The sequence below is a fragment of the Nocardia sp. NPDC005745 genome (assembly GCF_040630775.1).
Classification (GTDB): Bacteria; Actinomycetota; Actinomycetes; order Mycobacteriales; family Mycobacteriaceae; genus Nocardia.
Genome location: NZ_JBEXYF010000005.1, coordinates 228,649 through 271,291, shown reverse-complemented (window position 1 = coordinate 271,291; position 42,643 = coordinate 228,649). Strand labels below are relative to the sequence as shown.

The window sequence follows — 42,643 nt, the reverse complement described above, 5'->3', positions numbered from 1 at the left end:
ACATCCTCGCCCCCCTCTACATCCGGATTCTCTTCGGCATGGGAGGGCTCACCCCCGACTACCTCGACCAACTGGTCGACCGGATCCTCGCCACCGCGGACCGCACCGGCTAACGGAGCGGCAGCGGGCGTCGTTCAGCGGGACGATGCGGCGGTCGGTCTGCTCACGGACCGGGGCGATCCCGGGTAGGCGCGAAATGTGCGAGTTCCGTCGCGACGCAGGCGCGCCACGGACCACACTGTGGCGCAGAGCAGCAGGCCGTTGCGCAGTGTCAGAACAATGACTCCCGGCCAGCTTCCGGTAGCCACCCGGTCGTAGACGAACGGGAATTCCACCTGGCTCAGCAGCGCCGTCGCCAGCACCAGCATCACCACGGGCCGCTGCGTGGTGCGCGAGTCGAGCGCGCAGACCGCGGCCACCGCCACCGCCCACACCAGGTACTGCGGGCTGAGTACGCGGCTGGTCACCAAGGCGAGCAATACCGCGGCCAAGGCGAGATCCGCTGCCGGGGGCCGCATACGCCACCAGGTGAACAGCAATATCGCACCGCCGACGACAGCGGCGGCCACGCACGCCCGGGCCGCGGCGGACACCGCGGGCCCGGCCAACTCGTCGGCCCCGTAACGATGCACGATGGTCCATCCGCCGTTCACCAGACGCGCGATCAACAGCGGTGTGGCAGCGGCGGATTCGATCTGCAGCCCGCGCTTGGACTGGAATTCCAGAAACGACCACGCGCCGGGGCCCAGCGCCGTCAATCCGACGCTCGCCGTCAGACCGGCACCGGCCGCCACCGCACTCATCCGCCATAGCGTTCGCCTGCGCAACCCCAGCAGGACCACCACCGGCCACACTTTCAGCAAGACGCCCGCGGCAGCGGCCGCGCCGGCCAACGCCGGTCGGCGCGTCGACCACAGCAGTGCCGCGGCCGCCGTCGCGGCCACGATCAAATCGAATCGGCCGTAACAGACCCGGCCCAGCAAAGCCACCCCGACCGTCCATACCCACGGCCCTGTCTGCGCGACTGCCCGCCCGTCCGCACGAGCGGCCCGGATCAGCAAACTCAGTACACTCGCATCCGCCGCGGCGACCAGCGCGAAGAACAACCAGTTGTAGGCGAATCCGCCGCCGAGCAGCCAAGGCACCGCCAGCAATACCCCCGCTCCGGGCGGATACTGCCACCGCTCGTCGTCCAGCGGGAAAACATTCCGACCGACGATGATTTCGGCCCATTCCCGGTACAGCGTCAAGTCCGCGGCCGAGGCATCCCAAACGCTGTGCGGCAACACCGTCACCCCGGTGAACACAACCATCAGTAGCCGAGTAACCACCCACACCAACCACAACGTCGATACCGACGACAGCCCACGCACAACGCCGCAGCCTAACCATCGCCACACCTGTCCCCCACAAGACGCAGGCCACGACGCACACGCACAGACGCACCGGCACAACGGATTCCGGCCATGCGGTCAGCGGTCGACATGGTGTGTCAGGGGGCGATCGGGTGGAACGGGCGGGTTTCGTCATGACCGAGGCGCACGACGCCGGCCGACGATTCCCGAACCTCGTTCCACTCCCCCGGCAGGTCGCGCAGCGGCTCGGAAACGACGAATCGCGCCTCCTCACCGAGCAGGCGGAGAGCTTTCACCTCCGGATGCAGCGCACGTACTTTCGCGACATCGGTGGAGTAGAACAGCGACCGTGATCGCCGTTCCGTGGAATACCGGAAGAACCACATGGATGCGCCGTCGGTGGTCGCGACGGTCATCTGCACCGGGGCCTCGACCTTGTACGCACGGCCGACGTCCTCGACGAAGCCGACCGCGCGGGCGACCGCGCCGAACGGGTCGTCGACGAGTCCGAAGCTCAGCGCCAGGAAGAAGAGCACTTCCGAATCCGTGGAACCCTCGATGTCGGCGAACAACGCCGGCTCCACCGCCGTCATCAGATCGCGCTTGAACTCCCGGAATCCGCGCAGCGATCCGTTGTGCATCCACAACCACTGCCCGTGCCGGAACGGGTGGCAGTTGGTGCGCTGCACCTCGGTCCCGGTCGAGGCGCGCACGTGCGCGAAGAACAGCGACGTGCGCACCTGAGCCGCGATCTCCCGCAGGTTGCGGTCGTTCCACGCCGGTTCGATGTTCTTGAACATCGCCGGACGCGGACCTTCGCCGTACCAGCCGATCCCGAATCCGTCACCGTTTGTGGTCGTCGCACCGAGCCGGGAGTGCAAGCTCTGATCGATCAACGAATGCACCGGCCGGAACAAGAGTTCCTCGGCCAGGATCGGCTCACCGGAATAAGCCATCCACCTGCACATACATCGATTGAAGCAAAGCAGGCGACGTTCGGCCACCAGCATCGGACCCAGCCCGCTGGTCACCGTCTCGGATCATGACCGCACGCTCAGCCCACGGGGGCGCCGAACCACTTCGGCAGCTGGCCGAGCAGCTCCTGCTGATCTTCACCGACCCAGGCCACATGACCGTCCGGACGCAACAGCACCGCAGGCACCTCCAGTTCCTCGCTGACGTCGACGACGTGGTCGACGCGATCCGCCCAGCCCGTCACCGACAGCTGGCCGGTCTGGTCGAGCAGCAGCCCGCGGCCGCCGTGCATCCGCTCGTAGAGGCGCCCCCGCTTCAACCCCACGTCCCGCATCCGCCTGCCGAGCAAGTCGTGCCCCTCGCCGAGGTCGTAGCGGACTCCGACCGCGGTGATCATCTCGGTGACGTACCGGTTCACCTCCTCGAAGTCCATCAGCTTCGAGAACAGCTCCCGCAGCGCGGTCGCACCCGGATCGTCCCCCATCAGGGTGATCTGCGCGCGGGTGTTCTCCAGCACGCGCGCTCCCACCGGGTGCCGTTCGGTGTGGTAGCTGTCCAGCAGCCCCTCCGGCGCCCAGCCGTCGACCTCGGCGGCCAGTTTCCAGCCGAGGTTGAACGCGTCCTGGATCCCGAGGTTGAGCCCCTGCCCACCGGTCGGCGGGTGGATGTGCGCCGCATCGCCGGCCAGCAGCACCCGGCCGACCCGGTAGCGCTCGGCCTGCCGAGTGGCATCGCCGAACCGGGACAGCCAACGCGGCGCCCGCGCGCCGAAGTCGGTGCCCGCGAAGGTGCGCAGTTGCTGTTTGAACTCCTCGAACGTCGGTGCGGCCGCACGATCCTCGGCCACCCCTGCGGCGGGCACGACGATGCGGTACACGCCCTCCTCGTGCTCGACGGCGGCGGCCCCGAACCGCTTCTGGGTCTGGTGGACCTCCGCGACGATCGCGGCCACCGTCGCCGGGTCCTCGGTCAACTCCATCACGCCCAGCAGCGTCTCCACCTTGGTCGGCTCGCCGGGGAAACCCACGCCCAACTGTTTGCGCACGATGCTGCGAGCGCCGTCGCATCCGACGAGGTAGCGCGCACGCAAGTGTGTCCCGTCCGCCAGTTCTACGGTCACCCCGCCTTCGTCCTGGGTCAGCCCGACCAGTTCGCAGCCGCGGCGGATCTCGGCGCCGAGTTCGAGAGCACGCTCGTTCAGCAGCCGTTCGGTGACCGTCTGCGGATTGGCGAGACCGTAGGGGTGCGCCGTGTCCATCCGGTCCGGCCACGGCTTGACGATGCCGCCGAAGAGACCGCCGACCTGGAACTTCTTACTGACCGCGAGGAACCTGTCCAGCAGGCCGCGCTGGTCCATCATCTCGACGCTGCGCGCGTGCAGCCCCTGCCCCCGCGACCGCTCGGTGAGCTCCGCCTCCTTCTCCAGCACCAGCGTGTGCACGCCGTGCAGCCGTAACTCGCAGGCCAGCATCAATCCGGTCGGTCCGCCGCCGGTGACGATCACATCGATCACGCAAACTCCATCCCTGTATCCCGCGAAACCCAATCGGAGCCGAAGCGCACATACCCCCGCGAATCCGCGATTTCCGCAGGTTATGGCTTCGGCTGGAGATTGTGCAGCACGACCGGGGTCTTGCCGCAAGGCCCCGGGTGCGATATATGTTGAAAGTGGCAAGGAGTGCATGACTCCTTGCTTTCTTTTTTCACGCTGGATACGCGCGCGTTTCGGTGGCCTTCACCGCGGCCCACAGCCGCTGCCCCGGATGCAGCCGCAACTCGGCGACGGTGGCCGGTGTGATGTCGGCGAGTACGGGCGGGGTGCCGTCGAGACGGATCCGTGTGATGTGAGCGTGTTGCTCGATACCGGTGATGGTGACCGGCCAGCAGTTGCGCGGGCTGCCCACGGGTTGTTGCGGATGCAGGCCGACGGCGTTGGGGCCGAAAGCCACATGGACCCGCCCCTGCGCGGGGTCGGCGATGGTGATGCTGCCGCCCCCGTCCAGGTCGACGAGCGTGCCACGCGCGGTGCCGCGGTAGAGGTTCAGACCCATCAGCGTGGCCACGTAATCCGAGCGGGGCCGCGCCGCCACTTGCGCGGGCGGTCCTTGCTGGACGATCGCGCCGTCCTCGACGATGACCAGCCGGTCGGCCAGAACCATCGCATCGAGCGGGTCATGGGTGACCAGCACGGTGTGGCCGGGGTAGTCGCGCAGATGGTGCGCGAGGTCGGAGCGCACGTGCAGCTTGGTGCCGGCGTCCAGCGCGGCGAGTGGCTCGTCGAGCAGCAAGAGCCGCGGTTCGGTGACCAGCGCGCGGGCCAATGCGACCCGTTGCGCCTGCCCACCCGACAGCGCTCGCGGTTTGCGCTCCGCGAAATCCGCCAGTCCCACCCGATCGAGCCATCCGGTGGCCTGCGCGCGGGCGGCTGCGCGCCGATACCCCCTGGCGCGCAGCCCGAAGGCGACATTCTCCAGTGCCGACAGATGCCCGAACAGCAGGTAGTCCTGGAACACGACGCCCACCCGCCTGCGTTCGGCGGGCACGAAAACCGACGGTGGCGCGTCCCAGGTGGTTCCGTCCACCCGGATGTGCCCGCCGGTCAACGCGATCAGTCCCGCCATAGCGCGCAGGGCCGTGGTCTTGCCCGCTCCGTTCGGTCCCAGCAGGGCCACCACCTCCCCCGGTTCGGCGACCAAAGGCAGCTCCAGCGCGAAACGTCCTCGGTCGATCCGCAGGTCGGCCTCCAAGCTCATACCGCTCCCCTGATCCACCGTTCGCGCAACGCGACCAGCACGGCGACCGAGACGGCCAGCAACACCAGGCTGAGCACGATCGCGGCGTCCGGATCGCTCTCCAGCGCGAGATAGACCGCCAGCGGCATGGTGGTGGTGCGGCCCGGGAAGTTGCCCGCGAACGTGATGGTGGCGCCGAACTCACCGAGCGCACGCGCCCAGCACAGCACCGAACCGGCGATGACGCCGGGCAGCACCGACGGCAACGTGACCCGGCGGAAGGCGTACCAGCGGGTGGCGCCGAGCGTGGCGGCCGCCTCCTCGAAGCGCGGATCAGCTGCCCGCAGGGCTCCTTCGACGGAGATCACCAGAAAGGGCATGGCCACGAACGCTTCGGCCACGACCACCCCGGCGGTGGTGAACGGCAGCGAGACATCGAACCATTCGTAGAGGTACCGTCCGATCAGCCCGCGCCGCCCCAGCACCAGCAGCAGCGCGACACCGCCGACCACCGGCGGCAACACCAGCGGCACGGTGACCAAGGCGCGGATCAGTCCGCGCCCCGGCAGTTCGGCGCGCGCGAGTACCCAGGCCAGCGGAATGCCCAGAACCAAGCAGATCGCCGTGGCCGCGGTCGCGCACACCAGCGAAAGCCGCAGCGCCCGGCCGACTTCGGCACTGAGCAGCCGATCCGGCATGGTAGACCACGGCGCTCGCGCCAGCAGCCCGATCAGTGGCACGACCAGGAACGCCAGCCCGCAGACGGCGGGCAGCATCAGCGCGACCGGTCGCCGCCCGAGCACCGCCCGCCGCCGCGAGGGCGCGATCACGGGGTGTCGAACCCTGCCGCGGCGAAGACCGGCTCGGCCTTCTCCGAGGTCACGAACTCGACGAACGCCGCGGCGGCCGCCGCGTTCGGCGCGTGCGCCAGCGGCGCGATCGGGTAGTCGTTGATCGCCTCGGCCGATTCCGGGAAGTCGATGCCCTCGACCTTGCCTCCCGCCGCTTCGACGTCGGTGCGATAGACCAGCGCGGCATCGACCTCACCGAGGGTGACCTTGGTCAAGACGGCCTTCACGTCCTGCTCGCGGGTATCCGGCCGCGGTGTGATGCCCGCGGTCCGGAACACCGTCTCGGCCGCCGCACCGCAGGGCACCTGCTGCGCGCACAAGGCCACCTTCGGCTCGGTCCTGCCGAAATCGGCCAGCCCGGTGATGTGCCCGGGATTGCCTTTCGGCACCGCGATCTCGAGCCGGTTGCGCACGAAGGTGACCGGCGTGGCGGTGACCGAACCCTTGTCGCGAACCTGCTGCATGTTCTTCGGCGCGGCGGAGGCGAACACGTCGGCCGGTGCGCCTTGGTTGATCTGTTCGGCCAGTGCGGAACTCGCGCCGAAGCTGAAAACCACCTCGACACCCGGGTGCGCGGCCTCGAACTGTTTGCCGAGCTCGCCGAACGTCTCGGTCAGCGAAGCGGCGGCGAACACGGTCACCGTGCCCGACACATGCTGGGCGTCGGCGTGCCCGCTCGTGTCGCCGGAACCACAGCCCGCCGCGGTCACGACAGCCGACATGGTCGCGGCCGCGACACCCCATTTGCGAATCGTTCTCATCCTCGTCAACTTTCCGGTATCTCCACGACGACGTGCGTGGATTTCACCGACGCGACAGCGACGCTGCCGACTTCCAGACCGAGCTCGTCGACCGATTCCCGGCTCAGCAGCGACACCAGCCGGAACGGTCCGGCCTGCATCTCCACCTGCGCCATCACAGTGTCCTTGACCACCCGGGTCACGATTCCGCGCATCCGGTTGCGGGCCGAGGCCGCGACCGTCGCACCGGGTGCGGGCGCATCGGCATTGGCCCGCAGGAACTGGGCGAGCTCGCGGCCGCTGATCCCCATGCGGCCGCTGTCGAGCTGAATCGCGGTCAGACGGCCCTGATCGATCCACCGACGCACCGTGTCGTCGCTGACCCCCAGCAACGCGGCCACTTCACTGATCCGTAGATTCGACACGAAGTACAGCATATTGCCGCATCCACGGTATCGATCACCGAGGGGAACCGCGATATCGGCACGAACGATAGTGCTGTCACCGCCGAGAATCGAGCACGGGCGTGAGACCACCCGGTCCACCGCACCGGTTCGTCGGCTATACCGTCGTGGTACGCCGCCGCTCGCGTAGTCGTGGCGCACGGCCGACGAGAAGGACCTCCAGCGACATGTCGACATCGAAGAAGGCGATTCCGCAGACCCGCACCCGGGAACTCGCGGCCGCCTGTCGTGCCGACATTCCGGCGCTGACCGACCGGCTGATCTCGGAGATCTTCACCGACAACCCCGAGTGGACCGACTATTCGACGGTTGCCCGCGCCGACCTGGTCGACGGCTGCCGCCGCTATGTGACCCGCATCCTCGACCTGCTGGGCGCTCCGGCCACCGCGTTCGACGACGAAGTCGCCGCGTCCATCGGCCGCCGCCGCGCCGAACAGGGTGTGCCGCTGGAAGCCATGCTGCGCACCTTCCGCCTCGGCGGCCGGATCGTGTGGGAGGTCTTGCTCGACAAGGCCGACGAACTCGCTCCCGGCGAGATCCGTGCGGCGGGCACCAGGTTGTGGGCCGTGATCGACGCACTGTCCTCGTCCCTGGTCACCTCCTACCGGAATACCGAACTCGAGCAGCTGCGCAGCGACGAACGCCGCAGGCACGCCCTGATCGAGGACCTGCTCGCGGGCCGAGCCCACGACACCACCTTCGCCGCGCGCGCCGCGCGCGAGTTGAACCTTCCGGCCGGTAGCGCCTTTCTCGTCGTAGTCGCCTGCGGTGAAGGCGAGGCGGTGCGCACCGGTACCGAGGCCGCGTTGGCCGCGGTCGGCATCCGTTCGGTGTGGCACGATCGCGTCGACTCGACGGTCGGGCTGATAGCGGTCGAGCGCCACGACGTCGCCTCGGTCCTGCGCCGGATCGAACCGCATATCCGCGGACGAGCGGGCGCCTCACCAGCGGTCGGCGGGCTGGCGCAGGTCGGCACCGCACACGGCTGGGCACTGCTGACCCTGCAGACCTTGCCCCGGGACGCGACCGGCCTCGTGCCGCTGCATGAGCGCTTCCAGCACGCCCTTCTCGTACGCTCGGCCGACCTGACCGACATGCTGGTCACGCACACTCTCGGTCCGGTTCTGGCTCTGCCCGCGGCCGAACGCGCGACCTTGCTCGACACCCTGGCGGCCTGGTTGACGCACGACTGCTCAGCGGCCCACGCCGCGACACGACTGCACTGCCACCGCAACACTGTCATCAATCGGCTGCACCGCATCTCGACCTTGCTCGGGCGCCCGCTCGAAGGTCGGCGCGACTATGTGGAACTGTCACTGGCACTGGCCGCACTCGACCTCGCCCGAGCGTCGGACGGAGCCTGATCCCGTCGTCCGATTGGGCGCAGCGCCCAATCATGCCGCTGCACTACTGGGCTTCGTGGCAATTGTCTGTGCACTCCGCTACCGCAACACTCGATAGCGATGATCCGCCCCACAACCGAGGGTGGATCGAATCATCGAGGACGAGGAGCACCACGAGTGCCGGATTTCGATCTCCTGGTGGTCGGCGGCGGCCCCGGCGGATATGTCGCCGCCATCCGCGCGGCCCAACGCGGCCTGCGGGTCGGCTTGGTCGAGAAGGAGCGCCCGGGCGGGGTGTGCCTGAACTGGGGCTGCATTCCGACCAAAGCGATGCTGCGATCCGCTGAAATCTTCCAAACCCTGAGCACCGCAGCGGATTTCGGCATCTACGCCGACAACGTGCGCTACGACTTCGCCGCGGTGCGCCACCGCAAAGACGGCATCGTCAAGCAACTCACCGACGGCGTGGCGGGCCTGCTCGCCGCCAACGATGTCACGGTGATCGAGGGCCACGCCCGCTTCACCGGACCGACCGGTGTCGAGGTATTCGAGGCAGCCCAGTCGCCGGTCTTCCCCGGCGGCCCCCGCTACGCCGCCGCGCCGACGGCCACCGCCCTTCGTGCGATCAGCGCGGCCGACGTGATCATCGCGACCGGATCGGTGCCCGCGCGACTGGCGATCCCCGGTGCGGACCTGCCGGGCGTCATCACCTCCGACGGCGCGTTCGGGCTGACCGACGTGCCCGAACGCCTCGTCGTCATCGGCGGCAGCGCGGTCGGCGCGGAATGGGCCAGCCTGTTCGCGAGCTTCGGCACTCAGGTGACCATCGTCGAAATGCAGGACACCCTCGTGCCGCTGGAGGACGCCGACCTCGGCGCCGCCCTGGGACGGTCGTTCACCAAGCGCGGCATCACGGTGCTCACCGGCTCCACGGTCGAATCCATCACGCGGACCGACGCGCTGCGGGTGAGCGTGACCGGCGAGCACGCGCGCGAACTCGACGCGGACGTGGTGCTGGTCGGCGTCGGACGCCGTCCCAACACCGCCGATCTCGGCCTGGACGTCGCGGGAATCGCCACCGACGCTCGCGGTTTCATTCCGGTCGACGAGCAGCTGCGCACCGGCGTCGAGCACGTCTACGCCATCGGAGACGTCACCGGACGCGCCCTGCTCGCGCACGTCGCCTCGCATCAGGGCCTCACCGCCGCGGACGTGATCGCCGGTCACCCGGCGCACATCGACTACACCGCGATCCCGGCCGCCACCTTCACCCACCCGGAGATCGCGAGCGTCGGGCTCACCGAGGCGAAGGCTCGCGCCGCCGGGCACGAGGTCGTCACCGCGCGCTTTCCCTTCGCGGCGCTGGGCCGGGCCCAGACCTTCGGCGAGACCGAGGGATTCGTCAAAATCGTGGCCGGGCAGCGACATCGAGAAGTGCTCGGCGTGCACATCATCGGCCCGTCGGCCAGCGACCTGATCACCGAGGGGGCGCTGGCCATCTCCCTGGAGGCGACCCTCGACGAACTCGCCGGCACCATCCACGCCCACCCCACTCTCGGCGAGATCGGCATGGAGGCGGCCATGGCCGGCCTCGGACTGCCCGTGCACATCGCGCCCAGGAAGCGTTGAGGAGCCCTGCCGTGACCACCAGCACCACCCCCCGCAAACCGAGTCGCAAGACGACTCGGTCCGCGACGCGTCCGTCCGCGTCGATCGCCGAGGATCGCGGCATCGACGATGCCTCCACGCAAACCCGCGCCACCGCCCCGGTCGACGCGCGCATCACCGCGGAGGATCCCGACACGCTGCGCGGACTGTATCGCGACATGCTGTTCGTGCGCCGGTTCGAGGAGCGCACCGCGCAGAGCTACCAGCAGGCCCAGATCGGCGGCTACTGCCACCTCAACCTGGGCGAAGAGGCCACCGTGGTCGGGCTCGGCGCGGCCATGCGCCCGACCGACTACCTGTTCACCAACTATCGCGAGCACGGCTACGCGCTGGCCAAAGGCATCGAGCCCGGCCGGGTCATGGCCGAGCTCTACGGCCGCTCCACCGGCACCTCCAAGGGCTGGGGCGGTTCCATGCACATGTACGACACCGCGACCCGCCTGCTCGGCGGTTACGCCATCGTGGGCGGCCAGGTGCCGTTGGCCGTCGGCGCGGCGCTGGCCATCGACTATCGCGGCGAAGACGACGTGGTGGTGTGCCAGATGGGCGAGGGCACCACCAATATCGGCGCGTTCCACGAGTCGTTGAACATCGCGGCGCTGTGGAATCTGCCGGTGGTGTTCCTGGTGATCAACAATCAGACCGGGATGGGCACCACGGTCGAACGCTCCTCCGCCGAACCGGATCTGTGGAAGCGCGCGGCCGCCTACCGCATGCGCGGAGAGCGCGTGGACGGCACCGATGTGCTGGCCGTGCGTGAAATGGCCGGTGAGCTGATCGAAACCGCACGGCGCGAGCGCAAACCCGCGCTGCTGGAGGCGGTCAGCTACCGCCTCAAGGGCCATTCGGTGGTCGACCCGGCGAAATACCGCACCGAGGAGGCCGTGTCGATCGCCCGGAGCAACGACCCCGTCGTCCGGTGGCGCGACGCGCTGCTCGCCGCCGGTGTATTGAACGATGGGTCCGTGGCCGCGCTGGAAGCCGAGGTGAGCGCCGAGGTCGCCGCGGCGGTCGAATTCGCCGCGAGCAGTCCGCATCCGCAGCCGTCGAGCCTGTTCGACTACAACTACGCGACGCCTGTGGCGGGCGACTCGCGCCGCCTGCCCGCCGATCCGCTCTTCACCAGTTAAGGACATCACCGTGGCTGTCATGACCTATCGCGAGGCGCTGCGCGAAACCCTCCGCGAGGAGATGCGGCGCGACGACGATGTCTTCCTCATCGGGGAGGAGATCGGCATCTTCGAGGGCTCCTACAAGATCACCGCGGGTTTGCTGGCCGAATTCGGCGAGAAACGGGTGCGCGACACCCCCATCGCCGAAGAGGGTTTCGTCGGCGCCGCCATCGGCGCCGCCATGCTGGGCCTGCGCCCGGTGGTGGAGATCATGACGATCAACTTCTCGCTGCTGGCGCTCGATCAGATAGTCAACCACGCCGCCAAGATCTACGGCATGTTCGGAGGACAGACCAGCGTGCCCATGGTCATCCGCACCCCGGGCGGCGGCGGACAGCAGCTGGGCGCGACACATTCGCAGAACATCGAGCTGTACTACGCCTTCGTACCGGGCCTGAAGGTGGTCGCGCCCAGCACTCCGGCCGATGCGCGAGCGCTGCTCAAAGCCGCCATCCAAGACGACGATCCGGTGCTGTTCCTGGAGAACTTGTCGCTCTACAACACCAAAGGCGAAGTGCCGGAGAACCTTCCGGCCGCCCGGATCGGAAAGGCCGCTGTCACGAGGACCGGCTCCGATATCACGCTGATCGGCTACTCCCGCATGGCCACGGTCTGCACCGAGGTCGCCGAGCGACTCGCCGCCGACGGCTTCAGCGCCGAGGTCGTCGACCTGCGCAGCCTTCGTCCGCTCGACCGCGACACCCTCGTCGAGTCCGTTCGCAAGACCGGTTGCGCCGTGATCGGCGAGGACGACTGGCTCACCTACGGAATCGGCGCCGAGGTCGCCGCCTCCATCTCCGACGGCGCCTTCGACTATCTGGACGCTCCGGTTCGCCGGGTGGCCATGGCCGAGGTGCCGCTGCCCTACGCCAAGCCGCTCGAACGGCTCGCCCTGCCGTCGGCCGATTCGCTGTACACCGCCGCGGTGGAAACCCTCGCGGCAGTCGGCAAACGACGCTGAGACCCGAGGACGCATCCCATGCCCGAAATCACCATGCCCCGCCTCTCCGACACCATGGAGGAAGGCGTCATCGTCTCCTGGCTCAAACAGGTGGGCGATCCGGTCGAACGAGGTGAAATCCTCGCCGAGATCGAAACCGACAAAGCCCTCATGGAACTCGAGGCCTACGACAACGGCGTGCTCGAGCAGATCCTCGCCGCCGAGGGCGCGCGAGTGCCGATCGGGACCCCGATCGGTCTCATCGGCGACGGCAGTGCCACAGCCGCGCCCGGCGTGAGCGGCAACGCGCCGACCCCGGCCGCCGCGCCCGTCGAGCAAGCGCCCGCACCGCGTCCCGGCAACGGCCCCGAGCCGGGCAGCCGCGCGGATGCGGCCGCCACTGACGGCGCGCACGCAACGCCGGAACGCAAGAAGACCTCGCCGCTGGCACGCAAGATCGCCGCCGAACTCGGTGTCGACATCTCCACCGTGGCGGGCACCGGACCGGGCGGACGCGTGGTCCGGCAGGATGTCGAATCCGCCCATCGCGCAGCCGAACTCGACTCGCCGACCGAAGTCGTCCCCGCTGCCTCGACCGGAACCTCTTCCGCGGCTCCGGGTGACTACGAGGAGATCCCGCTGACGACCGTTCAACGGGTCTCGGCCACGCGGCTTACGGAGAGCAAACAACAGGCTCCACATATCTATCTGACCTCCGCGATCGATGTCACCGAGTTGTTCGGCTTCCGCGCGCAGATCAACGCCACGCTGGCGCAGACCGGCGCGGGGAAGGTCAGTGTCAACGATCTGCTCGTCAAGGCCGTCGCGGTGACGTTGCGGACGAACCCTGCGGTCAACGTCTCCTTCGCGGGCGACAAACTGTTGCGGCACCGTGGAGTGCATCTCGGCATCGCCGTCGCCACTCCAGCGGGCCTGCTCGTCCCGGTGCTGCGCGATGCCGATCGCAAGAGCGTGTCGGAGATCGCCGCCGAAAGCCGCGACAAGGCCGAACGCGCCCGCGAGCGCAAGCTGCGCACCGACGAGATGAACGGCGGCACCTTCACCATCTCCAACCTGGGGATGTTCGGAATCGAGCACTTCACCGCCGTGATCAACCCACCGGAGGCCGCCATCCTGGCCGTCGGCGCGGCCACCGACGAACTGCGGCTGGACGACGATCGAGTGGTGACCAGGAAAATCCTGCGCGTCACCCTGTCCGCCGACCACCGCGCCATCGACGGAGCCGTGGCCGCCCAGTTCCTGCAACAGCTGAAAGGCCTGCTCGAACATCCCCTCCGGATCGTGACCTGACGCTATAGCCATCATTGGAACTCGGCACGACGCCGTCGCAGGAGAACACGTGCGCTCGGCCTGCCACTGTGGCGCAGTGGCAGGCCGGTTGTTCAGCCCGCCGCCCTCTTCACCAAGTCGCTGATCCGCGCTTCGTCGGCGGCGGTCAGCTTGGTGAGTGCGAAGGCGGTCGGCCACGCGGTGCCGTCGTCGAGTGCGGCGATGTCGTTGAAACCGAATGTCGCGTACCGTGCTTTGAACTTCTCGGCGCTCTGGAAGAAGCACAGGACCTTGCCGTCCTTGGCGTAGGCGGGCATGCCGTACCACAGTTTCGGCGACAGCTGCGGAGCGCAGGCTTTGACGATGGCGTGCAGTCGTTCGGCGATGACCCGATCGGATTCCTGCATCCCCGCGATCTTCGCGAGCACGTCGTTCTCCCCGTCGGCCTTGGCCGCTCGCGAGCCGCGGCGCGCGGCCGTCTTCAACTCTTGGGCGTGTTCTTTCATCGCGGCTCGTTCCTCGTCGGTGAATCCGACGGAAGCCTTGGTCTTCGCGGTGGTACGGGTAGCGGACTGCTGCGTGGTCATGAGCTGGTTTCCTTCGTGGCGATCGTGGATGAGGGTGGTGTCGGGGGGATTCGGTGCTCAGCGGTCCTGGATCAACCCGAGCACGTTGCCGTCGATATCGGTGACGGTGGCCACCAGGCGGCCGCCGCCCACGTCGTGCGCTTGCTCCGTCACGCTGGCGCCCGCGGCGGTCAACTCGGCCAGCTTCGCCTCGATGTCGAGCACGTGCCAGTAGGCCACCGGTGCGGTCATACCCTGCGGGCCGCCGCTGGGCACCAGCCCGATGTGCTGGCCTTCGGCCTCGAAACCGACGTAGTAGGACGTGTCGGTCTGCGGCGCCACGCCGAGCAGGGCGGCATACACCGCCTTGGCCGCCGCCAGGTCGGCCACCGGATGCAGCACGGTCTTGATTCCCTGGGTGGAAGAACTGGTCATGATCACTCCTGAACTCGTCGGTCTGGTTGTTCCGGTGCCCGCCTGTCGGGGCGAACCGAACGTGCTCACAGCATCTCTTCCGGCGCGGCCTGCGCACATCCGTGGCGACCACGGAACCGACCACGGAACGCGGCACGGATCGCCCACGGTGGGTGCTCGGGTGCCGCGCGGAAGTGGTCCGTGGTGAGGGATGCGGACAGGCCGGAATCAGCTCCCCACCACTGGAAACCGACCGCGGAGTATGGGTGGGGCGCCCGTACGGCAGAATCGGTGCCATGGCGGCGACAGTGGAGATCTCGGCTCGGGAGGCCGAGGTGCTGGCGCTGGTCGGGGAACATTTCAGCAACGCCGAGATCGGGGCGCGGCTGTTCATCTCCGTGCGCACCGTGGAGAGCCATGTCTCCTCGCTGCTGCGCAAGCTGGAGGTGCCGGATCGGCGGGCACTCGCCCAGCGAGCGTCCGATCAGCCTCGCGCCGACCGGTCGCACCCGGCGCCGGTTCTGCCGACACCGCTGACCTCGTTCGTCGGGCGGGAGCGGGAGCGGGCCGAGCTGACCGAGCTGATCACGAAACATCGGCAGGTGACCGCCGTCGGCCCCGGCGGAGTGGGCAAAACCCGGCTGGCGCTGTCGGTGGCCGCGCAGATCGCTGGCGAGTTCTCCGACGGAGTGTGGTTCGTCGACCTGGTCCCGATCACCAGCGCGGATATCAGCGTGGTCGCCGGCACGGTCGCCCTCGCACTCGGCCTCGGCGAGCAACCCGGCCGCGCCATGGACGACACCGTGCCTGCCGCACTGGCCGACCGTCGTGCCTTGCTGGTGCTCGACAACTGCGAACACGTGCGGGATGGGGTGGCGCCGTTCATCGAACGTCTGCTCGCGACGTGCCCCGGCGTGACGGTGCTCGCGACCAGCCGGGCCCGGCTGATGGTTCCGTTCGAACGGGTGTACGCCGTCCCGCCGATGTCACTGACCGGCGAGGGCGCCTCGGATGCGGTCGAGTTGTTCATGGACCGCGCGGCCGCGGGCGGCTGGCCGCCGAATCATGCGCTGCGCGACGAGGTCGCCGCGTTCTGTGCGCGGCTGGACGGGGTGGCGCTGGCGATCGAACTGGCCGCCGCCCGCTGGACCACACTCGGGCTCGACGGCCTCGAAGCCGGACTGTCCGACCAGCTGCGGATGCTGGCGGGGGGCCCGCGCACCGAGGACCGGCACCGCTCGGTGCGGGCAGCGCTGGACTGGAGTCACGCCCTGCTCGAGCCGGACGATCGAGTGCTGCTGCGCCGGGTGTCGGTATTCATGAAGTCGTTCACCGTCGCGGCCGCGGCACAGGTGGCCGCCTGCGAGAGGAGCGTTGCCGCCGACGGCCTGGCCCGGCTCGCCGAGCAGAGCCTGCTGGTGGTGACGGCATCCCCGAGCGGTACCGCATACCGTGCGCTGGAAACCATCCGCCAGTACGGGATGGAGCGGCTCACCGAAGCGGGTGAGCTGGACGACATCCGGTCCCGCCACCTGAGCTGGTGCCTGGCCGCGGCCGCCGAGCTGGCGGTGGTGGGAACGGACTGGCGGCCACGATTCGACGCGGTGGCCGACGACTTCCGCGCCGCCATGGCGTGGGCGGGTGACCGGCCGCAGCAGCGCGCGGATGCCGCCCGCTTCGCCCGGCAGCTGGCGCAACTGTGCTTCACCCGCAATCTGATCGGCGAGTCCCAGATGCGCTACGAGCAGGCGGCCGCGCTCGCGGACGACCCGGCCACCGCCGCCTCGATGCTGCGCAACGCCGCTTCCGCGGCCGGGTGCCAGATGCGGGGCGACGACATGCACCGCCTGCGCCGCGCGGCCGCCGACGCCGCCCTTCGGTCCGGTGACCGCGCCTGCGCCGCCCGCGACCTGGCGACCGCAGCCGCCGACGCCTACCGGTTCGCGAGCAAGTTCGTCCGCCCGTTGCCGCCGCAGGAGGCGGCCGCACTGATCACCGAGGCGCAGCAGCTCGCCGGGGACGACCCGGCCGCCCAGGCCGCCGTGGCACTGGCCGAGACCGGGCGGGCGCTCACCGATGCCCTCACCGGCCTGCACTCCCCCGATGATGCCGTGCCGCCGACCATCGAGCGTGCCGAACGGGCGGTCGAACTCGCGCACCGCACGGGCGACCCGCTGGCCGAGTCCGCCGCTCTCGACACTCTCGCCGGTGCCCACAGCTTGGCCGGTGACACTTTCGCCGCCGCGGACATCACGCGGCGTCGGATGGCGCTGCTGGAGTCCACCACGAACACTCCGGCAGGCACCCACGAGCTGATCGACGCGCTCGGCGAGGCGGCCGAGGCCGACCTCGGTGCGGGGGACCTGCGCGGCGCGCGCCGATGGGCACGGCAGCTCGCCGATCACCCTTTGCTCGCCGAGGTCGGCCATCGTGCGACGAGCTGGCTGCTGGTGACCGACGCGCTGGCGGGCAACGTCGATGAGGTACTCACCCACAGCGTCCGGTTCCTGGACGCGTGGCAGCGGGCAGGCAACCCCGCCAAATCGGTCCTGGGACCGGCGGTAGCCGGTGTGGCGATGATCCACGACCTGCGCGGCGACCACGACGCCTGGAGCGAATGGGACGCTGCGCTGCACCGGCTCGGTACGCCACCAGCGCACACCCACGGATACGGCGCGGTCTTCGACGCACTCGCCATGCTCCACCGCGGGCAGATAACCGAGGCGCTGCAACGGCTGGCGGCCGAGCCCGGTGAGGTGTGGAGATGGGTCACGTGGATCTGGCTGCACTGGTATGTGGCGCTGGGGGCCGAGGCGGCTGTACTCGCCGGGGTCTCCGATGCCGGTGCCCGCTTGGCCGAGGCCAAGACCATCGTCGCCGGAAACCCTGTCGCGGGCGCCATCGTCGAGCGAGCCGAAGCACTGCACGCCGGTGACCGGCAGCGGTTGCTCGCGACGGCAGCCTCGTTCGACGCCGCCGGTTGCCGCTACCAGTCGGCGCGGACCGAGGTGCTCGCCGGCGGCGATCATGCCGCCCGCGGCGCGGCCGCGCTCGCCGATCTCGGCTTGGCCCCGATGGCTCCCCTCGTTTCGTAAGCCGTTGCGGCGCGGGGCCGGTGGATGCCCCCGGCGGGCGGGGGTGCACCAGAGGTAGCCTGTCTCGGAGGGAGGGAGGGCCCAATGCTTATCGACTTCGTTCCCGACGGGAATCTGTACCCCTTCGAGTCGCGGTGGTTCGACTCGTCCGTCGGCAGGGTTCACTACATCGATGAGGGGTCCGGGCCGCCGCTGCTGTTCTGTCACGGCGCCCCGACGTGGAGTTTCCTCTACCGTCACATCGTGAAGGACCTGCGCGACCGGTATCGGTGTATCGCCGTCGACTATCCCGGTTTCGGATTATCCGAACGTCCCGCGGATTTCGGCTACACGATCGGCGAGCACACCGCGGTCCTCGGCGAGCTGATCGATCACCTGCAGCTCGACGGGTTCGTTCTGATGGGACAGGATTGGGGCGGACCCATCGGGCTGGGCGCGGTCACCGCGCGTGCGGATCGGGTGAGAGGGATCGTGCTGGGCAACACCTCGTTCTGGCCCACCGAAGCGATGGCCAATCGGGTTTTCAGCATGATCATGAGCAGCACTCCGATGCAGCGGCGGATACTCGAGCAGAATTTTCTCGTCGAGCGCGTCCTGCTCGCAGAACTGGGGCGCACGCTCACCGCGGCCGAGGCCGACCACTATCGCATGGTGCAGCCCACCGCGGAAGCCCGGGCCGCACTCGCCGTGACGCCCAGGGAAATTCGTGCCGCGGGCCCGCTGCTGGACCAACTGGCCCGAGACGTGCCCGTCCTGCTCGGCGGCAAACCGACCCTCTTGGTCTGGGGAATGCGGGACATGGTGTTCCGCCCGAACGCCTGTATCCCGCGGATGCGCGCCGCCTTCCGCGATCTCGACGTAGTCGAGCTGCCGCGCGCGCGGCACTTCATCCAGGAACACGCACCGGACGTGATCGCGGCCGCGATCGCGCAGCGGTTCCCGTGAATACGATCGATGAACGTCACATCGATCCGGTGCGGCTCGACTCGCCTTGCCTAGTCGTCCTGCTCGGACCGGCGACGGAACCATCGTCGGATACGCCCGCCGATGCCGGTGACGCCCCGCGGTTGCGCAGCAGCGGTTCCGACGGTTTCCGGGACCGATGCCGCCTGGGCGAATCGCGCGTGCAATTGTTCGCGAACCTGGTCGGGGGTATAGGCGCGGCGGCGTCGCTCGGCGCGCACCACCACGACACCGGTGGCAACCACACCGGCCGCACCCGCCAATCCCACTGCCTTCCACCACCTCATACCGCATAGGCTACGACCATGACGGGGACTGGCATCAGTCTCGACCGAGCGGTCGAGGTCACCAGAACGGGCGACATCTGGCTTTTCCGTGGGCATTCCACGGCCGATCGGGTGATCCGGATGACGACGAACAGCCCGGTGAACCATGTCGGGATGTCCGTCGTGATCGACGATCTGCCCGCGCTGATCTGGCACGCGGAACTGGGACGATCGCTGTCCGACATGTGGTCGGGGACCGCCCACCGTGGTGCTCAGCTGCACAACTTGCGTGATGCCGTGCTCGTGTGGGCGCACCGTTACGGTCAGCGGGCCTGGTTGCGCCAGTTGGACCCTTCGGTCAGCCGGGAGATGGAAGACAGCGCGCTGCGCGCCATCGCCCGCCTCGACGGCACCCCGTTCCCGACCACCGCGGGCATGGCGGGGCGCTGGGTACGCGGCCGTGCCCGCCTCCCCCGCCGCGCGCCGAGTCGATCGGCTGCCCGCGAACTGGAGAACGCGTATTGCGCCGAAATCGTCGCCGCCACATATCAAGCGATGGGACTGCTGCCCTCGCACCGTAGCCCCGACTGGTACGACCCGGGCCGATTCTGGAGCGGAGACGGACTGCGCCTGTCCGGCGACTACGCATTGAGCGGCGAGATAGCCGTCCGCACGCCGGCTCAGCCGAGTTCCGGCACCACGCGAACGTGAATCAGCCGCCGACCCCTGGCCTGTTCCCGATCTAGTCGCGCCGCAGAACTGCAGCGATCGCGACGGCCCCGCCGGACGTGTCCGCATCAGGACGTGGGCGCCCCCACCGGCCACTGACAACACGGCACCGTTCCTACCTCGCACTTCATGACGGCTTCAGGAACTCGGGGCCGGAAGACCTGGCTCATCGCCGAACTCCGCTGATTGCATAACCTAATGGCCCTAGGATATAAACTAGGCATCGAAGTTTTCGGAGGTGTGCATGATGGCTCGAGCAGGGTTGACCGCAGAGCGGATCACGCGCGCCGCGGCCGATCTCGCCGACGAAGCCGGATTGGACAACGTCACGATGTCGGCGGTGGCCAAGCGGTTCGGTGTCCAGGACGCGAGCCTGTATTCCCACGTCAAGAATCTCCGGGATCTGCGCGCGCGAGTAGCCGCCCTGGCCGCTACGGAGAAGACCGATCTGATCGCCGCGGCGGTGGCCGGTCGCGCCGGACGCGACGCACTGGCCGCATACGCCCACGCCTGGCGGGACTACGCCCTGCGCTTCCCCGGGCGCTACGCCGCGACCCAGCTCCCGTTCGATCCCGAAGTGGCGCACACTACGACCGGCGCACTGCGCGCCATCGAACTGACCTACGGCATGCTGCGCGCCTACGGTTTGGCCGAACCCGACAGCACCGACGCGGTCCGATTGCTGCGCAGCACCTTTCACGGATACAGCGTTCTGGAGGCGACCGGCGGCTTCGGGCACGCACGCTCCACCGCCGACTCCTGGGAACGCATCATCGACGCCCTGCACGTCACCCTCGAGCAGTGGCCGACCGACGACAAGGAGAAACCATGAGATCCGGCACTCTGCAGGTCCCGGGAGCGACGCTGTACTACGAGGTGAGCGGCGCCGGACCGGTGCTGCTGTTGCTGCCGGGCAGCGGAGGCGACGCGGCGGTCTTCGATCCCATTCTCGAGCCTCTCGCCCAGCACTTCAGCGTGGTCACCATCGACCCGCGCGGTTACTCGCGCAGCGTACTCGAGCCCGGCCCACCGGCCGATATCGAGGTCGAGGTACAGAGCGAGGACGCTCACATGCTTCTCGAGCACCTCACACCCGCGGGCGAAGACGCCTACGTCTTCGGCGGCAGCGGCGGCGCGGTGGTCGCGCTGGACCTGCTCGCCCGCCATCCCCAGCGGTTGCGGCTGGTGATCGCGCACGAGCCGCCGTCTTTCGGCGTGCTGCCCGACGCCGCCGAGCACAAGGCGTTCGTCGACGAAGTGTACGAATTGTTCGAGACCGAGGGCCTCGCCGCCGCGGGCGCGCGCTTTCTCGAGGGGATCGGCGGAGGCGTGCGGGTGCCCGATGCCGCCCAGCTCTCACCGCGGGCGGCGGCAATGATCGAACGCCTGCACGCCAACGCCCCGCGCAACATGAGACACGAATTGCGCACGATCACCTCCCACGTGCCGGACGTGGCGGCTTTGGAACCGGTCACCGACCGCCTCGTACTGGGGGCGGGCCGGGAAAGCAGGGGCAAACTCCCGTACCGTCCCGCCCAGACCCTCGCCGAGCGGCTGAACATCCCGCTGACCGAGTTCCCCGGGGGGCACAGCGGATTCACCGACGCGCCTGATGAGTTCGTCCAGCTGATGCTCGAGTTGCTGCTGGCCGCCCGCGTGAACTGATCACCGCCCTGGTCGGAGGCTGATTCCATTTCAGGCAACTATGTTCTCAGTAACTTCCGTGCAGTGGAATCGACGGTAGTTGCGTGGGTGTACAGGGGTTTCCGGGCGCCATCTCGACGGCTCACCGGGGCAGGATCATCGATTTCAGGTCCGGCAGGTTGCCGATGCGCTGGGATACGGGCCGTTCCGGCGGATCGGTTTGCGCAGAGCCGGTTTCCCGCAGCCGAGTACGCACCTCGGCGGGCGTCTTGCGTCCGGCCGCGGCCGCGCTCATGCCTTGGAAGCTCGTGACGGCGCCGACCACGATCGGGGACGCGCTCGAGGTTCCGCTGAACACGTCGGTGTACCAGAGGTCCTCGTCGGGACCGCCTTGCAGATCGCCGTACCCGGTGGTGGTGACTTCCAGACCCCACCCTTGCACGTCGATTCGTTCGCCGTAGTTGGAAAACGACAAGCGGGAGCGAGGCGGGCCGTAGTCACGGCCGTGGAAGCCGGGCGGGGGTGCCCCGGCTCCGACGATGATCGCCCCGGAGTCGGCCTCGCCACCGCGGAACGGATTGCGCCAAGTGCTCGGGAACTCCGCGGGGCGGGTGTCGTAGAGCGCGGCGTCGAGGTCCTCGCCGCCGTTCCCGCCCGCCTCCACCACGACCACGCCCTTGCCGATCGCATACCTGATCGCGGCGAAGTCGTCGGGCCACCACTCGATCGCGATGTAGCCGCGCTGGTCCGGCCGGTTGGCATAGGTGAAACGCGGTCCCGGCCGGTGCAGTTCGAGCAGCAGCACGTCGCCGGGGTTCAGGGTGTCCGCGGCCGAGCGGATCGCGGTCGCCGATCCGACTCCGAAGATCGACACCGCGCGGATGTAGGCCTCGGGCACGATGCCGGTGATGCCGTAGGCATTCACGTCACCGCTGATCACGCCGGCGACCGCGGTGCCGTGGTCGCGCCAGCCCTGCTCCGGTGAGGGGTTGCCTCCGATCACACCGCCCTGGTTGACCCGCAGATCCTCGTGGGTGAACCGCCACGCGCCCTCGACATCCACCACTCGCACGCCGGTCCCCCGCCCCCCGGGAACCGTCCAGGCCCACCGCGCGTCGATGCCCTGCGGCGCGGCGTCCAGATACCCCTGCCGCACGACGAAATCCGGCGTCATCGGCGGCGCCTCGGCCGCGGAGCGGCCCGTGATCGCTCGAACGCCCTCCGGTGCGATCGGCGGTTCGGCGGGCGGCTTCACATAGGCCGCCGCCACCTCCTCGGCGGCGCGCAACCGCGCGGCCAGCTCGTCGAGTTCACCGGTGACACCGGTGACGTAGAAGTAGTTCAGATATTCCGCACCGGTCTCCAGATGCGGACTACCGGCGAGCCGGCGCTCCAAGCGGTTGGCCGGTCCGAAGATGCGCACCAGTTCGCCGCCAGGGGGCAGCAATTCCTCCAGACGTGCTTGCGCGCTGTGACTGTCGCGCAGAGCGATCGGCGTGATCGCGGTGTCGGCGCCGCGAGTGACCACGATCAGCTCGGCGGGCGACCGGAGCTCGGAATACTGGGATGCCATGGCGCCCAGTCAACCTGGATACCGCGCGCCTCGCCACCGGATGGGTGCCGGGTCAGCCGTCGAGGCGCATGGTCGCCACCATGCCCGGCATCGCGACAACGCCGCGCCGGGTACCCGCGGCGAACCAGGCCTCCATTGTCCCGATCGCGAGCAGGCACGGTCCGGCCACCCAGCCCAGTGCCTCCGGTGAGCCGAACGGCACCGCGGCCACCAGCACGCCGAGCATCAGCGTGACCAGGCCGAAGAGCTCTTGGCGTCCGCGTCCGGGCAGGTCGTCGACCCATACCGCTACGGTGGCGTGACAGATCCCGCGGATGGCCCACGCCAGTCCGATCCAGAACGACAGCAGCAGAGTCGAATTCCCTCCCGCGAGGCACAGCATCGCCAGCAGGGCCGACAGCCCACCGCTGACCAGCACCAGCACGCGCAGCGCGGTGGTGACGAAGCGGGCGCCGATCGCCACCACCAACTGTAGGACACCGTTGAGCAGCAGGTAGCCGCCGGACAGCAATTCCGCTGTCGGCAGCGACTTGTGCGGCCACACCGCCAGGGCCACACCCATGATCATCGAGCAGGCACCGGCCACCAGTACCGTCTGCCGGGCTGTGCCGGCCAGTGGTTCCGCACGCCCTCCGATCTCGGTCTCGGGCATAGCTACATGATATGACCGAAGCGGTGGTTAGCGACTCGTTTGCCCCATCACGGCCCATCGTCTCCCGCGCTGGGGCCACAGCCGGAGGCAGCCGTACCCGAATCACCTGATGAGCGAGAGGAATACGCCGGTGGCATTAACACCGAGGCGCCATGGTGCACCGACCCGACCGGCGATCCCCGCCTCGGCAAGTGCGCCCCGGCCCCGCGCCAAAAGGAGATGGACCCATACGACACGGTCACCTACCGGGATGTCCGTGTGGGACGCACCGTCGCGCGCCGAGCCGAATTCTTCTGCAAGAGACATTGTGCCGGGGGCGCGCATGGAGACGGAGGAGTCCGTCCATCAGGGCTCGTGGGGTGGCGCAGGTTCGGTCGCGGGCGGTTTGCGGCGCGTTTCGGCGAGGAGTTCGTCGAGTTGGGCTTCGGCGCGTTCGGCGCGGGCGAGGGTCTGCGCGCGGGCCTCGTCGAGCGCTTCCAGACGCTGGGCGGCTTCCGCGCGCACCTTGTCCAGAGCCGCGGCGGCTTCGGCTCGGGCGGCGGCGAGTTCGGCCACCGCGGTGCGCCGGGTTTCGGCGAGTTCGGCGCGGGTGGCGTCGAGTTCGGTACGGACTCTGCGCCATTCGGCTCGCGCCTCGTCAGCGGCTTCGGCTCGCTCGGCGGCGGCTCGCTCGGCTCGTTCGGCCGTTCGTTCGGCGTCCGCCGCGCGTTGCACGGCGAGGTCGCGTTCGGAGTGCGCGGCGGCGACGAGCGCCGCCGCTTCGCGCCGGGCGTTCTCGATATCGGTCTCCGCACGGCGTTCGGCGCGCTGAACTTGTTCTGCGGCTCCTTGTCCGACGCGTTCGGCGTGCTCGGCGGACTCGCGGCGCACGCCGCGGATCTCGGCTTCCGCGGCGCTGCGGGCGGCGAACACGTCGTCGGCCGCCTGCTTGGTGACGCGTTCGACTTCGCGCAGCGCGTCCTCACGCGCCGCATTCGCCTCGGCGATCAGCGCTTCGGCTTGCTCGGCGGCGCTCGCCGCGTCGTCGGCGGCGGATTCGGCGAGTTCCCGAGCCTCCTGCGCCTCCCGCCGCGCCTGCTCGGCCGCCACGGCCGCGCCCTCCGCCTCGGCGATCCGCCGTGCCGCATCCACCTGCACCGCCTGCACCTGCGCCTCGGCGATCGCCGGGTCGGCCAGCGTGGACAATTCCGCGACGGCGGCATTCAGCGTGGTGTTCAACTGTTCGGCCAGTCCCCGGAATTGGGTGAGCAGCTCATCGGCTCGCAACCGCGCGACGGTCACCGGCCCCGGTTTCGTCACGGTGACGGTAGCGGCCGCGGCTTCGGATTCCTGTTGCTGCCGTTGCCGTTCCCGCCACGCGCGCCAGCGCGTGTGATCGGCCCGGTCGCAGTACTCCGAGGGACGACCAGGCCCTACCGCGCTCGTGATGGGACGAGAACAACCCGGGTAGTTGCACACCTTCGACACCGCAGAATCGTAGCCCCGATGACGTCGCGACCCGACCCGCCGCCTGACGCCTTTCCTCGAAGATGCTAGGGCCGGAGTTGTCCTAGGCAGGTCATAGTGTGATTCTCATGAGCACAGAGATCATCCCCTTCCAGATCGACGTCCCCCAAGAGCAGCTCGACGACTTGAATCGGCGGCTGGACGCCACCCGCTGGACCGACGCGGATCCCGAGGCGGGCTGGGCGCAGGGCATCCCGCTCGACTACACCAGGGAACTGGCCGACTATTGGCGCCACACCTACGATTGGCGCGCCCAGGAGGCCCGGCTCAACTCTTTCCCCCAGTTCCGTACCGGGATCGACGGCCACGACGTGCACTTCCTGCACGTCCGCTCATCCGAACCCGACGCCATGCCGCTGGTGCTCACACACGGATGGCCCGGATCGATCGTGGAATTCCTCGAGGTGATCGGGCCGCTGACCGACCCGGTGGCGCACGGCGGCAACGCGCAGGACGCGTTCCACGTCGTCGTGCCGACCATCCCCGGGTACGGGTTCTCCGGCCCCGCCGTCGGCTGGTCGACCGCGCGCGCCGCGCGGGCATGGGCGGAACTGATGCGCCGCCTCGGCTATGACCGCTACGCCGCACACGGCGAAGACACCGGTGCCGCGATCTCCCGGCAGCTGGCGGTGATCGACGCCGAGCACCTGGTCGCGGTGCATCTGACGATGATCGCCTCCGCCACTGTCACCGCCGAGACCGCCGACCCCGACAACCCTGCCGAACAGCGTGCCGTCGAATTGGCTCGCCGCGCCCAATACGAACTCGGCGCCTACGCGATGCTGCAGGCCAGTCGCCCTCAAACGCTGTCCTACGCGCTCGCCGATTCACCGGTCGGTCAATTGGCTTGGATCGTCGAACGATTCAAGGACTGGACCGACTCTACCGACGCCCCCGAGGACGCCGTCGACCGTGACGCGATGCTGACCAACGTCATGATCTACTGGCTCAACGCCACCGCGGGCTCGTCGGCGCGCTACTACTACGAAGGCGCCGCCACCTGGGGAATGCCCGAACCCCAGACCGATGTGCCGGTCGCCGTGGCAGTCATGCCGCACGACCTGGGTATCCCCGTCCGCCGCGTCGCCGAACGAAACCACAACATCGTGCGCTGGACCGAATTCGAACGCGGCGGGCACTTCGCCGCCATGGAAGAACCCGACCTCGTCATCGACGACTTGCGCGCGACGTTCCGCGCATACCGCACATAGGACACCGACTCTCCGCGATCCGCGGCAGCGCCTGTCTCGGTCGTGTGCGAAATCCTCGACAGCGGCTGTCCGGTCGGCCCGATCACTTGTACAGACTCGATGGATCTGGCGACCGTCCTCCGCAGGATCCAGCGATTCGCCAGATTCATCGAGTCGAGCTGCCTTCCTGTGCCCCAGTGAATCCGGCGAGCATGGAATCGAATATCTCGCGTTCTTCGGTGGTCTCATCGGCGAAGTCTTCGATGCACTCGCGCAAGGGATCCTTTGCGGGCACGTCAACGACTTCGCCGCGCACACGCCGACTGCTGGCAGGATGAACGCCATGCGCTTCACCGTCTCCACCGCCATATTGATGATGGCGGCAGTCCTGCTGACTGGATGTTCTATACCGGTGCAAGGACCCGACCAGGCCGAGCGTGACAGCTGGTCGCAGGTGATCGAGACGGCCATTCGGGCCCTTGCGGGGGTGGTCGATGCGTCACATCTGTTCGATTACGAGGGCAAGTCCCATTCCCGGCTCGATGTGCAGCTCGAGGATGGCGCCACACCGGACGAGGCCGCGTCCGTGGTGCGTGCCATGGGCGCCCAGCAGCTTCCGCCGCACTACCAAGGCGACCAGACCGAGGTCGATCTCGACCGGATGACGGACTCTTACTCTGCGAATTGGCGGTTCGGTCGGGACGTGAGCAGGGAAGCGAACTCGGCACACACCTGGGTGAGAGTCTCAGCCCCCGGCACACAGGTGCACTGGTCGTCACGCGGCATCGACGTAGACCAGATGAGCAACGTCATCAGCGTCTCGGCGGACTCCGAGGCCGACCCCCACCGTGCCACCGCGGCGATGCGCCGAATCATCCAGGACTTTCCCGAACTGGCGCCCAACTATTGGACGGTGGCCACCATTCCTGTGGAGACCGGGTTCAAGAATTACTCGAGACTGGAACCCGGGTGGCTCAACTGGGGCAGTCGACCCCTCTTCCCCAACCGACCCCGCTTCCCGTCCAATAGCGAACTCGAGAGGTGGGAGTGGTTCCTGACCGATCAACCCACCCCATTCTTCGTCCGGATATCCGTATACGACCCGCCCGGCAAGGCGGGCCGCACCCTGGACGTCGCGATATATCCTCCTGTCGGAAGGCAACTCACCGCTGCGCAGGCAACACAACTCGCCGAACGGCATCTTCCCTACTTGGCCCAGTCCGGTGTTGTGGTCGACTACACGATCGAAACACGCAACGGCCCCGATTTCGCGGTCTTCGTCGGCGGTTGCCCGGAGCCATCCTGGCGCGATGTCTCACCGGAGTCGCAGGCCTACGCGAATCAGTATGAACGCTGCTAGTGCCGCGTCTGGCAACCTTCGGTAGGTAATCCGGGTGCCGGATCGACGAACACATCCGGCTTCCGGGCCACCGGCCATCACCCCACCGGCAGCATCTCCGCTGACCGACCCTTGCTCAACTCGCCACCCCGATTACCGCAGCAACCTATTCGGACGAGCCGCCCGCCCGAAGTGCAACTCCTCGGCGACGGCGATGAAGTACCGCAACCCGCGTCTCCGCCAGGTCTTGCTATCCGGCGATGACCACGACCGATACCCGTGCGGTATCGCCGCCCACCCGATCGGTCTTGGACGCCCCACCCCGGTCCGCCGCAGGGTGGACGGCATGAGTGATCGGACGATCGCGCTGGTGACCGGCGCGAACAAAGGAATCGGATACGAGATCGCGGCGGGCCTGGGCGACCTCGGCTGGCGAATCGGTGTGGGTGCGAGGGATCGACAACGCCGCGACAACGCCGTGGAGAAGCTGCGCGCGGCCGGGACCGATGCGTTCGGCGTGCCCCTCGACGTGAACGACGACGCCAGTGTCGCCGCCGCGGCCGAACTGATCGCCTACCATGCCGGAGGGCTCGACGTCCTGGTCAACAATGCCGCGATCACCGGCGGTATGCCACAGACACCCACCGCGGTCGATCCCGCCACGGTGCGAGCCGTCGTGGAAACCAACGTGATCGGCGTCATCCGGGTCACCAACGCGATGCTGCCCATGCTGCGCGGCTCGGCATCACCGCGAATCGTCAACATGTCCAGCAGCGTGGGCTCGCTCACCCTGCAGACCACGCCTGGCATCGACATGGGCCCGGTCCCCGCTGCCTACTTGGCGTCGAAGACCTTCCTCAACGCCGTCACGATCCAATACGTCAAGGAACTGAGCGACACCGATATCCTGATCAACTTCGGCTACCCCGGTTTCACCGCCACCGACCTCAACGGCTTCCGCGGCGTCCGCACACCACAACAGGGGGCGGCGATCGCGATTCACCTCGCGACCCTGCCCGACGACGGACCGACCGGCGGATTCTTCGACGACGCCGGAACAGTGCCCTGGTGACGGGCACACCGGTGCGAACCATGACAAAGGCAGTCCGATACGACGAATTCGGCGGAATCGACGTCCTGCGCGTCGACGAGGTCGACCGCCCCGTGCCCGAGGACGGGCAGGTCCTCGTGCGGGTGAGAGCGGCAGGCATCAACCCCGGTGAGGCGGCCATACGCGCCGGCGCGATGGCGGACATCTTTCCCTCGACCTTTCCGTCCGGGCAGGGCAGCGATCTCGCCGGAGTTGTCGCCGAGATCGGTGCCGGAGCCGACCGATTCTCGGTGGGCGCCGAGGTGATCGGATTCTCCGAGAAGCGATCAGCCCAGGCCGAACTGGTCCTCGTCGACGTCGACAACCTCACACCCAAACCGAAGAACGTCTCATGGGAGGCGGCGGGCGGCCTGTACGTCGCGGGCGTGACGGCATGGGGGGCAGTGCATTCCGTACAGCTCGAGCAGGGCGAGGCCGTCGTCATCTCCGGGGCAGCCGGAGGAGTCGGCTCGCTCGCCGTTCAGCTCGCACGCCGTGCCGGGGCCACGGTCATCGGCCTGGCGAGCGACAGCAACCACGAGTGGCTGCAAAGCCACAGCGTGATCCCCGTCGCCTACGGTGAGGGCGTCATGGACCGGATCCGGGCCGCTGCACCCAACGGCATCCATGCCTTCATCGACACCCACGGCGGCGGGTACGTCGAACTGGCCCTCGCCCTCGGCGTCCCAATCGAGCGGATCGACACCATCGCTGATTTCGCAGCAGCCGCAAAGTATGGGGTCAAGACCGAACCCGGGCCCGAGGCCAGGACGGGAGCCGAGGTGCTCGCCGAACTGGCCGGCCTTGTCGCCGACGGACACCTCGAAGTACCGATCGCGAACGTCTACCCGTTGACGCAGGTTCGTCAGGCCTACACCGAACTCGAACGCGGCCACACTCACGGCAAGATCGTGCTGAGGCCCTAGCCGAGCCCGTTCGTCGCGCGGGATCAGAGCAACGTTCCCGATAATCGCTGTCCCAGAACGAGGCTGGCGCGCGCTCGATCCCAGACGTCCGGATCGTCGCTCAGATGACTCCAGTTGAGGAGCGGGCGGTCGATCTTCGTCGGCCAGGGATCGATCGGATCGGCGCCACCCGCTCGAACGCCACCGCCGTGACGTCCGCCAGAAGGCGACGGACTTCGCCGGCCTCTGGATCGACGAACCCTCGAACCGGCTCTGCCGCAATTCCGCTGGATACCAGGTGCAGACCAGGCCCCTGGTTCGTCACCGACCACCTCCCGCTCCGACGCTCTGACGCAGGTCCAGGGCGTCGAACCGGTGTGTGTGCCAGATTCGGCGCGAGCGTTCTTCGGGGTAGGGCTGGGTGGTCGGCTCGGCGCTGTAGACACGAGTGGATCGTGTTTCCGGATCGTAGGATGCCCAGCCGGGGTTTCCGGTGGTCGCGAAACGCACCCAGTCGCTGCGCATTTGGTTGGAGACCTCCAGGATCTCGTTCGCAGCGTTCGGGTGGGTCAAGGGGTGACCACGCACCTCGTCGGCGCTGAGTGTGCCGAACACCAGCAGCATATCGAGGCTGTGCGAGGCACCCTGATCCCGGCGGAAGCTCCAACACAGTTCATAGAGCCATGCGGGTCCTTGTCCGGCGTATTGCGCCTCGGCGAGATGCAGGCTCGGCATCCGGAGCAGCCAGTCGGAGTAGACGAGTTCATACAGCTGTGCGGCGGAGGCATCCGGGTAGGCGGCGCGGTATCCCCCGCTGCTGTTCAACGCGGGTGCGAGACGTTCGAGCACAGCGTTCGCCTGCTCATCGGTCATCTCTCTATCGCGCCAGGTGTTGAACAGTGAGTACTCGTCACGGGTGTGCCCGATGAGCAGGTCGATATCCCGCGCGGCACCGTTGGCCAGCGCAGGCCACGGCGCAATAGGGAGTACGACTCCATCGACAACCGGTGAGAACGGCGTAGGCGTCAGCGCTGTGGGTCCCCACGATTCGACGAATTCCGGCATCTTCCGAAGCACCGCGTCGGTCGCCTCGGTCAGCCCACGCGGCGGTATATCGGCGAGCTCGTCGACGGTGGCGCGGACACCGAGTTCCGCGGCGATCTTTGCGGAGATCGCGTCGGCGAGCTGTGGGGAGAAGTAGGTGCCCGGCAGGCTTTGCGATATCGCACGACGAAACAGCCCGGCTGCCATGGGCATCGTGAGCAGTGCCGCGATGGAACCCGCTCCGGCGGATTGGCCGAACACGGTGACGTTGTCGGGATCGCCGCCGAATGCGGCGATATTGTCCTGTACCCACCGCAAGGCTGCGACCTGGTCGAGGATGCCCCGGTTGTCCGAGGCTCCAGCGATGTGGGCGAAGCCTTCCACGCCCACTCGATAGTTCATGCTGACCATCACCACACCGCACGCGGCGAGGGTCGCACCGTCCTGGTGCGGGTTGCCGGCGGTGCCTTCGAGGTATCGACCCCCGTGAATCCACACCATCACCGGCAACCGGGCGGTACCGAGCTCGGGTGACCAGACATTGAGCGTCAAGCAGTTCGCGGAACCATCATCGGTACAGCCGGAAACCGATGACATCACCGAACCTTGATGGCTTGCCTGAGGAACCGCTGGACCGAACTCCGACGTGTCGCGGACACCATCCCACTGCTGCACAGGAACGGGCTCCCCGAACCGACGCGAGCCGAAAGGCGGCTCCGCGTAGGGGATCCCCCGGAAGACCACGACTGCGTTCTCCCATCTGCCACGCACGACTCCCGCAGCCGTTCGGATCTCTGGTTCCAACCTCCCCCTACCTTCGCCGCGCAGGCCAGAACGCCCACCGGGCACACCGACCACCCCGTCCATGTCGTTCACCGACGCCAGATCGCCGGTGATGATGCCACATTGGGGCTGGCGATAGCTATGTTAGGCCCTCCAAGCCTGACCTCCGATAAGTGAACCTTATCGGAGGTTAGACCGCATGTGGCACTCCGATGATCCCGAGCAAAATACGTTTCGTAGCGTTGGTCGCGACCAAACGAAATATCAACGGAACGCATCAAAAACTGGGCACCCCGGTTGGGTGCAGATTTCAGCAGATGAGGATCGACCCGACGGACAAGAGGCTGGGCATGGGGCCGCATCGGCCGGGAGCGAAAGCGCCGCGGTCCCCCGCCGCCCGGCATCGGAGGTGCAGTCGCGGCGAATCTCCGCAAGGACGGCGGTGAAGGCTTGAAGGACAGTCGCTCGAGATCCGGCGCTGAGGAAAGTTCCGGCGCTCCGTCGAACCGAACAGAACCCGGGCGAGAAAATTGCGTACGGAATCCGGCGCTGAGGAGTTATCGCGGTGCGCAGCCTCCCCGAAGTGTGCGGCTGTCCGATGACGGTTTCCTGAACTTCCAGGCCGAAACAGATCCCGCCGCGCGTCGCCATGGCCGATGGTCGGGCGAATAGTCTGTGGACGGGAGAGGAACGTGATGAGTATTGAGACATCTATCCCGTTGCACGGCGCGGCATTCTTATGCCCTGCGCTCATGGAGGTGGCCCGCTGCCGAGACTGTGACCTGGGGTGGAACGACCGCGATGGCAGAACGGGCGTGTGATGTCACCGGTGCGGGTGGTCCGTTCGGCTTTCCGTTGCGCGAAGCGGCATTTTATGTCCTCTCCGGCATGCCAATAGCGTCGGATTTCATGGATTGGAATTTTCAGTCGGCGGTAGAACTGGCTGCTGCGTTGCGTGCTGGTGCGGTGACATCGGTGGAATTGACCCATGAGGCGATCGCGCGTATCGAGCGGGACGACAAGGCGATCAACGCGATCTGCGTACCGGATTTCGATCGTGCGCGGGCCGCCGCGCGCCGTGCCGATGAGGCGCGCGCCCGCGGCGAGGATCGGCCGTTGCTCGGTATTCCGGTGACGGTCAAGGAGTGCTACAACATGGCCGGGCTGCCCACGACCTGGGGCATTCCGCAATACGCGAACTATGTGCCGGCCGAGGACGCGGTACAGGTCTCGCGGTTGAAGGCGGCCGGCGCGGTACTGCTCGGTAAGACCAATGTGCCGTTGATGCTGCGAGATATTCAGAGCTTCAACGAGATCTACGGCACCACCAACAATCCGTGGGATCACGGCCGCACGTCGGGTGGGTCCTCCGGCGGTTCGGCGGCGGCCTTGGCGGCCGGGTTCGGCGCGCTGTCCATCGGCTCCGACCTCGCCGGTTCGCTGCGCACCCCCGCGCATTTCTGCGGTGTCTACGGACACAAGCCGACACTCGGGCTGGTGCCGACCCGCGGCATGGTCGCGCCGCCCGCGCCGGCCTTGCCGATCGACCTCGACCTCGCCGTCGTCGGCCCGATGGCGCGCACCGCCCGTGACCTCGCGCTGCTGCTCGAGGTGATGGCAGGACCGGACCCGCTGACCCACGGCGTCGCCTACGACGTCGCACTGCCGCCCGCGCGCCACGAGCGGCTGTCGGACTTCCGTGTCCTGATCATCGAGGACCATCCGCTCATTCCGACCGGATCGGCGGTGCGGGCGGGGGTGAACCGGGTCGCCGAGGCGCTCGTCGAGGAGGGCGCCCGCGTCGAACGGCGCAGTCCGCTGCTGCCCGATCCGACCGAAGCGGCGACGCTCTACATGCTGTTGATGTTGTCGAACGCCGCCACGAGCCTTCCGGTCGACGTGTACGAACAGCTGCGGACCCGCGCCGCCGCCCTGAGCGCGCACGACAGGAGTCTCGATGCGGCGCGGCTGCGCGGCATGGTGCTCAGCCACCGCGACTGGGTCGAGGCGAACAACCGTCGCGAACTCCACCGCCAGGGCTGGCGGCAGCTCTTCGCCGAGTTCGATGCCGTGGTGTGCCCGATCACGCCCACTCCCGCCTTCCCGCACGACCACAACGGAGATCTGCAGGACCGCCACATCGACATCGATGGCGTCGCGTACCCGTACTTCGACCAGCTCGTGTGGGCCGGTGTGGCCACGATGCCCGGCCTGCCTGCCACCGCCATCCCCGCGGGCCGGTCCCCCGAGGGACTGCCGGTGGGAGTGCAGCTCATCGGTCCGATGTTCGAGGACCGCACCCCGCTGCGGCTGGCCGAACTGCTCGAGCAGAAGATCGGCGGCTTCCAGGCACCGGAATAGAGCGCACTACCGAGGCACCTTTCCGATCGCCGGCGTGCCCCCGTGGTGTCGTAGGCTGATTTCTCGCGCCGGACGTTCCGGCGCGGACAGCCGAACACCGATATGAACGCGGGAGCCGAGCCATGGACGATCGTTCCAGCGTGGTCGCGGTTCCCGAGTCGGTGCGCACCGAGTTGCGCCGTGGGGTGCGCAGCGTATTGGTGGATGCCGCGGCATTGCGGTTGGTGCGTGATCGCTTCGACGACGGCCAAGCCGGTTCGCTGCGCCGCTATCTTGAAGCGTCCCAATCGGCGAACACGCTGCGCGCCTACCGGTCCGACTGGGTGGCGTGGTCGGCATGGTGCGCCACCGAGGGCCGCCAGGCATTGCCCGCCGACGCGCTGGATGTCGCCGTCTATCTGGCCGCGGCCGCCGACGCACGCCGCGACACCGGCGAATGGGCCTTCGGTCCGGCGACGCTGGAACGCAAGTCGGCCGCCATCGCGGCGGTGCACGCGGCCAATGGCCTGCCATCGCCGACGCGATCGGATGTGGTGCGCCTGACGCTGCGCGGTATCCGCCGTACCCGCCGCGCGCAACCCAAACGCAAACGCCCCGTCCTGCTGCACACCCTCGACCAACTGCTCGGCGGGCTCCCCGAACCGGGCTGGCCCACCGAACCCGCCCGCCGCAGGGACGCGCTCGCACTGCTCGTCGGTTTCGCCGGCGCGTTGCGCCGCAGCGAACTGGCCGGTTTGCGTATCGGGGACGTCGAGGTGGGCCTCGACCACACGACCGGCGAACCGATCCTGCTGATCCGGCTGCCCGCGACGAAGACCGACCCGACCGGCGCCGCGGAACAGCGCGTGGCCCTTCCGCGGGGCCGCCGCCCCGCCACCTGCCCGGTCTGCGCCTTCGCCGATTGGTTGCGGCTGCGCGAAGTGCACGCCGCCGCAAGCACTCCGGGCGTTCGCGCCTGGCTCGCCGGTCTTCCGGCGAGATCCGCCGACATCCACCGGTGCCACGGCTTCACCGGCACGACGCTCACCGATGCGGACCTTCCGCTCTTTCCCACCATCACCCGCCACGGCGCGATCGGCGCCCACGCGATGTCCGGGCGCGCGGTCGCCGAACTGGTCAAGCGCTACGCGGCCCGGGCCGGGCTCGACCCCGCCTTGTTCTCCGGCCATTCGCTGCGTGCCGGATTCGCCACCCAGGCCGCGCTCGGCGGCGCCAGCGACCGCGAGATCATGCGCCAAGGCCGCTGGTCCAACCCGCGCACCGTCCACGGCTACATCCGCACCGCCAACCCGCTGGAAGACAACGCGGTCACCAAGCTCGGATTGTGACCGCAGAAAGTTTGCCGCTCGAGAGATCGAGCAGACAATCCTCACGGATATCCCGCAGTAAGTGCAGTTGGATAGCGTGCCGACGGGAAAGTTGCGGTGAATCTGAAGATATGCTGAATGTGTGCTGTCAGCACCGGCGCCCATGCTGGCCGTCTCCGGACGGCCACCGCGGAAACACGGCCGATGGGCATTCGAGATGAAATGGGACGGCATTCGCGCCATCGCGCGCTGCCGCGACGGGGACTGCCGTTTCTACAGTCGCAACAATCGTGATCTGAGTGGGTCGTTTCCCGAGCTCACAGCGGCGCTGGCGGATCTGGGCGAGCTGATCCTGGACGGGGAGATCGTCGCGCCCGACCCGAGGACGGGGGCGCCGTCGTTCGGTCGCCTTCAGCGGCGGATGCATGTGGTCTCGCCCAGCGCGGAGTTGCTGCGCGGATTCCCGGCCCAGTATCTCGCCTTCGATGTGCTGGCCGCCGACGACGAGGTCCTCCTGAATCTGCCCTATACCCAGCGCCGCGAGCGCTTGGCCGGACTCGCGCTCGACCGGCCGCTGGCCCGCACCCCACCGCATTACACCGATGTCGATCCCGACCTGCTGATGGAGGTCGCCCGCGAGCACAGCCTGGAGGGCATCGTCGCCAAGCGTCTGGATTCCGCCTACTACCCCGGCCGCCGCTCCCCGCTGTGGATCAAGACGCCGCTGCGTAGGACGACGGAGGTCGTCGTCGCGGGCTGGCTGCCCGGCACGGGACGTTTCTCGACGACGTTCGGTTCGCTCGCGCTCGGCGCCTACGACGACCACGACCAGTTGGTGCACATCGGCAACGTCGGCACCGGATGGACCATGCGCGATCGTCGCGCCCTGCAAGCGCGACTGAACGAATTGTCCCGCCCGGATACTCCTTTCGACGTTCCCCCGCCGCGCGTGGTCGCCGCCTCCGCGCACTGGGTGGAACCAGTCCTCGTCGCCGACATCGAATATCGTGAAGCCACCCCCGAGGGCCTGCGCCACCCCAGCTGGCGCGGATTGCGCCTGGACAAGACGCCCCATGAGGCGAAGATGCCTTCATAGGATCGGATGCAACACCGTATTGCCGATTGATCCCAACGTTTGTGCTGGTAGATCACTCGCCGCGCTAGCGCACTCCTCGATCTCGGCATGCGACCTGCGCCGCTGCACTGGATGCATCAATGTTGCATCTGATACACCATTTCGGTGGACGAGGCTCCGGGGTCGGCGCGGTTGGTTCTAGCGAGCAACGTCGTGCACTTGAACGCCGAAGAAGCGGTGTCGAGGCGATGCTGGAGGGCTGGGCGCGCCAACAGCGCGCTCGGTGAGAGTGCGTGTACCGATTCCGCGGGGATGTGGCGAACATGGCTCACCGCGGCTACGGCGGTGCCTCAGGGCGAGGCTCAGCAGGTGCCGTTCTGCACCGGATAGTGGATGACGACCGCACCACCGGTGGCGTAGTTGGCGACATCGGCAGCCACCCGCCGGCCCTGCGGAGACGCCCTCGCCGCGGTCATTGCCGCGGCGTCGGCGAACTCGGCCTCGAAGACCGCGAAGTACGGCGTCTGTCCCTGCGTCGCTGCCACCTCGAAGCTGTAGCGCCACGCGAGCAGGCCGGGCATGCGCGCGACCAGCGGGAGGTGGTTGCTCACGTAGTAGTCGCGGAAGTGGTCGGGATCGGCGGGCTCGGGATACAGGACCATCAGCTTGTACATAACAACTCCCGTTCAGGCGGCGAGCGACCACAACACCCGGGAGATCTCGGGCCGTCGCCATACCGGCATCACCCTAAAGGCACACGAGCAGGGGCACGAGCGAATATCCGCGCTCATGCCGCTGATTCGCGGATCGAACACCCAGCGTGACGCGTGGGTGTTCGAAATACTCGGTCACCTTGACCAGATCCGCGAGGTCCATGCCGCTGCCGACAGATTGTGTCCCAGATTCTGGAGCGCCACCGCGATCTGCTCGGCCGCCGGCTCCGGCACCGATCCATCGCACCCGGCTCAATTGCCCAAACCCGGCCCGGTGGCTCGAACGGTGCCGTCCTCGAAGACCAGCCGATAGATCGCGGGCGATCGGCATCGCGCTGTGGAACGCCCAGCCCACCTCGCGGCGACCGAACGCGATCAGCGCCCGGGAGATGAAGGTTCCGTGGCTGCCGATGACGACGGTCCGGGCGCGGTGCCGCTGCGCCAACTCCGTCAGGATCGCGGTGGCACGTCCGGAGAGCTGTTGCAGACTCTCACCTCCGGGCCTGGCGAACGATGGGTCGGCCCAGCTTTGGGCGTGGTATCGGGCGTAGTCGGGAGTCGGACCGATCCCGGAATCCCACTCGCGTAATCGGTTGTCGGTGAGGACCGGAAGGCCGGTGGAACGGGCCAGGGGTTCGACGGTTTGGACGGCGCGCAGGTAGGGGCTGGAGACGATCGCGGCAGGTTGTTCGGCGGCCAGTTGGGTCACCAGTCGCTGGGCCTGCCCTCTACCCGCGCCGGTCAACGAACGCTCGTGGTCACCCGGTCCACCCGGTCGCGGGATGAAGGGCTGCGCGTGGCGAACCAGAACCAGCACGGATCGCATGGACACCTGCCGCACTCCCGCCCCTCCTTCCGGGTTGTCTCGTCAGCACGGGGCTCGATCGGAAACGACTGCGATGTGTCTACTCCCGTGGCCGACGACGAACGCGGCCGCTTTGCCGTGGGCGGCGGTTCCGCTCGCACGCACCGAAGGGAATGCCGACCGGTCCTGCGCGAGGCGCCGCACCACCTCCGGGAGCAAGGTGTGCTCGGCGTCGAGGACCCGCGCGCCGAGCGTGTCGGCGGTGTCGCCGGGCAGGACCGGCACCTCGGCCTGGGCGAGGACCGCACCGGAGTCGTATTCGCCGGAGACGACATGGACGGACGCGCCGCTGACGGAGTCTCCGGCGTCGAGAACGGCTCGGTGCACGTGCCTGCCGTACATGCCGGGGCCGCCGTGGCGGGGCAGCAAGGCGGGGTGGACGTTGATGATCCGGCCGGCGAATTCGGCTTCGGTGCGCGGCCCGATCTTCTTCGAATATCCGGCGGTCACCACGAGTTCGGCCGAGTGCTCGACGAGTGCGGCGCGGATGGCTTCGTCCGGGTCGTCGTGGGTGCGCCCGGACAGGTGCCGGTCGGGGATCCGGTGGTCGCGGGCGTAACGCAGCGCACCGGAGTCGCTGTTGTTGCTGATGACGAGCACGATCCGGAACCGCGCGCCCGGGTCGAGGGAAGCGTGGTGCAGCGCACGCAGATTGGATCCGTTGTGGGAGGCGATCACCGCGATCCGAAGCTCCGGCATGGTCACTCAGTCTTTCACAGCGACCACCGTGCGCAGGCAGCGACGCGAGTCCGGGCGTCGCTGCCTGCGCACGGGACGAGCCGGGGTCTTGCCATGCCCCGGCCGCGGCGGCGTAGTGGTCAGCGGTCGGCGTGCGGCCGGTGGGCGTGGTCTTCGAGGGGAGCGGGCCACTGGTCGATGTGGGTGAGGGGGGTGCGGCGGCGGGCTGGGAGCAGATCGAGGAAGCCGCGATCGGCGCGGAGTCTCGAACGGGCTCGGCCGACGTAGTATCCGACGTGCTGGGCGTCGCGATGCCTGCGGCGGGCTTCGGCGAGCCATCCGGTGGCCTGGCGCACGGCGTCGGTGCGGGTGAGGGGTGGGTCGGTGGGCAGCAGCAGGGTGGCGTGATCGGGGTCGGCGACGATCGCGGAGCCGAGGTGTTGCAGGCAGCGGCCGATGCCGGGGTCGTCGTCGAGCGCGCGGTAGCCGGTCAGGGCGAGTTGCCAGCAGCGCAGGGCTCGGCGGGGTTCGCCGCGGGCCCACCACAGAGCGCCCATGGTCTCGTGGGTCTGCGCGCGTCCGTCGGGATCGAGGCCCGCGCGGGTGAGAGATTCGGCGAGTTCGAGACGATCCTGCGCGGCGTCGAGGCGTCCTTGCCGGATGTGCACCACCGCGAGGTTGATCAGTGCGCACACCTCACCGGCGACGTCGTCGCGCGGCAGCAACCACCACGCGGTCTCCAACTGGTCGGCCACCTTGTCGAGATCCGGCGCCGCGGTGGCCAGCGTGCCCAGGGCCGTCTGATGTTCCCAGCGGGCAGCCAGGCTCGTGGACAGCCGCCGCGGCCGATAGCCCCGCGGCCGCGCGTTCAGCCGGCCCGCCCGCAGCATCACCAGGTCGCGGTTCAGCTCGTCGATGCCGGGAAGTGAGCGCAGGTCGTCGGCCAACCCATTCGCGTTCTCCCCCAAACCCTTTCGGGCGTACCACACGTCCAAGGCGTGGCCGAGGCGTATGAGATGCCCGACCGCTACCTGGGGGAATTCCACACCCGGATCGGTTTCGGTGTCCGCTGCCGCCGCGCACGCGGCCACCAGGGCGCGCAGGTAGGGTTCCTCGGTCTCGAACCAGCGGCGAGCGCCTACGGCGAAGCGCCGTGACTCCAGCGCGATCGCCCAGCGGCCTGCTCGATCGGCGTAGTGGTGCAGTAGCGCGGTCAGCGCCGCGGCCCACTGCGGTCCGGCGGTCACCGTCGCGCGATCCGGAAACTTCGGCACCAGACGCACGCAGAACCGCTGCGCGCCATCGGGGGCGAGGACCCCGCGGCGGCGCAGACCCTCCAGCAGTTTCGCCGCGGTGCGCGCCGAGGGTTCTCGGGCCAGCGGCAACCGCCCCGGCGTGTCCCGAATGGCGTTGAGCACTGCGAGCAACGCGACGGTTTCGTAGTCGTGCACCGGCAGGTCCCGCAACACAGCGGCGATGAGGTGCCCGTTCAACGCCGCGACTTGCCGTGGGGGCGGCGCGGCCACCCGCGGTCCGGCGTCGGCCAGTGCGGGGCCCGGTTCGACGAGACCGGCGATCAGGTCCATTTCACGGGCGGTGCGCACCTTGGTGCGATACCCGCGGGCGAACCGGGACAGCGCATAGGTCGCGGCCGCGGCGATGAACAGCACCGACAACCAGCGCAGCGGCCCGTTGAAGAACTGCACGAGGGCGTTCTCGCCGAACGAGTTCACCACCAGGGTGCGCACCAGCTCGAACAGCACGGTGTAGGCGACCAGCGACGCGGTGCCCAGAAAACCGATCCAGATGGACGATCGCGGCGTCGCGGTCTGCCCGACCGGTTCGGTGGGTTCGGTCGATGTACTCACCCGGTTCCTCCCTTGCCCCACCGGTGGCCACCGATGGGGTCCGCTTCATCGCAGCACTCCACCGGTCAGCCCGGGCACGACCCAGCGCCGCCAGGTGACCAGTAGCAGCGCCACCGGCAGCACGGCCGATACCAGCGCTCCCGCGGCCAGTTGCGCGATGTTCTCACCGAATTGCCGTGCTTCGCCCCACAGCAGCAGCGACCACGGGCTCGCTCCCGCTCCGCTGACCACGAGGCCGATGAAGAAGTCGTTCCACACCTGGACGAATTCGAGCACCGCCACCGCCCCCAGCGCGGGCCCGGAGGAGGCCAGCACGCGCTGGGCGATGGTGCCCGGACTGGCCAGGCCGTGCAGGGCGTCGGAGGCCGTGCTGCCCGGTGGGGCGAGCATCGCGCCGCGCAGCACGAGGATGGCGACCGGCAGTCCGGCGGCGGCGTGCACGAGGATCAGCGGGATCCGCGTTCCCGACAGCTCGTAGGCGTCGACGAGACCGTCGAGCGGCCCGAGGTAGGTTTGCGCCGGGATCACCGCGAGCACCACCAGTGCCACGACGGCCAGCCGGGCGGCGGTGCCGTTGGGTCGCAGCGCGGCCAGCCGGTAGGCCACCGGAACGGCCGCGGTCACCACGACCACCGTCGCGATCCCCGCGACCCAGGCGGTGGTCTGCAATGAGCGCCACAATCCGTCGTCGCCCAATACCAGAGCGACGGCGGAGAATCCGAAGCCCTCGTGTCTGTGCACACCGGTGTAGGCGAGTACGCCGATCGGGTACAGCACCAGCAGCGAGACCAGCACGATGCCCGCCGCGCGCCCGGGACCGATGCGCCGCCGTCCCGCCACCGAGATCGCGCGCACCGCCGACCAACTCGCGCGGTGCCTGCGCACGTCCACTTGCAGCAGCCAGGCGACCGCGCCCACCAGCACCGCCAGCGGCAGCGTGTAGGCCGCGGCGACGCCGGGGTCGGCGTCGGCGTCCAGCCGCCACCAATGCACGGTCGCGCTGTCGACCTGGTACTCGAGCGCCCCGGGCACCCCGATCAGCACCACGTCGAACACGCGCGCGGCCGCGACCCCCACGGCCAGCCCGGCGATCAGCAACACCGGGCGCAGCAGCTCGTAGAGGCGGATCGCCAGCGGCCTGCCGTCGTCGCGGTAGAGGTACCCGGCGCGCGCCGGATCGGCCTCTATCGCATGGATTCCCGCACGGAACAGCGCGGTGAGGAAGCCCAGCCAGGTCCACAGGAACGCCGACCCGAGCATCGCCGCCAGCCACCACCGATAGATCCCGACATCCTGGATGTCCAGCCATCGGGCGCCGTTGCCGAAGATCACCCGGAACGCCACCCCGGATACGAACGCCGACACGCCGAACGGAACGATCAGCGGCAGCCACAGCCATCGCGCCGCCCGCCCCCACCAGGCGATCGCCAGCGCCAGGATCAGCAGCCCGATCCCGAAGGCCACCCACAGCAGCGTGCGCAGGTAGGCGCCGCGGCCGTCGGCGGTCATCGTGCCGCCCAGCAGCCACAGTCCGCCGACGGTGCCGCCGATCGCGAAGACCCACGCCAGGATTCGTCTCCGCGGCGCTTTCAGCCGCCTGCGCAGCGCCGCGGGCAGCAGCGCACTCGCGGCGACGATCGCGCACGCGAGGACCTCCACCGGGCGTGCCCGTGCGGCGATGAGGACGGTCCATCCGGCGGGCAGCGCCAACAGCGCGACCGTCAGTACCGTCGCGGGCAGTCCCGCCAGCCAACCCAGCCACCGGCGTGGCCTGCCGCCGGGAACCAGCGGTCCGCGCATGCGGCGGGTGGCCAGCTCGATGCGCAGACCGTTGATGTCGAAATGCGGGGGCGAGGTCATCGGCGCTGCTCGATGTCGTCCAGCGCGGCGATCGCGCGTTCGGTGGCGTCGGTGACCCGTGTCTGCGCACCGTCACCGATCGCGATGAGGAATTCCGTCAGCACCCGCCACAGCCCTTCCCGGCCGCCGACCGGCCCGATCCGGTCGGACAGATCGAAGGTGCTGCGGGCGGCGAGTTCCCGCGCCGAGGGTGCCAGCAGCGGCGAGTAGTCCGCCTCGGTCCGCAGGTTCGGCGCCAGGAAACCGCCGTAGCGCTGGATCCACGGCAGCGGGGCGCGGTCCGCGGCCAGTTTCTCGACCAGTTCGCCCGCACGCTGGTTCGCCTGCTGCGTCACCACGATCACGTCGCCGCCGACGATCTTCGGCCGCACCGACGCGGCGGTCACCGCCGGGAACGGCACGACCCCGACGGCGTCTTCGACCTCGCGCCCGGAGGCGCGGACCGCGCTGCGCACGATGGGTTCGGCGAAGTCGGGGGCGACGACCGCCGCGGCGCGGCGGTGCTGGAACACGTCCCGGACGGCGTCGGAGAATTGCCTGGTCAGGGCGACGCCGACGCCACCGGGGAAGGCGTGGCGTTGCCCCCACAACACTCCCAGATGCCCGAACGCGGCCCGCACCGCCGGG

General features: G+C 68.6%; 37 protein-coding genes (1 of these 37 cut by a window edge). 17 read left to right on the top strand and 20 right to left on the bottom strand.

Annotated features, from left to right (window positions below; genetic code table 11):
- Positions 1-134 precede the first annotated feature (134 nt).
- The 7 genes from ABZ420_RS08280 to ABZ420_RS08250 form a co-directional block, all read right to left on the bottom strand.
- A complete protein-coding gene (locus ABZ420_RS08280) occupies positions 135-1,313 on the bottom strand; it encodes a glycosyltransferase family 87 protein (RefSeq protein ID WP_357118738.1) in 1,179 nt (392 codons plus the stop codon).
- 179 nt (positions 1,314-1,492) lie between these two features.
- Positions 1,493-2,311, bottom strand: coding sequence for a class II glutamine amidotransferase (locus tag ABZ420_RS08275; RefSeq protein ID WP_357118735.1), 819 nt, complete (start codon positions 2,309-2,311; stop codon positions 1,493-1,495).
- 98 nt (positions 2,312-2,409) lie between these two features.
- A complete protein-coding gene (gene rox, locus ABZ420_RS08270) occupies positions 2,410-3,843 on the bottom strand; it encodes a rifampin monooxygenase (RefSeq protein WP_357118732.1) in 1,434 nt (477 codons plus the stop codon).
- Positions 3,844-4,033: 190 nt separating this feature from the next.
- Complete coding sequence (locus ABZ420_RS08265) at positions 4,034-5,083, bottom strand: ABC transporter ATP-binding protein (protein WP_357118729.1); 1,050 nt, start codon at positions 5,081-5,083, stop codon at positions 4,034-4,036.
- On the bottom strand, positions 5,080-5,838 hold the full coding sequence (gene modB / locus ABZ420_RS08260; protein WP_357118789.1) for a molybdate ABC transporter permease subunit: 759 nt from the start codon (positions 5,836-5,838) through the stop codon (positions 5,080-5,082). The genes ABZ420_RS08265 and modB overlap by 4 nt, the downstream gene beginning before the upstream one ends.
- A gap of 50 nt (positions 5,839-5,888) precedes the next feature.
- Positions 5,889-6,674 carry a molybdate ABC transporter substrate-binding protein gene (gene modA / locus ABZ420_RS08255; protein ID WP_357118726.1) on the bottom strand — a complete coding sequence of 262 codons (786 nt, stop codon included), beginning with the start codon at positions 6,672-6,674 and terminating at the stop codon, positions 5,889-5,891.
- 5 nt (positions 6,675-6,679) lie between these two features.
- A complete protein-coding gene (locus ABZ420_RS08250; RefSeq protein ID WP_357118723.1) occupies positions 6,680-7,078 on the bottom strand; it encodes a TOBE domain-containing protein in 399 nt (132 codons plus the stop codon).
- Positions 7,079-7,284: 206 nt separating this feature from the next.
- Here ABZ420_RS08250 and ABZ420_RS08245 point away from each other — a divergent pair, with 206 nt between their 5' ends.
- The 5 genes from ABZ420_RS08245 (at position 7,285) to ABZ420_RS08225 (ending at position 13,551) form a co-directional block, all read left to right on the top strand.
- Positions 7,285-8,481 carry a helix-turn-helix domain-containing protein gene (locus tag ABZ420_RS08245; protein ID WP_357118720.1) on the top strand — a complete coding sequence of 399 codons (1,197 nt, stop codon included), beginning with the start codon at positions 7,285-7,287 and terminating at the stop codon, positions 8,479-8,481.
- A gap of 156 nt (positions 8,482-8,637) precedes the next feature.
- Positions 8,638-10,089 (top strand): dihydrolipoyl dehydrogenase, encoded by a 1,452-nt coding sequence (gene lpdA, locus ABZ420_RS08240; RefSeq protein ID WP_357118717.1) that lies wholly within the window; start codon positions 8,638-8,640, stop codon positions 10,087-10,089.
- Positions 10,090-10,100: 11 nt separating this feature from the next.
- A complete protein-coding gene (gene pdhA / locus ABZ420_RS08235; RefSeq protein ID WP_357118714.1) occupies positions 10,101-11,258 on the top strand; it encodes a pyruvate dehydrogenase (acetyl-transferring) E1 component subunit alpha in 1,158 nt (385 codons plus the stop codon).
- Positions 11,259-11,277: 19 nt separating this feature from the next.
- Positions 11,278-12,261: an alpha-ketoacid dehydrogenase subunit beta gene (locus ABZ420_RS08230; RefSeq protein WP_357118787.1), complete on the top strand. Its 984-nt coding sequence runs from the start codon at positions 11,278-11,280 to the stop codon at positions 12,259-12,261.
- 18 nt (positions 12,262-12,279) lie between these two features.
- Positions 12,280-13,551 carry a dihydrolipoamide acetyltransferase family protein gene (locus ABZ420_RS08225; protein ID WP_357118711.1) on the top strand — a complete coding sequence of 424 codons (1,272 nt, stop codon included), beginning with the start codon at positions 12,280-12,282 and terminating at the stop codon, positions 13,549-13,551.
- 92 nt (positions 13,552-13,643) lie between these two features.
- On the opposite strand, the gene ABZ420_RS08220 is transcribed toward ABZ420_RS08225, so the two are convergent.
- A complete protein-coding gene (locus ABZ420_RS08220) occupies positions 13,644-14,117 on the bottom strand; it encodes a DUF1801 domain-containing protein (RefSeq protein WP_357118708.1) in 474 nt (157 codons plus the stop codon).
- A gap of 57 nt (positions 14,118-14,174) precedes the next feature.
- The gene (locus ABZ420_RS08215; RefSeq protein ID WP_357118705.1) at positions 14,175-14,531 is read right to left on the bottom strand and encodes a VOC family protein; all 357 of its coding nucleotides are present in this window, start codon (positions 14,529-14,531) and stop codon (positions 14,175-14,177) included.
- Between the two features lie 275 nt (positions 14,532-14,806).
- On the opposite strand from ABZ420_RS08215, the gene ABZ420_RS08210 reads away from it, so the two are divergent.
- Together ABZ420_RS08210 and ABZ420_RS08205 are read left to right on the top strand one after the other, a co-directional pair.
- Positions 14,807-17,605 carry a LuxR C-terminal-related transcriptional regulator gene (locus tag ABZ420_RS08210; RefSeq protein ID WP_357118701.1) on the top strand — a complete coding sequence of 933 codons (2,799 nt, stop codon included), beginning with the start codon at positions 14,807-14,809 and terminating at the stop codon, positions 17,603-17,605.
- Between the two features lie 84 nt (positions 17,606-17,689).
- The gene (locus ABZ420_RS08205; RefSeq protein ID WP_357118698.1) at positions 17,690-18,550 is read left to right on the top strand and encodes a haloalkane dehalogenase; all 861 of its coding nucleotides are present in this window, start codon (positions 17,690-17,692) and stop codon (positions 18,548-18,550) included.
- Positions 18,551-18,600: 50 nt separating this feature from the next.
- Here the strand turns inward: ABZ420_RS08205 and ABZ420_RS08200 are convergent, their stop codons facing one another.
- A complete protein-coding gene (locus ABZ420_RS08200) occupies positions 18,601-18,855 on the bottom strand; it encodes a hypothetical protein (protein WP_357118695.1) in 255 nt (84 codons plus the stop codon).
- Between the two features lie 18 nt (positions 18,856-18,873).
- Here ABZ420_RS08200 and ABZ420_RS08195 point away from each other — a divergent pair, with 18 nt between their 5' ends.
- The 3 genes from ABZ420_RS08195 (at position 18,874) to ABZ420_RS08185 (ending at position 21,228) form a co-directional block, all read left to right on the top strand.
- The gene (locus ABZ420_RS08195; RefSeq protein ID WP_357118692.1) at positions 18,874-19,545 is read left to right on the top strand and encodes a hypothetical protein; all 672 of its coding nucleotides are present in this window, start codon (positions 18,874-18,876) and stop codon (positions 19,543-19,545) included.
- A 262-nt stretch (positions 19,546-19,807) separates the two neighbouring features.
- Positions 19,808-20,395, top strand: coding sequence for a WHG domain-containing protein (locus ABZ420_RS08190; protein ID WP_357118689.1), 588 nt, complete (start codon positions 19,808-19,810; stop codon positions 20,393-20,395).
- Complete coding sequence (locus ABZ420_RS08185) at positions 20,392-21,228, top strand: alpha/beta hydrolase (protein ID WP_357118686.1); 837 nt, start codon at positions 20,392-20,394, stop codon at positions 21,226-21,228. Before ABZ420_RS08190 ends, ABZ420_RS08185 begins: the two co-directional genes overlap by 4 nt.
- 121 nt (positions 21,229-21,349) lie before the next feature.
- Here ABZ420_RS08185 and ABZ420_RS08180 read toward each other — a convergent pair whose 3' ends face one another.
- The 3 genes from ABZ420_RS08180 to ABZ420_RS08170 form a co-directional block, all read right to left on the bottom strand.
- The gene (locus ABZ420_RS08180) at positions 21,350-22,780 is read right to left on the bottom strand and encodes a S8 family peptidase (protein WP_357118683.1); all 1,431 of its coding nucleotides are present in this window, start codon (positions 22,778-22,780) and stop codon (positions 21,350-21,352) included.
- Between the two features lie 52 nt (positions 22,781-22,832).
- Complete coding sequence (locus tag ABZ420_RS08175; protein WP_357118680.1) at positions 22,833-23,432, bottom strand: DUF308 domain-containing protein; 600 nt, start codon at positions 23,430-23,432, stop codon at positions 22,833-22,835.
- 345 nt (positions 23,433-23,777) lie between these two features.
- Positions 23,778-24,731, bottom strand: coding sequence for a hypothetical protein (locus tag ABZ420_RS08170; RefSeq protein WP_357118677.1), 954 nt, complete (start codon positions 24,729-24,731; stop codon positions 23,778-23,780).
- Positions 24,732-25,006: 275 nt separating this feature from the next.
- Between ABZ420_RS08170 and ABZ420_RS08165 the strand changes: the two genes are divergently transcribed.
- The 4 genes from ABZ420_RS08165 to ABZ420_RS08150 all read left to right on the top strand — a co-directional run bounded on the left by ABZ420_RS08165 (position 25,007) and on the right by ABZ420_RS08150 (position 29,483).
- Complete coding sequence (locus ABZ420_RS08165) at positions 25,007-26,149, top strand: epoxide hydrolase family protein (RefSeq protein WP_357118674.1); 1,143 nt, start codon at positions 25,007-25,009, stop codon at positions 26,147-26,149.
- A gap of 322 nt (positions 26,150-26,471) precedes the next feature.
- Positions 26,472-27,488: a hypothetical protein gene (locus tag ABZ420_RS08160; RefSeq protein WP_357118671.1), complete on the top strand. Its 1,017-nt coding sequence runs from the start codon at positions 26,472-26,474 to the stop codon at positions 27,486-27,488.
- 325 nt (positions 27,489-27,813) lie between these two features.
- Positions 27,814-28,539, top strand: coding sequence for an SDR family NAD(P)-dependent oxidoreductase (locus ABZ420_RS08155; protein ID WP_357118668.1), 726 nt, complete (start codon positions 27,814-27,816; stop codon positions 28,537-28,539).
- Positions 28,540-28,559: 20 nt separating this feature from the next.
- The gene (locus ABZ420_RS08150; protein WP_357118665.1) at positions 28,560-29,483 is read left to right on the top strand and encodes an NADP-dependent oxidoreductase; all 924 of its coding nucleotides are present in this window, start codon (positions 28,560-28,562) and stop codon (positions 29,481-29,483) included.
- 300 nt (positions 29,484-29,783) lie between these two features.
- On the opposite strand, the gene ABZ420_RS08145 is transcribed toward ABZ420_RS08150, so the two are convergent.
- Positions 29,784-31,355, bottom strand: coding sequence for a carboxylesterase family protein (locus ABZ420_RS08145; protein WP_357118784.1), 1,572 nt, complete (start codon positions 31,353-31,355; stop codon positions 29,784-29,786).
- A gap of 735 nt (positions 31,356-32,090) precedes the next feature.
- On the opposite strand from ABZ420_RS08145, the gene ABZ420_RS08140 reads away from it, so the two are divergent.
- The 3 genes from ABZ420_RS08140 (at position 32,091) to ligD (ending at position 36,053) form a co-directional block, all read left to right on the top strand.
- Positions 32,091-33,650 (top strand): amidase, encoded by a 1,560-nt coding sequence (locus ABZ420_RS08140; protein WP_357118662.1) that lies wholly within the window; start codon positions 32,091-32,093, stop codon positions 33,648-33,650.
- A 122-nt stretch (positions 33,651-33,772) separates the two neighbouring features.
- Positions 33,773-34,978, top strand: coding sequence for a site-specific integrase (locus ABZ420_RS08135; protein ID WP_357118659.1), 1,206 nt, complete (start codon positions 33,773-33,775; stop codon positions 34,976-34,978).
- Between the two features lie 142 nt (positions 34,979-35,120).
- Positions 35,121-36,053 carry a non-homologous end-joining DNA ligase gene (gene ligD, locus ABZ420_RS08130; RefSeq protein ID WP_357118781.1) on the top strand — a complete coding sequence of 311 codons (933 nt, stop codon included), beginning with the start codon at positions 35,121-35,123 and terminating at the stop codon, positions 36,051-36,053.
- A gap of 341 nt (positions 36,054-36,394) precedes the next feature.
- Here the strand turns inward: ligD and ABZ420_RS08125 are convergent, their stop codons facing one another.
- From ABZ420_RS08125 to ABZ420_RS08100, 6 genes are all read right to left on the bottom strand, one after another.
- On the bottom strand, positions 36,395-36,706 hold the full coding sequence (locus tag ABZ420_RS08125) for an EthD family reductase (RefSeq protein WP_357118656.1): 312 nt from the start codon (positions 36,704-36,706) through the stop codon (positions 36,395-36,397).
- A 73-nt stretch (positions 36,707-36,779) separates the two neighbouring features.
- Complete coding sequence (locus tag ABZ420_RS08120) at positions 36,780-37,571, bottom strand: histidine phosphatase family protein (protein ID WP_357118778.1); 792 nt, start codon at positions 37,569-37,571, stop codon at positions 36,780-36,782.
- Positions 37,572-37,613: 42 nt separating this feature from the next.
- Positions 37,614-38,309 (bottom strand): phosphoribosylglycinamide formyltransferase, encoded by a 696-nt coding sequence (purN, locus tag ABZ420_RS08115; protein WP_357118653.1) that lies wholly within the window; start codon positions 38,307-38,309, stop codon positions 37,614-37,616.
- Positions 38,310-38,428: 119 nt separating this feature from the next.
- Complete coding sequence (locus tag ABZ420_RS08110; RefSeq protein ID WP_357118650.1) at positions 38,429-40,156, bottom strand: tetratricopeptide repeat protein; 1,728 nt, start codon at positions 40,154-40,156, stop codon at positions 38,429-38,431.
- Between the two features lie 45 nt (positions 40,157-40,201).
- Complete coding sequence (locus tag ABZ420_RS08105) at positions 40,202-42,016, bottom strand: hypothetical protein (RefSeq protein ID WP_357118647.1); 1,815 nt, start codon at positions 42,014-42,016, stop codon at positions 40,202-40,204.
- Positions 42,013-42,643: the final stretch of an ABC transporter substrate-binding protein gene (locus tag ABZ420_RS08100; protein ID WP_357118644.1), read on the bottom strand. 659 nt of this gene lie beyond the right edge of the window; only the last 631 of its 1,290 coding nucleotides appear in the window; its start codon lies beyond the right edge, outside the window; it ends in the stop codon at positions 42,013-42,015. Before ABZ420_RS08100 ends, ABZ420_RS08105 begins: the two co-directional genes overlap by 4 nt.

What these genes read in the sequence shown, in the direction of transcription:
- ABZ420_RS08105 (WP_357118647.1), bottom strand. Translation starts at nt 42,016, where the DNA reads ATGACCTCGCCCCCGCATTTCGACATCAACGGTCTGCGCATCGAGCTG.
- ABZ420_RS08275 (WP_357118735.1), bottom strand. Translation starts at nt 2,311, where the DNA reads ATGGCTTATTCCGGTGAGCCGATCCTGGCCGAGGAACTCTTGTTCCGG.
- ABZ420_RS08125 (WP_357118656.1), bottom strand. Translation starts at nt 36,706, where the DNA reads ATGTACAAGCTGATGGTCCTGTATCCCGAGCCCGCCGATCCCGACCAC.
- ABZ420_RS08190 (WP_357118689.1), top strand. Translation starts at nt 19,808, where the DNA reads ATGATGGCTCGAGCAGGGTTGACCGCAGAGCGGATCACGCGCGCCGCG.
- ABZ420_RS08180 (WP_357118683.1), bottom strand. Translation starts at nt 22,780, where the DNA reads ATGGCATCCCAGTATTCCGAGCTCCGGTCGCCCGCCGAGCTGATCGTG.
- ABZ420_RS08245 (WP_357118720.1), top strand. Translation starts at nt 7,285, where the DNA reads ATGTCGACATCGAAGAAGGCGATTCCGCAGACCCGCACCCGGGAACTC.
- ABZ420_RS08200 (WP_357118695.1), bottom strand. Translation starts at nt 18,855, where the DNA reads ATGAGGTGGTGGAAGGCAGTGGGATTGGCGGGTGCGGCCGGTGTGGTT.
- ABZ420_RS08210 (WP_357118701.1), top strand. Translation starts at nt 14,807, where the DNA reads ATGGCGGCGACAGTGGAGATCTCGGCTCGGGAGGCCGAGGTGCTGGCG.
- ABZ420_RS08160 (WP_357118671.1), top strand. Translation starts at nt 26,472, where the DNA reads ATGCGCTTCACCGTCTCCACCGCCATATTGATGATGGCGGCAGTCCTG.
- ABZ420_RS08165 (WP_357118674.1), top strand. Translation starts at nt 25,007, where the DNA reads ATGAGCACAGAGATCATCCCCTTCCAGATCGACGTCCCCCAAGAGCAG.
- modB (WP_357118789.1), bottom strand. Translation starts at nt 5,838, where the DNA reads ATGCTGCCCGCCGTCTGCGGGCTGGCGTTCCTGGTCGTGCCACTGATC.
- ABZ420_RS08195 (WP_357118692.1), top strand. Translation starts at nt 18,874, where the DNA reads ATGACGGGGACTGGCATCAGTCTCGACCGAGCGGTCGAGGTCACCAGA.
- ABZ420_RS08265 (WP_357118729.1), bottom strand. Translation starts at nt 5,083, where the DNA reads ATGAGCTTGGAGGCCGACCTGCGGATCGACCGAGGACGTTTCGCGCTG.
- modA (WP_357118726.1), bottom strand. Translation starts at nt 6,674, where the DNA reads ATGAGAACGATTCGCAAATGGGGTGTCGCGGCCGCGACCATGTCGGCT.
- ABZ420_RS08215 (WP_357118705.1), bottom strand. Translation starts at nt 14,531, where the DNA reads ATGACCAGTTCTTCCACCCAGGGAATCAAGACCGTGCTGCATCCGGTG.
- ABZ420_RS08155 (WP_357118668.1), top strand. Translation starts at nt 27,814, where the DNA reads ATGAGTGATCGGACGATCGCGCTGGTGACCGGCGCGAACAAAGGAATC.
- ligD (WP_357118781.1), top strand. Translation starts at nt 35,121, where the DNA reads ATGCTGGCCGTCTCCGGACGGCCACCGCGGAAACACGGCCGATGGGCA.
- purN (WP_357118653.1), bottom strand. Translation starts at nt 38,309, where the DNA reads ATGCCGGAGCTTCGGATCGCGGTGATCGCCTCCCACAACGGATCCAAT.
- ABZ420_RS08120 (WP_357118778.1), bottom strand. Translation starts at nt 37,571, where the DNA reads ATGCGATCCGTGCTGGTTCTGGTTCGCCACGCGCAGCCCTTCATCCCG.
- ABZ420_RS08230 (WP_357118787.1), top strand. Translation starts at nt 11,278, where the DNA reads ATGACCTATCGCGAGGCGCTGCGCGAAACCCTCCGCGAGGAGATGCGG.
- ABZ420_RS08135 (WP_357118659.1), top strand. Translation starts at nt 33,773, where the DNA reads ATGGACGATCGTTCCAGCGTGGTCGCGGTTCCCGAGTCGGTGCGCACC.
- ABZ420_RS08175 (WP_357118680.1), bottom strand. Translation starts at nt 23,432, where the DNA reads ATGCCCGAGACCGAGATCGGAGGGCGTGCGGAACCACTGGCCGGCACA.
- ABZ420_RS08225 (WP_357118711.1), top strand. Translation starts at nt 12,280, where the DNA reads ATGCCCGAAATCACCATGCCCCGCCTCTCCGACACCATGGAGGAAGGC.
- ABZ420_RS08205 (WP_357118698.1), top strand. Translation starts at nt 17,690, where the DNA reads ATGCTTATCGACTTCGTTCCCGACGGGAATCTGTACCCCTTCGAGTCG.
- ABZ420_RS08140 (WP_357118662.1), top strand. Translation starts at nt 32,091, where the DNA reads ATGGCAGAACGGGCGTGTGATGTCACCGGTGCGGGTGGTCCGTTCGGC.
- ABZ420_RS08185 (WP_357118686.1), top strand. Translation starts at nt 20,392, where the DNA reads ATGAGATCCGGCACTCTGCAGGTCCCGGGAGCGACGCTGTACTACGAG.
- ABZ420_RS08220 (WP_357118708.1), bottom strand. Translation starts at nt 14,117, where the DNA reads ATGACCACGCAGCAGTCCGCTACCCGTACCACCGCGAAGACCAAGGCT.
- ABZ420_RS08150 (WP_357118665.1), top strand. Translation starts at nt 28,560, where the DNA reads ATGACAAAGGCAGTCCGATACGACGAATTCGGCGGAATCGACGTCCTG.
- ABZ420_RS08280 (WP_357118738.1), bottom strand. Translation starts at nt 1,313, where the DNA reads ATGGTTGTGTTCACCGGGGTGACGGTGTTGCCGCACAGCGTTTGGGAT.